We start from the raw sequence: 57,671 nt of genomic DNA, 5'->3' as shown, positions 1-57,671 counted from the left end.
ACTATAATCTCACCGCCAGTAGCAGTTAATTTAATTTCTCCAGTGTTCGTCGTTTTCCCAATTCTCACTACTTTTTCGCCAGCTAAAGCTTCGAAAGCAGCTTGATTTTCAGGTGTAATAGACAGTACAAAACGAGATTGTGTCTCAGCAAATAGATTTTCAATCGGCATCTCTATATTAATCTCAACGCCTAGTTGATTATTGAATGCTGATTCTGCAATAGCGACAGCTAAACCACCTTCTGCGCAGTCGTGAGCACTGGTCACTAACCCTGCCTTAATTGCTGAAAGAACCAAATCTTGATTCTCCTTTTCAACGGTTAAATCGAAATTCATCAGTTTTCCTTCAATCAAACCTTTTTGCATTTTTTGAATCTCAGAACCATTGAAGTCAGCATGCGTTTTTCCGACTACATAAATTAAATCACCAGCTTGCTTGAACTCTTGTGTCGTAATATGAGTCAAGTCTTCGATCAGACCCACCATCCCGATCATTGGTGTTGGGTAGATCGCTTTACCATTTGTTTCGTTATACATTGAAACATTTCCAGAAATAACTGGTGTATTTAGCGTACGGCAGGCCTCAGAAATACCATCTGCTGACGTCCACAATTCCCAAAATCCTTCTGGTTTTTCAGGCGAACCATAATTTAAACAATCCGTGATCGCTAAAGGCTGACCACCTGATGCAACAATGTTTCGTGCTGCTTCTGCCACTGCGATTTGTCCGCCGATCTCTGGATTCAAATAGAGATAACGAGCATTACAGTCAGTTGTCATTGCCAATGCCTTATTCGTTCCACGAACACGCATTACCGCTGCATCACTTCCCGGTCGGACGACAGTGTTTGTACGAACTTGTGAATCATAGGTTTCGTAAATCATTCTTTTTGAAGCGATTGTTGGTTGTTGCAATAATGCTAGTAAGGTTTCAGATGCATCCTTTATTTCAGGCGTAAAATCTGACATAGCCGCAAATTCTTGGATACGGGCTGGTTCCTTCTTCTCATTTTCATATACTGGAGCATCTTCAGCGAGTGCATCAACTGGTAAATTCGCTACCTCTTCTCCATGATGGTACAAACGATACATACCATCGTCCGTAACTTCACCGATAGTCACCGCATCTAATTCATAGCGTTTGAACAACTCAACTACTTCGGCTTCATGTCCTTGTTCAACACAAATCAACATACGCTCTTGTGATTCTGATAACATCATTTCATAAGGAGTCATGTTCGTTTCACGTTGAGGAACATCATCTAAATATAGCTTCAAACCAGATCCAGCTTTAGAAGCCATCTCCGAACTAGACGAAACCAAGCCAGCTGCTCCCATATCTTGAATACCCACCAAAATATCAGAATGATCCAGAATCAATTCAAGACAAGCTTCTAACAATAATTTTTCCATGAATGGGTCGCCCACTTGAACGGCAGAACGCTGTTGTTCTTCTCCTTCAACGAACTCTTCAGAAGCAAAGGTCGCACCATGAATCCCGTCACGACCGGTTTTTGCACCAACATACATAATGGAGTTTCCAACACCCTTAGCCTGACCCTTTTGAATGTCCTTGTGATCCATCAAGCCGACACACATAGCATTGACTAAAGGATTTCCTTCATAACACGGGTCAAACGCTACTTCACCACCAACTGTCGGGATCCCGATACAATTTCCGTAGCCGCTGATTCCCGCTACGATTTCTTCTAATAAATACTTAGTTCTGGGAGTATTCAACTCGCCAAAACGTAAAGAGTCTAAAACAGCAATCGGGCGTGCTCCCATACTAAAAATATCGCGAATGATTCCGCCAACTCCTGTAGCCGCTCCTTCATAAGGTTCTACAGCAGAAGGGTGATTATGACTTTCTGCCTTGAAAACGACTGCTTGTCCATCACCGATATCAACGATTCCAGCGCCTTCACCAGGACCTTGTAAAACTTGTGGTCCGTCCGTTGGGAATTTGCGTAATACTGGTTTTGAATTTTTGTATGAACAATGTTCACTCCACATTACTGAGAAAAGTCCTGTTTCTGTATAATTTGGCAGGCGACCAAGAATGTCTTCTGAAATCAAACGATATTCTTCATCGGTCAAACCCCATCCATCGTAAACACGCTGATCTTTGATTTCTTGAGCCGTTGGTTCTACTTTCATCATTAGTTTGCAGTCACCTTTCCAAAATTATTTAAGATAGAAGCGAAAAACTTTTTGCCATCATCAGACCCTAACAATTTTTCCATTGCTCGTTCCGGATGAGGCATCATTCCTAAAACATTTCCTGCTTTATTTGTAATACCCGCAATGCCTTCTACGCTGCCGTTAATATTTTCACCTTCATAAGTAAAAACGATCTGATTATTAGCTTTTAAATCAGCTAGTGTTTCATCATCACAATAATAATTTCCTTCACCGTGAGCGACAGGAATTTGAATTACTTCATTCAACGCATATTCAGAAGTAAATTTTGTTTGATTATTCACAACTTTTAGCGGTGTGATTTTACTGATAAATTTTAATGACTCATTCCGACGTAATGCCCCCGGTAATAATCCGGCTTCCGTCAAAATCTGAAATCCATTACATGTGCCAAAAACTGGCTTACCCTCTTCAGCAAAACGAATGACTTCGGACATGATATTGGCAAAGCGCGCAATTGCTCCACAACGTAAATAATCACCATAAGAAAATCCGCCAGGCAGTAACACACCGTCAAAACCATCTAGACTGTCTGCGTCGTATCGAACATATTCACAATCAGCTCCCATGATTTCTTTCATCGCCCAGTACATATCTAAATCACAATTTGAGCCAGGAAACACAATGACCGCAAATTTCATGTTAAACTTCCTCCGATGTTAAAATTTCGTAACGATAGGTTTCCATATTGACGTTGGCTAATAATTTGTCACAAACCTCTTCAATCATTTCTTCAACTGGACGATCGCTTTTAGCCACCTTAATTTCAAAATATTTTCCGATGCGAACATTCTCGATTTCATCATAGCCTAAACGGTGAACAGCACCTTTCACTGCTTCTCCTTGCGGGTCCAATACAGAATCCTTATACGTTACATAAACTTTTACAAAATACATGCTTATTCTCCTCGCTTTTCTAATCTATTTAAAACTTCTTGATACACCGGAATAATGTCGCCCAGATCACGACGGTAAATATCTTTATCTAAATGCTCATTGGTTTTTTTGTCCCATAAACGGCAAGTATCTGGCGAAACTTCGTCTGCCAATAAAATCGTACCGTCCTTTTGACGACCAAATTCCAACTTAAAATCAACTAGTCTGATATCAATTGAATCAAACAATTCGATCAACGCATCATCTACTTCCAAGGCCATTTGACGTAATTGAGTAATTTCATCTGTCGTTGCAAGCTCTAATGTTCGGATATGATCATCAACAACCATGGGATCATCCAGTTCATCCTTCTTGTAATAAAACTCAACAATGGGTGTTTTCAAAGGGGTTCCTTCTGGAATGGCTAAACGTCTTGAAAAACTGCCTGCAGCGATATTTCGCACCACTACCTCTAAAGGAATAATATCGACTGTTTGGATCAGCTGTTCATTTGTGGAAAGCCGTTTGATAAAATGATTGCTAATTCCTTTACTTTCTAAGAAATCAAAAATCAATCCTGTGATTTGATTGTTAAGTTCGCCTTTACCGCTAATTTGATCTTTCTTTGCACCATTTAGAGCAGTCGCTTGATTCAAATATTCCACCCAAATAACTTCTGGATCATCTGTCTGGAATAATTGTTTTGCTTTCCCCTCATACAATAAAGTTCCTTTTTCCACGTCATAACGCTCCCTTTTAATGAACATTCTAAAAAATACTTCGAAAATCGTTCGTTTTTCAAATTCACCTTCAGTGTAACAACAGAAAAAAAATATTTCAACATTTTATCGGATATTATAATGAAATATTCTCCCTAATGTTCGTGTTTATTGTAATTGTCATTTGTATTAAAATCTACGCCGCTGAAGACAGCGTTTACATTTTATGGAAATGGTGCTATATTTAATTCGAACGAAATATATGGGGGAATTGATTATGTTAGAAGCATCGGCAGCAGCTCAAAATTTTCTAAATTCAATGAATGAAACCGATAGACAACGTTTACTAAATGCCTTATTAGGATTAGATACAACCCACAATCTTAACCGCGACACAAGTTTTTACTCCTATCGTAATTTAAAAAAACTGCTACATCCAAAACAATCTCAGGCGATGCAATCATTGCGTTTTTCTAATACGGCTCAAGATAATCTAATTATTCGTCAGCTGAAAGAGCATTCTTTTCTGAAAAATTCTTATCGAATCGAAATTCTGTTAAATTCACAGAGCTACGATTATCGATTGATTAATTGCTTACTGGAGCAGCTTACTGAAAGTTGTTTCGTGGATGTTTATTCTTACGCATAAGAAAAAACCTCTTGCCTTCTGGCAAGAGGTTTTTCTATTTGATACCAACACGTTCAAAAACGTTATCAACATTTTTCAAATGATAGTTATAGTCAAATGCGTCATCCAAGTCAGCCGATGACAAAACGCTAGTGATTCCTTCGTCTTCTTCAAGCAAAGGTCGAAATTGTGTTTGGTTATCCCAAGCATAAGCTGTTTTAGGCTGTACCAAATCATAGGCTTCTTCGCGAGTCATACCTTTGTCGATCAACTTTAGCATTACACGTTGACTGTATATCAACCCAAAGGTCGCTTGCATATTGCGCTTCATATTTTCTGGGAAGACTGTCAAATTCTTAACAATGTTGCTGAAACGATGCAGCATATAATCCACTAAAATTGTAGTATCGGGGGTAATGATCCGTTCAGCGGATGAATGAGAAATATCACGTTCATGCCACAAAGCCACATCTTCAAAAGCAGTGATCAAGTGACCGCGTACCACACGAGCTAATCCCGTCATATTCTCGGAACCAATTGGATTGCGTTTGTGAGGCATTGCAGAGGATCCTTTTTGACCTTTAGCGAAATATTCCTCAACTTCACGAGTTTCTGATTTTTGCAACCCTCGAATTTCTGTAGCAAAACGTTCGATCGAAGTTGCAATCAAAGCCAGACTTGAAAAATATTCTGCATGTAGATCTCTAGGCAACACTTGTGTAGAAACTTCTTGCGGACGAATCCCCAGTTTTTCACAAACGTATTCTTCAACAAAAGGAGGGATGTTAGCAAATGTGCCAACTGCTCCTGAGATTTTGCCTGCTTCTACTCCTTTAGCAGCATGTTCAAAACGTTGAATATTCCGTTTCATCTCTGAATACCAAGTGGCCAGTTTCAAACCAAAGGTTGTCGGCTCTGCATGAACACCATGAGTTCGTCCCATCATCACTGTATTTTTATGTTCTTTGGCCTTTTCACCGATAATCACTAGAAAATCTTGCAAGTCTTGACGCAAAATATCATTCGCCTGTTTATACAAGTAGCCATAGGCAGTATCTACCACATCGGTACTAGTCAGTCCATAATGGACCCATTTTCTTTCTTCTCCTAAAGTTTCAGAAACAGCTCTGGTGAAGGCCACCACGTCATGTTTCGTTGATTGTTCGATCTCTAAAATACGATCCATATCAAATCCAGCGTTCGCACGAATCTTTTCCACGTCAGCTTTAGGAATCTCACCTAATTCTGCCCAAGCTTCATCTGCTAAGATTTCAACTTCCAACCATGCTTTATAACGATTTTCATCGCTCCAAATATTGCCCATTTCAGCTCTTGTATATCGAGGTATCATCGTATTCTCCTTTAATATAGAAATTTTGAAAAAGAAAAATTTCTTTTATATATCAGTACAATTTTTTCGCCATTCAACAGGAAAAGCGAGCTTGACATTTTTCGCTAATCCCAAGTTTCGGTTTTCTTGACGTCGTCTAACGTTCGTTGGATGCTTTCTGTCAAAATAGTCACGTGGCCCATCTTTCGACCCTTTTTTGGCATTGCTTTTCCGTAATAGTGGAAATGCCAGTCTGGCCATAAATCAATCAATTCGTACGTCTTCAAAAGATTTTCACCTAAGACATTGATCATTACAGCATTTGACAATAATTTGGGCTCACTCAACGGCCACCCGCAAATTCCGCGAATATGCGCATCAAATTGACTCATATTACAAGCTTCAATCGTATAATGTCCTGAGTTGTGCGGACGTGGAGCAATTTCATTCACATACAATGCACCTGCTTTTGTTAAGAAAAATTCTACACAAAGTGTTCCAACTAAATCGACTCCTTGAGCGATTACCTTTGCGATACGAGCTGCTTCTTTTGCTACTGCAGCATCGATTCCTGCTGGAGCAATTGTCTCATGAAGGATATTATTGCGATGAATGTTCTCCACTACTGGAAATGTTACGTAATCTCCGATATTATTGCCGGCCACTTGAACAGACAATTCTTTTTCAAAAGGAATCCACGCCTCTAAAACACACGTTCCTTGACGCAGTAAATTCATAGAAGGCGCTAAATCCGCTGTGCTTTTCAAGACATATTGTCCATGACCATCGTACCCTCCACGGGTTGTTTTCAATACACATGGATAGCCGATACCTTCGATTGCATCTTGAATATCCGTTGGGCTGATAATCGTCGCGTAAGGAGCGATTACGATATTGTTGTTTTCTAAAAAAGATTTTTCCATCAATCGATCTTGACTGATGGCCAACAAGTCGGTGCCTTGCGGTATGTTCGCGATATGCTGGATATGGTTGATCGTATCAACATCAACATTTTCAAACTCATAAGTAATTACTTGTGATCTGCGGGCCATTTCTTCCAAAGCCATTTGATCATCGTAATCAGCCACAATGTGCCAATCCGAAACTTGCGCAGCTGGACAATCTTCTGTCGGATCGATCACTCCCGTACGAAAACCCATTTCCTTAGCGCTGATAGCCATCATACGGCCCAATTGTCCTCCGCCTACGATACCAATCGTAGAGCCTGGTTTTAACGATTTAACCAAGTTGCTCACTACTTTCCAATACAGATTGTGTCATTTGCTGGCGCTTTTCTTCTAAGCGTTCAGCTACTTTTTTATCATACATGGAAAGCATCTGTGCCGCAAGTAATCCTGCGTTAGTTGCACCAGCTTTTCCGATTGCTGTGGTAGCCACTGGAACTCCTCCGGGCATTTGTACAATAGATAATAAAGAATCCAGTCCATTCAATGCCTTGGATTGAACAGGAACTCCAATTACTGGCAGAGTAGTTTTTGCTGCTACCATTCCTGGCAAGTGTGCTGCACCGCCAGCTCCTGCAATAATGACTTTGATTCCTCTTCCGCGAGCCTTTTCAGCAAAGTCGAACATTAGGTCTGGTGTTCGATGGGCCGAAACGACTCGTTTTTCATAAGCAACACCCAATTCATCAAGACTTTGACATGCATGTTTCATTGTTTCCCAATCGGAAGTACTCCCCATGATAATTGCTACTTCTGGATTCATAAAATGCTCCCTTCTTCTATAAAAGACTTAATTTTTTTAATCAAGCCAATCGTTAATCTGTATACCCTTAATCAAACTTATTTTAGCAAGCCGACTCTGCTAAGTCAAAGCATAATTCGAATATTAACAGATAATTCTAACTTAACGTTCGTGTTTATTGCAATGAAAAAAGCGCGGCTAACCAAGCCGCACTTCCTTTTTTATTTTAGTTCTTTTTTATATCCATGAAACAAAAGATTCAGGATAATAGCTGACAAACTGCTCATTACAATACCATTTCCAGTAAACATCTGAAGTGTTTCTGGCAACTTGGCAAACAGCGTTGGCATTGCGTTAAAACCAAGGCCAAAGCCGATTGAAATTGCAATAATCAACAGATTTTTTTCATCATTAAAATCAACTTTTGACAACATCTTCATTCCTTGCACAGCCACCATGCCGAACATTACCAGCATGCCTCCGCCCAAAACAGGTTCAGGAATAATTTGAGCCAAGGCACCTACTTTTGGAAATAGCCCTAGAATAATCAAAAAAATTGCTGAAAAATAGATTGGTCGACGCGTTTTTATTCCCGATAATTGTACAAGACCCACGTTTTGTGAAAAGCCGGTATATGGAAACGTGTTAAATATCCCACCCAAAATCACAGCTAAACCTTCTGCACGATAGCCTCGCTTCAAATCGTCTTCTTTTACTTTCTTACCCACAATATCGCCTAATGCAAAATAAACACCAGTCGATTCTACCATGCTCACGATAGAAATAATGATCATTAACAAAATAGAGAATGGTTCAAATTTGGGTGTTCCGAAATAAAACGGTTGAGGGACATGGAACAACGGCGCGTGTCCAATCGCAGCTAAGTCAACTTTTCCTAAAATAGCTGCAAGAACAGTTCCGCCAACTAATCCAACCAAAACTGCGATTGAGCGAACAAACCCTCGGCCAAATACTTGAACGGCTAAGATTAAAAAGATTGTTACAAAAGCTAATAATAAATTCGTAGTATCTCCAAAGGTTTTAGCAGCTGCATCGCCTCCACCCATTTTTGTGGTAGCAACTGGAATCAGTGTCAATCCAATTGTAGTGATTACTGTCCCCGTAACAATCGGCGGAAATAATTTTTCTACCTTAGAAAAGAAGCCTGAAATTAAAACAACAAATATTCCTGCGGCAATAATTGATCCATACACAGTTCCAACCCCTTGAGTTTGTCCAATCAAGATCAGAGGAGCCACTGCTTGAATGGCGCAACCCAAAACAACCGGCAAGCCAATTCCGAAGAATTTATTGACTGTCAATTGCAAGAGTGTTGCAATACCGCACATAAAAATATCGATGGAAATCAAATACGTCATTTGGGTCTCGTTGAATCCCAAGCCTGTTCCAATCAATAATGGTACTGCTACTGCGCCTGCATACATTGCTAAAAGATGCTGCAAACCTAATACTGCTGATTTTCCATTTCCTGTCTCACTTGTCACTCTATGCGTCCTCCTCGATAAATGTCACTTTACCGTCATGTAAGGAAGAGATTCTTGCTAGGGAAACGACTGGAATGTCCATGTCTTCAATCAGCTGACGTCCATCTTGGAAAGATTTTTCAATTAAGATTCCAATCCCGGCAACATTAGCACCAGCTTGTTGACATAGTTCAATCAATCCCTTTGCGGCTTGACCGTTTGCTAAAAAGTCATCGACTAATAAGACATTATCTTCTGCAGAAAGGAATTTACGAGAAATAGAAATAGTACTTGTCACCTGTTTAGTAAAGGAATAGACAGAAGCCGTCAATAATTCTTCATCCATTGTAAGACTTTTGGACTTACGAGCAAAGATCATAGGCACCTTTAAAGCTTGCGCTGCGTAAACTGCAGGTGCGATTCCTGAAGCTTCGATAGTCACTACTTTAGTAATATTTTTGTCGGCAAACACTTCTGCTAGACGCTTACCCATAATGTCCATCAGATCAGGATCTACTTGGTGTGTGATAAATTCATCAACTTTTAGTACACCTTCACCTAAAACACGGCCATTATCCTTGATACGATCTGTCAATTCTTTCATTATACTCTTCTCCTTTTTATTTCTTGTCGTTTTTTGATTAATACAAAAAACGCACCTTATCTGCAAAGCAAAAAAGATACGTAACCGTACGATTTTTACTTATAGTCCTGCGTTTACGGCACAAGGTAGAAACTGTCATCCATATTATGACGATATATAAGTTTACTTCCAATGAAAATTTTCATTAGAGTTTATGAAATATGAAGCCTATTATATCAGATAGAAATTGTCTGTAAACTAGAATTATTCCAAATGAGAAGAATTATAGCTGAATTAAATGATTGTCTCACTTTCAGTGAACCTTTGCTTACTATATAGACAAGACTTCCTTTTTCACAAATTTCATGATTCAAAAAATTTGGCAATTACTTGCCTATTTGAGATGATTGTATATATTACTACGTGAAGATAAGGAGGTTCTTGTCGTTGATTGAATTCTTTTCTATTTCAAATGAAGGTGTACAAAACAGGAATCATAGCGGAATTTGGGTATCCGTTTCCAATCCTACTGCGGATGAAAAGGAGCAGTTGCATCAATCCTATGAATTGCCTGAAAATTTCTTTTCTTTAGGGGAAAAATACTCCAATGTTTCTTTTTTTAAGAGATATCAAATAGAAAATGAAAAAACGCTTTGTCTAATGCTCTTTATCAATATCCAATCTATTGATGAGCCAGAATCATTATCGTCAGCCGTCACCGTTTTTCTAACAGAAGATGTGTTAATCACTGTCAGTAAAGGACAGTTGATGGATGAAGTCTTAGACAATTACAAATCTGAAATTTTTACTAAAGCAGGCTTGATTCTGCACACTTTGCAAATCATTAACGAGCATTATCTAATTTTTTTGAAAAAGCAGCGTAAAACGATTGAAGAAATCAGTCAGGTGACATCAACTGGCTCAAACAAGTCTATTTTAGAGAAAACCACAAATACTGAAAAAAATTTAGTGTACATCGATAATCTTTTAAAAGAACAGCGCAAAACGATTACGCAGCTTCTAGATTCTAGCCTAGTCGCATCTGACCGTGATTTGGCTATCGAGATCGAACTGCAAACCAAACAGGCTACAACATCTGTTCAGATTTATCGTGAAATGCTAAGCTCCATCAGTGGATTAATTGACAGTATGATGGACAATCGTTTGAATCAGCTGATGAAATTTCTCAATACAGCCTCACTTTTGCTTGCATTGCCAACTTTGATTTTCAGCCTTTGGGGGATCAATACGGGTGGATTATTATGGCGTGACTCTGAGATTGGTTCGATTATGGTTGTTCTATTGGCTTTAATCGTCTCTATAGTTAGCGGTGTTTATCTATTCAAAAAGGATTACGACGCCTAACGTTTATTGAACATTCAGCTCTCGAGCTACAATCAAATAAGAATGCTCACTCAAAAAAGAAATTACATTAATCGAAAGAAACAATGAAATGGGATAAATAAAAATTGAACGCTCATATACTATCGTGATTGATGGTAATACGAGCGTTCGCTTTCTTTTTATTAAGTATTTTTCAAAAAGACTTTCGAATCATTATTTTTTTGTCTATCTATTTTAATTCATTTGCAACTGAAAAATGACCAATGACATCAGTAATACGATTTAAATCAACATTTCCACCAGATACAACAGCGACGACTTTTTTACCATTAACATATTGGTTCACCTTACCTGAAAGAATCGCTGCCGTCGCTAAAGCGCCAGCTCCCTCAACCACGATTTTTGTCCGTTGAATCAGATCCTTCATGGCAAGCTCGATTTCTTGTTCAGAGACAGTTACCATGTAGTCTACCAAATTTTCTACAACTTCGAAAGTAAGATTTCCAGGAAATTCTACCGCACAACCATCTGCAATCGTCGCCGCTTTTTTATAGCCCACTTTATGTCCGGCGCGAAATGATGCTGTCATTCCATGGATGTTATCTGCTTGAACACCAATGATATTGATATTTGGATTGAACGTCTTCATTGCCACGGCGATTCCAGCGATTAATCCGCCGCCGCCAACGGGTACGATAACAGTATCGACATCCCAGATTGAATCTAAGATTTCCAAACCAATCGTTCCTTGCCCGGCCATTACAAATTCGTCATCGTATGGAGGAATATAGGTCACGCCAGTTTCTTCAACGATCTTCTCACAATAAGCTTTTGCATCATCAAACCCAGCTCCATGCAGAATTACTTTTGAACCATAGCCTTCAGTTGCTTCTACTTTAGCCTTTGGCGCAGTTTCCGGCATTACGATCGTACTTTGAATTCCTAATAATTTTGATGTTAACGCCACTCCCTGAGCATGGTTGCCGGCTGAAACAGCGATGACGCCTTTATCTTTTTCTGCTTGAGTTAAATGGGCGATTTTGTTAAAGGCTCCTCGAAATTTGAATGAACCTGTTAATTGCATATTCTCCAATTTCAAAAATACTTGTCCACCCGTTTTAGCAGTTAGAAACATCGATTGAATCAATGGAGTTACACGACCATATTGTTTGACAACATTTTTAGCTTCATGGATATCTTCAATGGATACAGGTAACTTTGTCATTGTATCGGTCATTAGAGAACATCTCCTATTTCAGTAAATTCAACATCGATTGAATCTGCTAATGCTTTAGAAACGACCTTTCCATTATAAACGCTTAAACCAGATAATAATGACTTGTCAGATCTCAACGCATCCTCTAGTCCTTTTACACTGACGTCTTTAAGAAATGAAATATTTCCTTTTGCCAACGCAATCGTCGCTGTTCTTGGTGTAGCTCCCGGCATATTAGGAACAGCATAATGAATGACATCATGTTTGATAAATACAGGATCTGCATGATTGGTTGGTTTATCAATCGTTTCAACTGTCCCACCTTGGTCGATGGCAATGTCAACAATCACAGAGCCAGGTTTCATTGATTCAACCATATATTCCTTGACCAATTTCGGTGGTTTAGCCCCCGGAATTAAAACGGTGGAAATGAAAATATCTGCTTCTTTGATTTTTTTCTCTAAGTTTTCAGTATTTGAAATAAGCACATCAACGTTATGCTCTTTGTAGCGATCCTGAAGTTGTTTGATTCGATTTTCATTTACTTCAAGAATGATTACGTGACAGCCAATACCAACTGCCATATCTGCTGCATTTTCAGCCGCGTTTCCGCCCCCTAAGATAACGACTGTCCCGGCTTCGACACCAGCGATTCCTGGAAGTAAGATTCCTTCGCCGCCATGTTGTTTTTCTAAATAATACTGACCCAAGTTCACTGCACGGCGTCCAGCGATAGCACTCATTGGTTTTAATAGTTCTAAGACACCATTGATGGAAATATTTTCACCTGACAAAGCTGTTACGCCGACTTCCATCATTTTTTCCACACACGCTTTATTCGCTGCCAAATGTAAAAAGCCCCAAATAATTTGTCCTTTTTTGAAATAGTGATATTCGCTTTCCATTGGTTCTTTCACTTTCACGATCAGATCTGCAGTCCATGCAGTATCTGTATCAACAATTTTACCGCCTGCTTCTATATATTGATCATTAGTAAAACCAGAACCAGCCCCAGCATTGTTATCAACTAGTACTTCATTTCCTGCCTCTACTAAGATTTTAACATTTTCAGGTGTCATGCCTACACGTGCCTCACCTTGTTTTGGATCTTTAATTACGCCAATTTTCACAGTAAATCACTCCTATAAAATTATTATCAAAGTTCTTTAACTTCGGAACAAGTTTAATATATCACAATGCTTTTTATAAGCAACGAACATGCTCTAAGTGTTATTGATATCTCATTTATCTTGATAGTCTCTTCATTTAATTGAAAAAAAATATCTGATAACACTGTCATAACAGCATTATCAGATAAGAGTATTTTCATTTTATATTTTTTGCTTCTCTTAAAAAAGTTTTTTTAATAAAAAAATGAGCAAACGCTGCCACAAAATTATGTGATCATTCTCATTAACAAAAATATACTTTTTGTTATGTTAAATGAAAAAGACCGAGGAATTATTCCTCAGCCTTTTTTTGACAATCAGGACACAAGCCATACACCTCTAAGCGATGCTTATTAATCTGATAACCTGTCAATTTGCTTGATGCCATTTCAACATCTTCCAGTCCGGGATAGAAAAAGTCAACGATTTTTCCACACTCCGTACAAATTGCATGATAATGCTGCTGATTCGTGAAATCGAATCGACTTGCCGCATCGCCATAGTTCATTTCTTGCACGATACCAATCTCAACGAATTTCCTCAAATTGTTGTACACGGTAGCCACACTCATATTTGGGAAGCGGCTTTCTAGTGAACGAAAAATTTCATCAGCTGTTGGATGATTACGGTACTGGATCAAATACTCTAAAATGGCATAACGTTGTGGCGTAATTCGGACTCCACCGGCCTTCAATTCTTTGACCGCTCGATCGACTGCCTCATTTACCATATAAGCCCCTCCTAATTGGATTCTATATTAAAATGATACTATTATCTGAGGGGAAATACTAGTTGGATTCAAAAATTAATATTTTTCATAAACTTATTGGTTAAATTGAAATAACTCAGTGGATAAGTAGCGCTCCCCATTATCAGGCAATAAAACCAATACCTTTTGATCTGGACCCATCTTTTTTGCTACCTCCATCGCTGCAAATAAGGCAGCACCTGAAGATACTCCTACTAGAATCCCTTCTTTTTTTGCAATTTCTCTAGCAGTTTCCATTGCATCGTTGCTGTTTACCGGTAAAACCTGATCATATACCTCAGTATTTAGAATGCTTGGCACAAATCCCGCGCCAATTCCTTGAATCTTATGTGGCCCCGGTTGACCGCCTTCTAAGACAGGCGATTCCTCTGGTTCTACCGCATAAATCTTGATGTCCGAATACATGCGCTTCAATTCATTTCCGACACCTGTGATAGTACCGCCAGTACCTACCCCAGCCACAAAAGCATCTAACCCATTCTTTTCAAATGCGTTTACGATTTCTTTGGCTGTCGTCTTTTCATGAACTTTCGGATTGATCGGGTTATCAAATTGCGATGGTATGAACCCATTCTTTTCTTCTGATAGTTCCTTTGCTTTCGCAATAGCGCCTTTCATTCCCTCTGCTCCAGGCGTTAAAACAAGATTGGCACCATAAGCCTGCATTAACTTACGACGCTCGATACTCATAGTTTCTGGCATTACTAAAGTCACAGAGTAGCCTTTTGCTGCTCCAACCATTGCTAAACCAATTCCTGTATTTCCAGACGTTGGTTCAATAATCATCATCCCAGCTTTTAACCTGCCGTTTTTTTCTGCATCCTCAATCATCGCTAATGCAATTCGATCCTTTACACTGCTGCCAGGATTAAATGATTCCACCTTAACATACACTTGTGCCATATCATCTGTTGTTATACGTCCTAGTTTTACGATGGGTGTTTCGCCAATTGTATCCAAAATTGAATTGTAGATTTTTGTCATTTTACCTCGCTCCATTCCTTACCTTATGTAAGTTATATTAACGAATAATGAGAAAAGATGCGAGAATTTCGACTTTAAAAAATGGATAGATAGCCATTTCTTAAGTTTTTCTTCTTCCATCTAGAGTGAAGCGTAGTTCTTATTATACCAATTAATATAAAAAGCTGACAGCCGCTCTTGTATCTGCGAAAAATTGCATCAACAAAAAGACGGAGCAAATCGCTCCATCTTTAAGAAGTTAAATGACAATCGTATCGCCTGGCATGATTGTTGAATCTGAGCTCCAACCGTTATCCGCTAGTAATTGATCGACACTGATACCGAATTTTTCGGCGATGCCCCAGATCGAATCACCGGATTGAACAGTGTAAGATTGACCGCTCGCTTGAGCTGTTTGCTGCACAGTTGTAGTTTGTTCAGAAACAGTTTGAGTCTCCTCAGTCGATTGAACTGCTGTACCTGCTCCTGGTGTATCAAAACGAGTCAGGTTATAGTTTTGGATTAATGAGATTAATTTACTGGCATATCCAGGGTCTGTAGCATAACGACCCGTTAGATAAACCGCTGCGTCTTGATAACTATTTGTGTGACTTTTCCACGCGCCCGCATAATAAGAGCTAGCTAACAAACTAGCATGAGCCTGAAATGATTCCGCATAACTGCTGTAAACGGCAAATGGTTCGTTCATTGTTACCCATTGTCCATTTAGATACTCCTGTGTACTCATAGTTACTGATGGTCCGCCACTATATTCTTTTACACCAAATAAATTATAATAAGGTGCTGCTGATAATTGAGAGGTACCAAAACCAGTTTCAACTAAAGCCTGAGCGACCATGATCGATGCATAAAGATCACTTGACGCTGAAACCTGCATTGCAGAAGCGCCTAATTGTTCGATAAATGCAGATTGATTTTGAACCTGAGCAGTTTCAGCCGCACTGGCTTTTACTGTATTCATAGTCAAAACAGCTGGCGAAAGAATCATCGCCGTTCCTAACAAAGGGACAGTTTTTTTAGCTGTCTTTATTCGTTTTTCCTTTTGCTGCGTTTTTAAATAATTGTATTTTTCGATGCGGGTCTTAAATTGGTTCATTATATACCTCCAAGAAACCTCTACAGAGCTCTTCATTTTTACTTACTTTAAAAGTATAATCCATTAACAATTAACAAACAATTTAAACACCACAAATTCACTAATTTGTCATTACTTCGTAACATGCGTAATGAAAAAGTTGTTATGTTTCGCTTTAAAAAGACTTGATTTTTTCTCGAAGGTTTATTTTATTGAAAATTTCAAAAAGAGTGAAACAACCAGAAAAATATTTCTGTCATTCCACTCTTGATTTTAGATCATATTTTATTTACATAATTAATTTATTCATTAATTGGCTGATTCTGAAAAACCAATTGATCATCTAGTAATTCGATAGAAACGCTGGTTTTCGGCATTACTCGTCCAGCAATAATTTCTTTTGCTAGAGGCGTTTCCACTTCTCGTGTAATGAATCGTTTCAGTGGACGCGCACCATATTGTGGTTCATAGGCTTTTTCAGCAATCCAACTTTTAGCGTCCTCTGTAATCTCTAATTGAATTTCTTGTTCCTCTAAACGATGAGACAAGTGCTGCACAATTTTCTCGACAATGCCTTTTACATTATCCAAACTCAACGGTGTAAATAAGATGGTATCATCAATTCGGTTCAAAAATTCCGGCTTGAAATGACCTCGCAACATACTTAACACCTGTTCTTTTGTTGTCTCAGGAATTTTCCCATCAACTGTTACACCATCCAGTAATACTTGTGACCCGATATTACTAGTCATGATCAATACTGTATTCTTGAAATCAACTAAACGACCTTTAGAATCTGTCAATCGTCCATCATCCAACACTTGCAGTAAAATATTGAAAACATCCGGATGCGCTTTTTCAATTTCATCAAGTAAGATAATCGTATAAGGATTTCTTCGAACGGCTTCTGTCAGTTGTCCGCCTTCCTCGTAGCCAACATAGCCTGGAGGTGCCCCAACAAGCCGTGATACTGAGTGCTTCTCCATATACTCACTCATGTCGATACGTACCATGTGATCTTCGGAATCAAATAGATTTTCTGCTAATGCTTTAGCAAGTTCGGTTTTTCCAACACCCGTCGGTCCTAAGAATAAGAATGACCCTAAGGGACGATTAGGATCCTGCAGGCCTGCACGTGACCGTAACACCGCGTCACTTACAGCGTCCACTGCTTCATCCTGACCAATCACGCGTTTGTGCAAGGTGCTGTTCAAACTCAATAACTTTTCTCGTTCACCTTCTACCAATTTGGTTACCGGAATTCCGGTCAATCTGCCGACTACTTGCGCAATTTCATTTTCAGTTACCGCTTCCTGAACCATTTTTATGTCATTCTTTTGATTTTTTTCTTCAAGCTCAGCTAACTCTTTCTCCAAATTTGGAATCGTGCCATGACGCAGTACAGCTGCTCGTTCGAGGTCATAATTGTTTTCTGCATCCTCTAACTCGTGTTTAGCTTGATCGATTTCCGCTCGTTTATTAGAAACGACATTGACTTCTTCTTTTTCAGTCTCCCATTGTAATTTCATTGCATTAGTTTCTTCACGAAGATCAGCCAGTTCTTCTTGCAGGTTTTCTAAACGTTTTTTGCTTGCATCATCGCTCTCTTTTTTTAAAGCGGCTTCTTCAATTTCTAATTGCATCAACCGGCGAGTTACTTGATCAAGTTCTGTTGGCATCGAGTTCATTTCCACTCGAATACTGGCACTAGCTTCATCAACTAAATCGATCGCCTTATCAGGTAAGAAACGATCTGTAATGTAACGATCTGATAACGTCGCTGCAGCTACTAAAGCATTGTCATGGATATTTACACCATGGTGGATCTCAAATCGCTCCTTCAACCCACGTAAAATGCTGATCGTATCTTCGACCGTCGGTTCTTTCACTAAAACCTTTTGGAATCGACGTTCCAGTGCTTTGTCTTTTTCCATATATTGACGGTATTCATCTAAAGTCGTAGCGCCAATCAAATGCAACTCGCCACGAGCCAACATTGGTTTAAGGATATTTCCGGCATCCATGCTGCCTTCTGTTTTTCCAGCGCCAACAATGTTATGAATTTCATCGATAAACAATAAAATTCTGCCGTCTGATTTTTTGACTTCTTTTAAAACTGCCTTTAAACGTTCTTCAAACTCACCTCGAAATTTTGCTCCAGCAATCAATGATCCCATATCCAAAGAAAAAACAGTTTTATCCTTTAGATTTTCAGGAACATCTTTGCGTACAATCCGTTGTGCCAATCCCTCCACAATGGCAGTTTTACCAACACCCGGCTCACCAATTAACACTGGATTATTTTTTGTTTTTCGAGAAAGAATTCGGATAACATCACGAATTTCTTCATCACGACCAATAATCGGATCCTGCTTGCCATTTTTAACCTGCTGAACTAAATCAACGCCGTATTTCTCCAATGCTTTATAAGTTTCTTCTTGATTTTGTGAGGTCACTCGATCCCCTCCTCGCATTTCTTCAATATTTTTCTGTAGTTGTTTTTCACTCAACCCTTGCTGAATCAAATACTTCGTCAATGAATAATTTTTTAATTTCATCAACGCTAAAATGACAATTTCTGTAGATAAAAAATCATCCTGAAATTTTTCTCGTAATTTGTCTGCTTCACTCAAAAGGTTAAATAGATTTTGGCTAAGATTTTGACCATATTGAACATTACCGCCACTAACAGTGGGATACTCATCTAATACCCTATCCACTTCTCGCTCAAACTGTTCAACGTCAATTCCCGCGTCGGTATAAAAATTTCGGCCAAAATGATTTGGCTGTAAAAAAATTTTCCATAAGTGAGCAATATCAATTTCTTGATGATGTCTTGTAACCGCAATTTGCTGAGCTTCAGCAACCGCTTCTTGTAAAGTTGTCGTCATTTTTTCGATATTCATAAACATACCTCCGACATAATTAATTTTTACAAGTATCAGTATATAACGTTGGTCAGTAAAGGTCAAACGTTAAACTCATCAAATTCAACGTTTATTATTATGAAGAAATTCGAAATAATGCTACAATTCTCTCATTACTAATAAGGTACTAGTTAGCCTATTGGCTTTTCATCTGACTCTTTTTAATGAGCCAAATGCTGACTAGAAAATGATAAGACGTGAAAATCAAGCTCATCTTTCACCAAGAAAATGAGTGATTTAGTATGGACAAGGAGAGTGATTTGATGATTTCTCGCGTGATCGGATTTGAAAAGGGGTTTCCACTTTCGGAAGGAAACCATTTTGAAACATATGAAGTGATGCTTCCAAAATTAAATAAATTTGATCTAGTCATTAAAAATTTGGCTGTCTCAATCAATCCAGTAGACACAAAACTAAGACAAAGCGGCAAAGGGACTCCTCAACCGCATATCTTAGGATTTGATAGCGTCGGTATTGTTACTCAGCTAGGCAGTGAAGTGAAAAATATGGAGATTGGTGATCGAGTCTTTTTTGCTGGTACAACGAAAAGATTTGGAAGTTACAGTGAGAACCAAATCGTTGATTCTCGAATCGTTGCAAAATTACCAAACGGAATTTCAACTGATGAAGCGGCTGCAATGCCTTTAACTTTTATTACTGCTTATGAAATGTTGTTTGAAAAAATGAGATTGATCCCTGAAGAAAAGCAAAATGAAGGAACGATTTTGATTATCAATGGGGCTGGCGGTGTCGGTTCAGTAGCCACTCAATTAGCTAAATGGGCTGGCCTAACTGTAATTACTACTGCTTCACGTAAAGAAAGCAAAGAATGGTCTGAGAAAATGGGGGCTGATCATGTCATCGATCACCATAAGGATTTGACTAAACAACTTAAAAAAATCGGCTATAAATCATTACCTTACATTTTGATTCTTCATTCTACAGACCGCTACTTCGAAGAGATGAGCGATCTGCTTGAACCCTTTGGTCATCTTGGTTCAATAGTCGGATCAAGTAAAGATTTGAATTTGGCCAAATTGAAAAATAAATCCGGAAGCTTTGATTGGGAGTATATGTTCGCTAAGACGGACTTTGACTATAATGTTGCCTCACAAGGAGTAATATTAGAATTGCTCGTTCAATTGCTGCTGGAAAAAAAGATTAAAAGCACTTTGACCAAAATTATTCCTGGCTTTTCTCCAGAGGTCTTTTATCAAGCACATCAGTTTATCGAAGAAAATAAAATGATCGGAAAGCTGGTTGTACATTATTAAAAAAGGAAGTTAACGAAATCAGTCGTTAACTTCCTTTTTAGCCTCTTTAATTTCATGGTTTATTTGACGCTGCTTGTTAAATAGAACATAGATCATTCCAATCAAAAATGGCAACAAATACGTCGCATAGCGGTAAAGAAGCAGGGATGATACGGCATCGACTTTTCCTACAACATGTCGAAACAATAGTACATAGACAAATTCAAACCCGCCGATTCCTCCTGGTGCCGGTAAAACTCCCCCAAGAATCACCGTAAAGCTAATCAATGCAACCGTTAACCAAAGATCGATTTCAGGGTAATCTTTTATCAAAATAAAAAACGGCAACGAATACCACACAACCAATTTTGCCATATTGGAGCAGAAAACACGGATAACCGCATTACGATCCCGAATGAACGTTTTGATCGCTCCCCGCAAAGAGTAGACCTGATTGTTCACCTGATCAACAATATCTCGCAGCTTTTGTCTTTTGAACAGCCGATTACAAATAATCACCAGTAAAACTTGAGCATTGATATTCAAGCTTAGGACCAATAAAGTCGAAATGATCAGCAAGGTCACGAGTATTCCTGCGAGAACTAAAAAGATACCATTAGCGATATGTTCTTGGATCGCATTGCCTTTTACGATCAAAAAAAACAATGCCCAAATCATCAATGCTATTTTATACGTGACCATTCGCAAAGCGCTGGTGCCTGTTCCTTCTGAGTATCTCAGATCTTTCTTATGATAGTAGATCACCTCAGATACGATTGAGCCTGTTCCAAAAGTAATTACTCGATAAAAGGTCGCATATGCCGAAGCAAAAAAGCCATCTCGTACAGTAAATTTGGGATTAAACTCCCCGGCAATATTTTTTATGGTATATCCCTCAATAATCTGACTGATTACGCCTAATCCTGTAACCCCTAAGAGTACTGGCAAGGAGGTTCTCCCAAGCTCAGTAAAAATATCACTTAACGAGTCGCGGATGACAAAGATAATCACACCGATCATTACTATAAACAACAAGATATTTAGAATCAATTTACGATTGATCGAAAGGTTCATTTTTTTTAACTCCTAGTTCATTGTACTCATTTTCCACATCTTAAATAAACTGGGGAAAACGGAACTGATATTGTCTATAGACTCATTTTTTCTTTATTGCTATAGCCTACCACATGCGAATGAGCAAAAAAAGAAAAAGCTTCAAGTTTCCTCAAAGCTTTTTCAGAAAAAAACTATTTAGCATTGTTTTCAATAATTTTCACGATTACATCAACGGCTTTTTCCATTGTTTGCAATGAAACAAATTCAAAGCGTCCATGCATATTTTCTGCTCCAGCAAAAATATTTGGCGTTGGAATACCCATGAATGAGATTTTAGATCCGTCAGTACCTCCGCGGATTGGCTCGATAATTGGTGTTACACCAACTTCTTCCATCGCACCTTTGGCTAGATCGATGACACTCATGTCCTTTTCAATAATCTCACCCATATTGTAGTATTGATCATACATGTTGATTTCCACACGCTCTTGATCAAATTGACTGTTCATTTTTGCTTGAAGCTCAGTAATCATTTGTTTGCGTTCTTCAAATTTAGCGCGGTCATGATCTCGAATAATGTACGTCATTTTCGCTTCTTCGACATTTCCATTTAGAGCTAATAAATGGAAGAACCCTTCACGGCCGTCTGTTTTCTCTGGCCGATCAGCCTCTGGTAATTGATTATGGAAATCGATTGCCATTTGTAAAGCATTGATCATCGTATTTTTGGCTGTACCTGGATGAACATTCTTACCGTGCATCGTAATTTCGGCTTGAGCTGCGCTGAATGTTTCGTATTGTAGTTCACCGATCGGTCCGCCATCCATTGTGTATGCAAAATCTGTATTGAATTGCTTCACATCAAACTTATCAGCACCGATTCCGATTTCCTCATCGGGACCAAAGCCGACACGCACTTCACCATGCTTGATTTCGGGATGCTTGATCAAGTATTCCATCGCTGTCATAATTTCAGCAATCCCAGATTTATCATCAGAGCCTAGTAGTGTCGAACCGTCCGTTGTGATCAATGTTTGACCAACATAATTCTTTAAGTTAGGAAAATCTTTTACGTTTAATGTATATTTCCCAACTTCATCCAATTTAATCGTTGATTCACCATCATAATTTTCAACGATTTGAGGATTGACCCCTGTCGCATTGAAATCTGCAGTATCCATGTGAGAGATGAATCCGATAGTCCGCGCTTCTTTGTCAAGGTTGCTTGGCAAAGTTGCAATCACGTAGCCATTTTTTTCATTATAAGAAATATCTTTCATGCCGATTTGTTCTAATTCTTTCATCAGCTCATGAGCAAATGCTACCTGTGTTTGAGTTGTGGGGGTTGTGGTGCTTGTCGCATCAGAACGAGTTTCTGTCTTAACATAGTCTAAAAAACGCGGTAATAAATTTTCGTACATCTTACTCTCTCCTTTAATGCAATTTATTTAAATGAGAAAGGGTTCGTGGAAGTCTCAGACACAAAGAAATCAACATTCCAGCCTTCTTCATTTTTCCATTGGTTAAAAAGAGTCACCATTTTTTCTTTGCACAATGACTCAATATAGTGTCCGGGGTCAATGACTAACATGCCTGTTTCCTGCATATCATGAGCAGTATGATAATAGACATCTCCGGTAATATAAACATCAGCATTTGCGGCTAAAGCCTCGCGATAAAACTTCTCTCCGCTTCCTCCACAAATTGCCACACGCTTAATATTTTCCTTTACAATATGAGGGTAAACGACCCGCAAACCTTCCAAATCGAAAGTTTTTTTCACTTTTACTATAAATTCTTCAGTCGTCATTGCTTCTTTCAACTCGCCGACACGGCCAATTCCATAATTTTCAGCTAGATTATCAAGCGGGTAAATGTCATATGCCGGCTCTTCATACGGGTGAGCTGCTAGCATCGCCGCAACAACATCTGCTTGCTTCGTTTCTGGGAAAATCATCTCAACCTTGCTTTCCTGAACCTGTTCTGGTCTATTCAACGATCCAATCGTTGGATTTGCTTCACCATTCGGTGTGAATCGGCCGGTACCATTTACAGTGAAAGAAGTAGCAGTATAATTTCCTTGCTCTCCTGCACCTGCTTCAGCTAATGCATTGCGCATTTTTTTCGCGTCATTTTGCGGCACATAAACAGCTATTTTTTTCATTTTGATGGTATGGGTATGAATTAGGTAATCTGTATCAAAAACATCTAATTCTTCACAAAACCAATCATTCAATCCGTTGTGGATAATATCCATATTAGTATGAGCAGCATAGACCGCAATGTCGTGCTTGATTAAATCAGCATACATTTTCGTTTGAACATCGTCGGTCGTTAATCGTGAAACTGGTCGAAATATTGGTGGATGCTTAACGATCAATAAATCAACCTTTTTAGCAATCGCTTCTTCTACAACTGCCGGTCGAACATCTAAACTCATCATTATTCGATCGACCTTCTTGTTCAAAGTTCCGATATGAAGCCCAACTGGATCGCCCTCTTCAGCTAACCATTCAGGACAATATTGTTTAAAGCGTTGGATAAATTCATTTCCCTGCATCTGCAAGTACCTCCTTGATCCATTCGATTTCTAGTGCGACTTCTTGAATTTTTTCTGTGACATCTTGATCACTTTGATGCAGACTAGTTAGAATTTTTTTACTCTTATTTAACTTATGCTGCCATTTTTCAATAAAGACAGGGGTTTTTTCAATCAATAAGTGTGGGCCAAACAAGAGCTCTTTAGCAGAATAATCAAGCACCTCTGAATACTTGTCAGCTACAATGATTTCATAGATTTTATTGTTTTCTTCAATGATTGCTTCATCAGTGATGGTATACTTCTCGTTAACCAACCATTGGCGTAATTGGCGTTCACCAACATTCGGCTGCAGGATCAGGCGCTCTTTGCCTGATAACCGATTTTTTTCTTTGCCTCGTTGTAAAATATCACGAATCAACACGCCGCCCATACCGCAAATAGTAATGGCTGACACCTCATCTGCTAACTCCACAGCTTCAAGTCCATCAGCTAAACGAACATCGATTTTATTTTCTAAGCCATTTTTAGCAACTTGTTTCTTGGCAGATTTATAGGGACCTTCCACGACTTCACCAGCAATCCCATAAGAAATTCTGTTTTGCAATATCAGAGCCACCGGCAAATACGCATGGTCAGAACCAATATCAGCTAGACGAGCGTCCTGCGGTACAAACTCCGCAGCTTTTTGTAGACGAAGCGATAAATCTTTGGCGTTCATTTTTTCACATCCTAAAATTGATTATAACACTCCTTAAAAAAAGCGCCCCTAAAAAAGAGCTAAATGATAGCGCTTTTTAATAGGGCGTTTTCCTTTTTCTAAGAAACTTTTCGTTTTTTAACCATTTCGGCGATTTTCACCAATCACCCAAATTTCTTTACTCAAGTAACGGACACGTTCCATGATCCGTTTGGCTTTCAATGGTTCCTCGTCACCACGTTGTGTAACGGATAAATGCTGTTCCAGTTGATCCATATTGAAATTAGAAGAAAAGAATGTCGGTAATTGTTCCTGCATCCGATGCTGCAAGATCACGCCTAAAACCTCATCACGAATCCAAGCACTCATAGAGTCAGCTCCGATATCATCAATCATCAAAATCGGCGCACGTTTGACCTCATCTAGTTTAGGTCCAACCTTGTCATTCGATATCGCTTGTTTCATTTCTCCAGCAAAGGTTGGAAAATGCAACAGCGTCGTTTCAAATCCCTTAACAGCTAGCTCATGCGCAACAGCACCTAATAAATAAGTTTTCCCAACACCGAAATCGCCAACAAGAAACAAGGCCTTATGAAACATTTTTGGACTTGCTTCATATTGATTGATAAAATCCAACGATGCCTCTAATGCTTCGCTGCGACCAGAAGTTACTTCAAAAGTCCTAATAGAAGCTTTCCGAATATCCTTAGGCATGTCTAAAGAATTCACGCGATTGCGAATCTCTTCTTCACGCTTCAATCGCAATAGCTCGTCCGTTGGAACATAAGTTACATCGATAAAATGAAAATTCAAACTCAATTGCGGCTCGTAACCAGGTGCGATCATGGTAGGATCTGAGGCTAAATATTTTTTCTTCTCTTGAACAAACTCATACAACTTTGCAAAAGATTTCTCGATATCTTCTTGCGTTAACTTTGCTTTGTGCTCTTCGATAAATTGCCGAACATCTGGGTCAGCCAAAATCTCTTCCATCATTTGGCGGTAACGACCATCGACCCCGCGGCTCTTAATGATGCGATTCAATTCTTTTCCTACATCTTCCATCAATCGTCACCTTCTTTATTTAAATATTCTGCTAACTTACGGTTCAGTTCTGCCTCTTTTTCTGGTGTAAGTTTCGTTTCTTTTGGCGGTTGTTTGATATGTTCAGGCAAAGCTTCTTTACGTCCAGTCCCTCGTTTTTGATAATTGGGACGAGATGCTTGAGACTTGCGTACTAATTTTTGATTGTTTTCTCGCACATGAGTGATTGCCTCTTCTGGTGTGCTGATTTTCTTTTGCGCCCAGTCATTGGCAATAGCATTTAAATAGTTCGCGTTGATTACAGCTTGGTTTTGGATCACCAAAATATAATTGATGATAATATTGATCACGCTTTTTGGCAATAGATTTCGACCGATCAGCTCTTCTAATAAGCGAACTTCTGTATTTGTCTCGAAACCGCCCTTTTCCCGTTTAATCGCACGTAAAAAAGTGACTGGTGCAATTTTTTTACTCTGTGCGATAATTTCTAACTCCTGAGGTGAAAAATTGCTGGCGCTTGACGGGTTTTCTGTCAACGCTTGTTTTGGGGCCGCAGAAACCTTTGGTCGTTTTTCTTTATTGATCAGCTGACGCAAATAATTGAAGTTTAACCCTGCTCTTTCGCCAGCACTGGCTTTAGCCACGAATTCTGCTAGATCTAACTCATTTAAGCCATATAGGGTCTGAAATGTTTGCAGCTTCTCACGTTCCTCAAAGGTCAAAACCAAACTGAATCGTTTTAACTGTTGAGTAAATAATGACCAATCAAAATCTGATCTGTCGGCAAACTCTTCCTGTGTTTGTTCTAAAGCCTCACTATAGCTGGTAAACGCAGTTTCATCCAATCGATAAACATCCCGAAAACGTTTTGTGATTTTTTTTATTGATTCTCTGTCAAAATTCTTTGGCTTATAACGTTCAACCAATCGCTCATACCGACGTTTTCCGACTTTATCCATCAGCAGGTAAGCCATCAATGGATCTTGAAAGAATTTTTCTGGTCCAAGCGGCAGACGTAATTGATAAATCAAGCTCATGCCGATTTCATCATCTGTCTTCTCATAAGCTTCCAGCAATCCGATCCCTTCAAGATGCTCACGTGCTTTTACTAAATTCATCAGTCCTGTATCAACTGCTGCTAACAAATCTGTGTGCATCAGACTGGGACTTTTGCCTTCCAATGTGATATCACTTACTAAGGTTAGATATAAGCTTAGTGCAACACTTCCAACGATCGGCTGATATAGGTACAGTAAAGCATTTTGTTTACTTTGATCAAGCTGTGGCTCACCATAGACCGTATAAAAGGTACTGGGTTTTAGCTCTTCTGCCACTAAAATGCCTCCTACTCTTCATCCGTTGACTTTGCTTTGTCAACGATCTCCTGTAATTCCTTTAAAAATACTGACATGTCCTTGAACTGTCGATACACGCTGGCAAAACGAATATAGGCAATCTCATCGACCTCCATCAAGTCCTCCATGACAAATTCTCCGATTTGACTGGTCGGTATTTCATTTTCTCCCATACTTCGTACACGATTTTCAACATGATCCACGATTTGCTCCATCTGCTCCATTGCTACTGGACGCTTTTCTGCAGATCGAATCAAGCCACGTAAAATTTTATCACGACTAAATTCTTCACGATCACCGTTTCGCTTAACAACTAATAAAGGAGCAGCTTCGATACGTTCAAAGGTCGTAAATCGGAAACCACAGCTCTCACACTCTCTTCTACGGCGAATCGCTCGCCCATCGTCTGTTTGTCGACTATCAATTACTCGAGAATTATTATGATTACATCTTGGACAACGCATAATTTCACCCACACTTTCTTAATATTAACTAAATTCACCTATTAAACGTGAAATCTATTTTGTTATATAGAATAACTTTTTTTAAATAAAAGCTTGCAGAAACAAAAGGTATATTTGTTTATATAACATGAGTTTACCATAACCAGCTGGCTAAAAAAAGCGTCGTAATGCTACGACGCAGAAATCTTTAAGAAACAAATTTATTTTTTTGCAACCAATCAAGAACCTGCTGGCGCGTTTTTTCTCGAGAACGGCAATTATCAATAATAATATCTGCCCGTTCTTTCTTTTTTTTCAAAGAAAGCTGGCTTTTGATGCGCTCCATCGCTTCCTCTTCATTCAAGTGATTTCTTGCCATCAAACGATTTAGTTGAATTTCTGGCGTGACATAAACAACCGCTACCTTATCCATCATCGTCTCATAATTTCCTTCATACAAGAGAGGAATATCTACGATTACCAAATCACTTGATAGTTTTGCTTCTTCTGTTTGACGTTGGATTTCACCTCGAATAAATGGATCAAGTGTTTTATTTAGCAATGCTCTTTTTTTCTCATCATGAAAAATGATACTGCCTAGTTTTTTTCGATCTAATTGACCATTTTCATCAATGATGGTCTGACCAAAAGTATTTTTCAATGCCATTAATCCTTCTGTCTCAGGCTCCACCACTTTACGTGCCACAATGTCACCGTCAACGATCGGAAACCCTTTTGCTTTGAAAAAATCTACAACTGTTGATTTTCCACTGGCAATACCTCCAGTAACACCTAAAACAAAACTCATTCTTACACCTTCTTTAATTTTTGGCAATGAGGACAAAGATGCGTCCCTCTTTGGGCGACTTTGATTTTTATGATAGGAGTTCCGCAGCGTGAGCAAGGAATGCCCGTTTGACCATATACATGCAGCTCTTGTTGAAAATGGCCGGCCTCTCCTAATGCATTTAAGTACGTTCGGATCGTCGTTCCCCCAGCTTCTTTAGCCTTAGCAATCACTTCAATGATTGCTACTCGAAGGCGACGAACTGTTTGCGCACTCAACGTATCAGCAGGCTGCTCCGGATGAATTTTTGCTAACCATAAAACTTCATCGACATAAATATTTCCTAAACCTGCCACAATTTTTTGATTCAATAATAATGGCTTAATCATCGTTGAAGATTTTTTTAACTGTTGTTTGAAATTCAACAAATCAAAATCTTCATCGATTGGTTCAGGACCCAATTGCAATAAACCCTTATACTCTTTCGCCATACCTTTTTTTAATAGGGCCATACGTCCAAATTTTCGCACATCGTGATAAATTAGTTCTGTTCCATCTGTAAAAATGAAGCGCACATGACTATGTTTATCCAATGGTCTTGGTTGATCAAAATATTCATATTTCCCTTCCATTCGTAAGTGTGAAACCATTTCATAATGAGTAAAATGAAAAATCAAATATTTCCCGCGTCGATCAACAGTTTCAATGGTCTCACCAATCAATTGCTGCTGAAAAATTTCGATTTCAGGAAACTCAATAATTCGCGGCCAATATACATCTACTTTGGCGATCGTTTTCCCCTTAACCAAAGATATCAAGCCTTTTCTGACTGTCTCAACTTCTGGCAATTCTGGCATCTCTATCATCCTAACTCTTATTAATTATTTCCTAAATACAACAAATTACCAACGACTTCATTCAAAAACAGAACAAATGTGAGGTGATAACTAGTTTAGGTTAACAGCATTTTGAATGTCTTCAGTCTGGCAGGTACACTTGCAAAAAAGCTGGAATCTCTTCCAGCCTTTACTTTATTTTGCTTCGTACCAAGTTTTTCCCCAATTACTATCCGTCAATAATGGAACGTCTAGTTGGACCGTGTTTTCCATTACTTCTTTAACTAATTGATCTAATTGTTCTAACTCACTCTCCGGGACCTCAAAAACAAGTTCATCATGAACTTGCAGCAGCATAGTCGCTTGAAGCTTCTCCTCCTTCAAGCGTTTTGCCATTTCAATCATCGCTAATTTCAAAATGTCTGCCGCACTTCCTTGAATCGGTGTATTAATAGCAGTTCGTTCCGCAAATGAGCGTAGATTGAAATTGCGAGCATTGATATCTGGCAGGTAGCGGCGACGATTGTATAAGGTAGCAGAGTACCCCTTATCCTTTGCCTCACGTACGCTTTCTTCCATATATCGTTTCACATCTGGATAATTTTCAAAATAAGTGTCAATATACTCTTGTGCCGCTTTACGTGTGATTCCTAAGTTTTGCGAAAGTCCATAATCAGAGATACCATAAACGATACCAAAATTAACAGCCTTGGCATTCCGGCGCATATTCGGCGTTACCTCATCCTCTGAAACATTAAAAACACGCATAGCAGTACTTGTATGGATATCCATTCCATCACGGAACGCCTGTTTCAAATGCTCATCTCCCGATATATGTGCCAAAACACGCAACTCGATTTGAGAGTAATCTGAAGAATAGATCAACCAGTTCTCATCTCGCGGAACAAAAGCTTGTCGAATTTTGCGCCCTTCTTCCAAACGAATAGGAATATTTTGCAAGTTAGGATCAACAGAACTCAAACGACCTGTTTGTGTCAATGTTTGGATATACCGCGTATGAATTTTATTATCGCTTTGAATAACCTTCAATAATCCTTCTACATATGTTGATTGAATTTTAGCGATTTGTCGATAATTCAAAATGTGGTCCACGATTGGTGCTTGCTCTCGTAATTGCTCTAAAACATCCACAGCAGTTGAATAACCCGTCTTTGTTTTTTTAATTACTGGCAACTGCATTTTTTCAAATAAAATCACACCTAGCTGCTTAGGTGAGTTGATGTTGAACTCCTCGCCAGCTTCCTGATAGATTTTTTTCTCGATATCCTGTAGACGTTTTGAAAACTCTCCACGCATCGCTTGTAACCGCGTGGCATCCACAGTGATTCCAGCAATCTCCATTTCCGCCAGGATGCGTGACAACGGTAGTTCCATCTGGTAGAACAGCTTGTCCTGTTTCTTTTCTTCTAGTTCATTTACTAACTTGTCATTCAAGAAATGAATCGCTTTGATTTTACGAGCTAAATGTCCAAAGAAAACATCGTCATCCTCTGGCAGACCTTTTTTAACCCCTTTTCCATAAACCTGTTCGTCTGTTTGAATTTCAGAATAACCATAGTATTGTGCCACACCAGCGATATCGTTGCTATTATCATTAGTATCTAACAGATAAGCGGCCAATAAGACATCAAAGTTAATCCCTTCGGTTCTGGTAATATAGCGATTTAATGCAACATACGTACGTTTCGCATCGTAGACTTTTTTTCCGTTCGCTGACTCTAGCCATTTTTTGAAATCAATACTTTCAAATAAGGCTAATTCATTTGTTACATAGATTTTATCTTTTGTTCCCCATGCGACACCTACAATATCAGAAAAATGATAATTATCTTCTAACATCTCAACGTATAGAGCTGAATCGGCATCAAACATTTCTTTCTTGAAGTCTGTAACTACTTCAAACTTGATATCTTCCAATTCGACTTCCTCTTCTTCAACATTCAGTTTGCTTAAGAAGCCTTTAAAATCCATTTCTTTAAAAAAGGGAATCAGCTTATCTAAATCTTTTCCACTATAAACTAGCTCATCAATCGAAATATCGACAGGTGCATCTAACTTGATGGTTGCCAGTTCTTTTGAAAGAAAAGCTTGATCCTTGTCATTGATTAAGTTTTCCTTCATTTTACTTTTCTTCAGCTCATCAATATTTTCATAAACGCCCTCGACGCTGCCAAATTGCTTCAATAATTTGATTGCTGTTTTTTCGCCAACTTTTGTGACACCTGGATAGTTATCGGATGTATCCCCAGCAAGTCCTTTCATATCAATGATCTGATTTGGCGTCAATCCATCATATTTCTCAGCCACATGTTCAGGTGTGTATGATTCAATTTCACTAACACCTTTTACTGTGATATCTACTTTTATTTTATCTGTTGCTAATTGTGTCAAGTCGCGATCACCAGATAATACGACAACCTCAAAACCTTCTTCAGCCGCACGATGCGCCAATGTACCAATGATATCATCCGCTTCATAGTTGTCTAGTTCGTAGTGTTTCACGCCCAAGCCAACTAATAATTCACGTAAATAGGGCATCTGTTCGCGGAATTCGCCTGGCGTTTTAGAACGGCCGCCCTTATATTCAGAATACATCGCAGTCCGAAAAGTGGTATTTCCTGCATCGAAAGCTACTAAGACATGGGTTGGCTTTTCCCGGTCCATTATATTTTCAAACATATTGTTAAAAGCATAAATCGCATTTGTGTGTAAGCCATTCTTATTTTTAAAACGCTCTAAAGAATTATGCAGGGCAAAAAAGGCACGAAAAGCCACACTGTTTCCGTCTACTAATAATAATTTATTCTCACTCATGTCTTCGACTCCTAATTCCTATTAATGTATTTATTTCTCATCGTGTTTACAGTCTGCTTGATTACTAAAAAAACAAACAAATGTACTATCTACTGATCACGCTTCCCCGCTTCATTTTAACAAACTATGAAGTGAAATGAAAAGAATGGAGCTGATTTTCCCAGTATTCTTGTTCTAAAGACAGAACAGAAAAAATAGAGGCGAATATCCGCCTCTATTTGCTGTTTCCAAAAATTCGTAAGAATGAAATGAACAGGTTGATGAAGTCTAGATAAAGTTGTAGTGCCATGAAGACAGCAACTCCATTTCCAACCTCTCCATTTGATCCAAGATAGATCTTCCGAATCATTTGGTTATCATAGGCTGTAATTCCTGACATAATTACTACCATTAAAATGGAAATAAAAAAATCAACTGCACTACTGTGTAGCACGAAAACATTCAACAGCATCGCGATGATAATTCCCAACAAACAGCTTAGTGCTGCGCGCCCGATTCCAGATAAATCGCGTTTAGTAAATGATCCCACAAGCGACATTACTAAAAATGTTGCCGACGCAGTGACAAATGCTTGAGTAATTGTTCCCAAATCATATATAGCTAAAGTAACAGCTAAGGTTAAGCCATTTAGTGCAGAGTATACAATAAATCCACCGATTGCCAGCGTTGGATTCTTTTGGGCTTTCACACCTAGAAAAACCACTAGTGCGATTTCTGCAATCCAGATTCCCCAAAAGCCTAGCGGGAAATTATTAATAAAGTTAGCGACTTGATAGCTCCAAGCATTTAAAGACAGGTAAGAAATTACTGCACTAATTCCGATACCTAAAGCGAGAAAAGCATAAATCTTACCATAAAAGCGATTCAAGCCATATACACGTGTTTCTTGATTATTCATCTAAATCATCTCCTATTTGCGTCTGTGGCGGTTTGACCATTACCACAGCATCCAAGATGCGTTTTTCTTCGTTATCAGTAGCTTCTACTGCTTCAACAGAGATAGTAACGACATCCTTCATTTTATCCACTTTAATTACTTCAAACTCAAAGGTCAATGTTTCATAGTGAAAAACCGGATCAATGAAATTGATCGAGAAATTCACAACGTGAGAACCCGGTCCTGGTAAATGTTTAGAAATCGCACTTGTTATGATACCCATCAACATAATAGATGGCACAAGTGGTTGTTCATACTCAGTTTCTTTCGCATAATCATGCTGAATGTACAAAGGATTGGCATCATTTGTCAAACCTAAATATAAAAGAATCTGATTATCTTCGATCGATTCCGTTAACGATAACGAGTCACCTTCCTCAATTTCGTCAATCGTTTTGCCTATTTTCCGAGCCTTCATATTATACAAAGTCATTCCCTCCGTAATGTGTTCTACTCATTATTTTATCAGAAAGCAAGTAAAACACAAGTTTGTACATACTTTCTGATAAAGATTTCTAAATCAATGTTTGAGTCCCAGAACCTTAGTAATCATTCATTAAAGAAGGGTTCAGACATTTGTGTCAGAACCCTTCTTTTCTTATTTATAATACGTTGCGTGTAGTATTGCTTAGGAGATTTTCGTAAGCACGTTCGAATTTTTGAACATCACCAGCGCCCATAAAGATCACTACTGCATTTTCGTGGTCTAATAATGGCGACATGTTTTCTTCTTTAATCACTTGTCCGCCTTTTTGAATTTTATCTCCTAGATCTTCAATTTTTACATCGCCAGCTGTCTCACGAGCCGACGAGAAAATATCACAAAGATAAACTTTGTCAGCGCGATCTAAAGCCTCAGCAAACTCATCCATCAAAGCAATCGTCCGAGTAAAGGTATGAGGTTGGAAGACCGCAATCAGTTCCTTCTCAGGATATTTTTGCCGGGCAGCATCAATTGTCGCTTTGATTTCAGCCGGATGATGCGCATAATCATCAACGATGATCATGTCAGCAACCTTCTTTTCAGTAAAGCGTCGTTTTACTCCAGAGAACGTCAACATCTCTTCTTTGACCATATCCATATCTAATCCTTCAAAATAAGCGACTGCGATTACTGATAACGCATTTAAGATATTGTGTTTACCAAATGAAGGAACAGCAAATCGGCCGAGGAATTTCTCATTATGATACACATCAAAAGCGGAACCATTCGTAGTACGAACGATGTTACGGGCTTGGATATCATCATTTTCAGATAGCCCATAATAATAAATCGGCACATCAGCTTTTAACTTACGCAAATATTCATCATCGCCATAAGCGAAGATGCCCTTTTTAACTTGTGAAGCCAACGTTTGAAATGCTTCGAATACATCATCAATACTCTTGAAATAGTCTGGGTGGTCAAAGTCGATGTTCGTCATGATTGAATAATCTGGCGCATAAGCTAAAAAGTGACGCTGATACTCACACGCTTCAAATGCGAAGAACTTCGCATCAGGAACACCATGGCCTGTACCATCTCCAATTAAATAACTGGTTGGTGCTAATCCATTTAAAACATGGGCCAGTAATCCTGTGGTACTTGTCTTGCCATGTGATCCCGTCACAGCAATACTGGTATAAGGCTGGATAAACTGACCAATGAAATCATGGTAACGTATAATTTCTAAGCCTAATTCCTTCGCCCGAGCAATTTCTTCATGAGTATCAGGAAAAGCATTCCCTTGAATGATTGTCATGCCCTCTTTAATATTATCTTCGCTAAACGGCAAAATCGTAATGCCGGCTTTTTCTAGGTCTCGTTGTGTAAAAAAATATTTTTCGACGTCAGAACCTTGTACATCATAGCCCTTTTCATGTAAAACCAAAGCTAACGAGCTCATTCCAGAGCCCTTGATTCCAACAAAATGATAAAGTGTATCCTTATTATTCATTTAATCCTCTTCCTTGTATGTACATAATTGTTTGCGGTTCACATTATCATATAAATCCACAAAAATAGCAATCTTTTATTCTCCATACTACTCGGTTTTGCTTAGGATTCAATCGTCTTCAAAAATTTTAGTTTTCCTTGACAGTTTCCGCACACGTAACGTTTCGTATCGATTTTTCGCCGACGTCTGACTTCTTGATGACATTTTTGGCATTGATAAACTTGATAAGTTGCTGTTGCTAATGGCGGTGTGTAACGAGAACCGCCAGTTTTTTTCAATAGCTGCTTGAATTCTAAATCTTTATGCTGGTAGCCACGGCCTGCCAAGTGCAAGTGATAGTGACACAACTCATGCTTGATCACTTTGATCAGTTCATCCTTGCCATATTTTTCAAATACTAGCTGGTTAAAATCTAGATCATGGCTTTTCAAATGGTATCTACCGCCAGTTGTTCTAAGACGGTTGTTAAAGGTAGCTCTATGACAAAACGGCTGTCGAAAAGATTCCTGAGAAACCTTTTCGACTAAAGCCTGTAACTCTTGATTAGTCATTTCTTTCACTTTGAATCATGGTCAGACTGATACGGCCTTTTTTCACATCAATAGCTTCTACCCAAACCGTTACTACATCTCCAACAGATACGACATCAGTTGGATGTTTGACAAATTTTTTACTCAATTTGGAAATATGAACCAAGCCATCTTGTTTTACACCAATATCAACAAAAGCACCAAAATCGATCACATTTCGAACAGTTCCCTGCAATTCCATGCCTGGTTTTAAATCCTCCATCGTTAGCACATCTTGTCTTAATAATGGAGCAGACATTTCATCACGCATATCACGACCAGGCTGAAGCAATGCTTGCAAGATGTCCTTGATCGTTTCTTTACCGACCTCAAGCTCTCTTTGTAATTGATCCAGTTGTAATGCTTTGATTTTTTCTGTCGCTTCCGAAGAGCCTAATGACTTCAGGTCAACGCCAGCTAATGCCAAGATTTCTTTTGCGCTACCGTAACTTTCTGGGTGAATCGCAGTTGTATCTAGAATATTTTTAGCTCCTGGAATTCGCAAGAAGCCAATCGCTTGTTCATAAGCTTTTGGTCCTAAGCGCGGAACTTTTTTTAACTGCGGACGTGAAGAAAATGCACCGTTCTCTTCACGATAATTCACGATATTTTGTGCTGTTGTTTTGTTTAGACCAGATGCATATTGTAATAATTGTGGACTTGCAGTATTAACATTTACGCCAACTTGGTTAACTGCTGTTTCCACTACAAAATCTAATCTCTCAGACAAACGCTTTTGTGAGACATCATGTTGATACTGACCAACCCCAACAGCTTTCGGATCAATTTTTACCAGTTCTGATAATGGATCCTGTAATCGTCTAGCGATGCTCACCGCGCTCCGTTCCTCAACTTGCAAATCAGGAAATTCTGTCCGGGCGATATCACTGGCTGAATAGACTGAGGCTCCAGCTTCATTGACAATCACATAGAAGACTTCTTGTTGAACCTGCTTTAATTGTTCTGCCACAAACAATTCAGATTCACGGCTGGCTGTTCCATTTCCAATTGCTACCATTTCAACACCGTATTTTTTAATCAATGCTTGTAAAGCAGGTCCGGAAGCTTGCCGTTTTGCCTGCGGAGCCGGCTTATGGGGATAGATCACTTCAATGGCCAATACTTTACCGGTTTCATCAACCACAGCCAATTTGCATCCTGTCCGATATGCAGGATCAAAGCCTAACACGACTTTTCCCTTCAAAGGAGGTTGCAATAATAAATTCCGCAAATTTTCACCAAAAATGTTAATAGCTTGTTCATCCGCATTTTCCGTCAATTCATTGCGGATTTCTCTTTCGATCGCAGGACCTATAAAACGCTTATAGCTATCCTTGTATGCTTCCCGTACAAATTCAACTGTGATTGAACGATTGTTTACTACCAGTTGGCGTTCTAAGTAATCAAAAATTTTATCTTCTTCAACAACGATTGTTACCTTTAAGGCGTCTTCTTTTTCCCCGCGATTAGACGCTAAAACACGGTGAGAAACCATCTTATTAATCGGCTCAGAAAACTCATAATACATTTCATAAACGCCTTTTTCATCTTTATCCGCGTCTTTTACCCTACTTTGGTAAACACCCTTATTCTTAGTAAACGTTCGAATCCATGTTCTAAAATCTGGATTGTCACTGATTTGTTCTGCTACGATTTCATGGGCTCCCAATAATGCCTCTTCTGCACTCATAATGTTTTCAGTAATAAACTCTGCAGCTTTCGCGTAAACATCTCCTGATTGTGGAAAGCTCATTAAATATTCTGCCAATGGCTCTAAACCATTTTCCTTAGCGATTGTTGCTTTCGTCCGACGTTTTTGTTTATAAGGTCGATATAGATCTTCAACCTTTTGTACTTTAACTGCTTGTTGGATTTTTTGTGCCAGCTCTTCAGTCAATTTCCCTTGCTCATCAATTAGACGCAAAACTTCTTGCTTGCGCTTCTCCAAATTTTCCAAGTAGTTGTAACGTTCTTCAATCTCACGAATTTGTACTTCGTCTAAAGTCCCAGTCATTTCTTTACGATAGCGAGCAATAAACGGTACGGTATTGCCTTCATTAAGCAAATTTAAAACGACTTTGATCTGTTGTGGACGATAATCCGTTAATTCCTTATTCAATAGTTGAATGATTTCTTGGTTTAATCCTTCTGCCATTTCATTCCCTCATTTCATCCAAAATCCTATCTATTCTATCATACTTCTACAAAGATTGCTTCTGCTGTTCATTTGAAACAAATCACGTCAATGAGCAATCAGGTTCTCCTATTGCCTTAATTTTTTTCTTTGCCGTAAAAAATTAGGCAACTCCGACAGAACCAAACCAGCTAATGTCAGCAATATTCCGAAAATGGTCTTGATCGTCAGTGTTTCACCTAGAATCATTACTGAAGCTATAGTAGTCAGCATCGGTATTGAATAGATGTACACAGCTGCACGGACTGCTCCGAGATTTTTTACCGAAAAATTCCATGTAACAAAGCAAAGCGCCGATGCACCGACACCTAAAAAAAGCAAATTCCCAACATTTTCAACTATCATAAAACGTGAAAAGTCAAAAGTTTCTACTGAAAAAAATAGAACTGGAATCATAAACATTAAGCCATAGAAAAAAAGTCGTTGTGTCGTAACGATCATACTGTAACCAAATCCACTGATTTTATTCACTAATAAAGAATAAGAGGCCCAACAAACAGTGGCAATTAATGCTAAGCCATCTCCAATAGGATTGACGTTCAGCGTACCAGAAAGACTAATCAAAGATACCCCTAGCATTGAACATATAAACCCTAAAACAAAAACTCGTGGAATTTTCCCCTGTTTTAAAATAAATCGACTAATTAACGCCGTCATAAATGGACTAACTGAACCAATAATCCCAACATTCATTGCCAGAGTAAATGTCAATGCGACATTTTCCAAATAATAATATAGAAAAACACCAAATAAACCAGCAATGATATAATAGCCTTCTTCCCGCCAACCTCTGAACGTCATCAATTTTCTTGAGGCAAGTGTTAAAACAAAAAAGCCAATTAGAAAACGAATAAATAAAATCTCAATTGGTAAAAAATCCTTTAACAGTATTTTAGTGGAAACAAAAGTCAATGCCCAAATCATAACCGTTAAGCTCGCGGACAAATGTCCCTTTACAATATCTGACATAGCTGCCACCTTTCAGTATCTTATTAAATTATTACTTAAATAAACTCAAATCCTTTTTCATACTATGCCACTATGTGAATGTTTGTGCAAGAAGAATAAAAAAAAGAGATTCAATATGAATCTCTTTCCTTATTAAAAATCCGGCTGCCAAGGACCATTAAGATTTGGTATCTCGTAATCGTGGACGACCCCTTCTTTGTCAAAGACAACACCATGCAAAGTACCTCCAAAAACTGCTCCTCCATCAATTCCAATTTTCCCATCAGATCTCCATAGAGCGGTGGTTTGCATGTCACCATACAGCATAGGAGTTATGGTGTGACCAAAAACGATCGTTTTACCGGTCTTATTTTCTCCTTCATGGAAGGCTTCACGAATCCATAAAAAATCTTGTAATGAGGACTTTTGCCAATCCTTAGTCAAATTTACGCCCGCATGGACAAAAAGATACTTACCCCATTCGTAATAGAATGGGCGTTCATGTAAAAACTCTAGCAACTTCTTGTACCGACTCCTGATCATCATCACAATTTCAGTTGGTGAATATTCATCTGTAGCTCCTTTATGCAGCAAACTTTCGATAGTTTCTTTTCCACCATTATATAGATAGCTAGGAAACCAGTCTTCAGGATTGTCAATGAAATCTAAAAAGTATTGTTCATGATTCCCACGTAAATAAACTGCTTGATACTTATCTACTACCTCCATACCTAATAACCAGCACTCCTTACTTTTAAGACCACGATCATTCAGGTCCCCAATCAATATCAACTGTTGCTTTTCAGGCTGAAACTTCTGTAAAATTTCTCGGAACATATCTATTTCCCCATGAATATCACCAATCACAAAAACCTGCTCCATCTCTTTTCATCCCTTTCAATAAGGGCTTTGCCTACTTACCTGAAACCACAAAGTAATTTCCATCAGTATCAACGAAATTAAATACATACTCTTCACCGATCTGCGCCACATCTCCCAACTGGACATCAACTTTTTGCAGTTTTTTGTACAAAGCTACGACGTCATCGCTTCCAAAAATTAAAGCTGGTGAAGGTTCAGTAGCTTCATCATCATTTTGTTCAATAAACTCGCGGTCATAAATTACTAAATGTGTCGTACTATTCTTACTCATGGCAACCTCTGCAACCTGTGAACCATCTACTTCTTCAAAACTGAGTACCTCAAAACCTAAACTTTGCCAAAATAAACTAGCTTTTTTCACATCATTTGCATACAAAATTACTTTTACTTGTTCGTTAAACAACTTATTCTCTCCTTATTTCTGTTAGGGATTTTAAAAAATTGGCAACATGTACATTAGCTATTACTCTGCCTCTTCCTTAATAATATCAAAAAAAGTGTATCAAAAAAGACTTGGTCGCGCTAGCCAAGCCTTTCAAATAATTAAGAATTCACTTCGATCGAAGCATTTTCATCATGTAGGATATCACGATTCAGTTCATGGATCCGCTCGCTGGTTACTACACCAGCTACCATACTGCCGCTAACATTCACAGCTGTACGAGCCATGTCGATCATTGGCTCGACGGAAATAACTAAACCAACAATTGCTACAGGTAAGTTCATCGCACCAAGCACGATTAATGAAGCGAAAGTCGCTCCTCCTCCTACACCAGCGACACCAAATGAACTAATTGTCACAATAGCAATTAACATAACAATAAATTTCAAATCAAATACATTGATTCCTACCGTTGGTGCCACAATCGTTGCCAGCATCGCTGGATAAACACCAGCACAACCGTTTTGACCAATCGAAATACCGAAACTCCCGGCAAAATTCGCAGTAGCTTCATCAACCCCTAATGCTTTCGTCTGTGTTTCAATATTCATTGGCAAAGTTCCTGCACTTGAACGTGAAGTAAACGCAAAGCTTAAGGCTGGAAATGCCTTTTTAAAGAAATTGATTGGATTTACCTTGACTCCTAAAAGAATCAGAGAATGTACTAAAAGCACAACAATCAATGCACTATAAGAAGCTAAAATGAACTTACCTAAGTTAACAATTGCTTCAAAATCACTTGTCGCCAATACATTTGTCATCAAAGCGAAAACACCATACGGCGTCAAACGTAATACTAAAGTTACGATGCGCATGACAATTTTATACAAGCTTTCAATTAAATTCGCAAAAAATTCTGCTTCTTTCGGTGCCTTACGACGTACTCCTAAATAGGCGATGCCTACAAAAGCCGCAAAAATAACCACCCCAATTGTACTTGTCGGACGTGTTCCAGCAAAGTCAGCAAAAACATTTGTGGGAATGAATGACAGAATTTGTTGCGGAATTGAGAAATTCTGAACCATTGTTTGACGATCTGCTAATTCTTTGATTCGAGCCGTTTCAGCTGCTCCCTTAGTAAAGGTTGCACCATCCAACCCAAAGACCATTACGGCTAAAATCCCGATTAAAGCAGCAATTGCCGTTGTAGCTAATAATGTAACTAAAACATTCGCACTAATTTTCCCAAGCTTCTTGCTCGATTTCATTTTGGTAAAAGCACCCACGATTGAAATAAATACTAAAGGCATAACGAGCATTTGTAATAAAGAAATATAACCATTACCAACGATCCCGATCCATTCCATTGCTTGAGAAATGACTTTACTACCGTTACCTAAAAGTAATTGTAAAATTCCGCCAAAAATAATTCCGGCACCTAATCCCGCAAAAACACGGTTAGAAAATTTCACATGCTTTTTTTGCATTTGGTAAAAAGCCACAAGCAATCCAACGAATACTAAGATCACTAATACAGTGAACAGAGTTGTCATTGTATTCCTCCTTAAAATAACTTTCTATAATGACAAGTCTGTCAAAGGAAGTAAAGGTTCCCGGTATTCACTCTTCAGTAAAATACCCTAAAATATAGCTGCGCGATTCCTAAATTTTAGTGACCTGTAAATTATAACGCAGATAAAATAATCTGTCTTATAATTTGCATTGTTACATAGAAACTTTCATGAATGGATACAAAAAACCTCTATATCGAACAGCCGCTAATTTCGTGAATTATACGTCCTTCAAAATAGAGGTAACTTATTATTTTAAATAGTATTAGAAGAAAAATTAATCTTTACTCCAGGTTTATCTAATGCAATCTCTGTAATCTCATAAACCATTCGTTCAATCAATCTCAAAATCGGACGAATCATCTCATTCGCCTCAGCCTCTGTTAAATCATTTTGCTGTTTAACTTGTCGACCGATCACATGAATAACTTGTGACAATACACCGCCGATAATAAACTCTTCAAAAGGGAGTACGAACTCAATCCGCACACCCATGATACTATTTTCAGCTGGATATCCCGGATCCACTGCTTCCAACGGACTGAAATTGATCAACAATTTCTGTTTTACTACTTGGTCTTTCGGAGGAAGTCCATAATTGAATGATTCTACGACTTCCTGATCGCGTTGTAATTCCATTTCGCACCTCCTTATTTAAAATAATTAATCATATAGTAAAATATTTGCTTAATTTTTAGCTATTCGACTAACTATACCCTTACCTCAATTATAGCTTTCTGCTCAAAAAATTTGTACCATTTCTTTTAAATTATTTATAAAATAAGTTGCCTTAATATCTTGCTTAAAATAATCTACATCAAAGAAAACGGTTTGAACGCCAGCGTTGTTTCCTGCTTCAATATCTAACTTGCGATCTCCAATCATCACAGTTTTTTGTGGGTCCAAGTGATACTCCTCAATAAAATAATTAATCGCAGATGGGTCTGGTTTCCTTGGATAATTTGAATCACTTCCAATAATACTTACGATTAAAGAGTCAAGAGCATCTCTTTTTAGCAAATTCCAAGTAGAGTCTACTGTTCGATGAGTTAGAATAAAGTGCTGTCCGTCTTTTTCTTGCAGTTTTTTTAGAGTCTCCTTGGCCTCTTCAAAAGGATAAGAGGCTTTGTTATCTATCAACTCATGTGCATGATAATGTTTGTCAAAATCCGGTACAGGTAACTGCCAATCAATAATCATTTGCCGAATCGACTCTTCTTTTATTTTTCTATAAACTGTTGCTTCATTTTTTTTAATGCCAAACTCTTTAAATGTTTTCATTAAAGCCTTTAGCATAATTGGATAAGTATCATACAATGTTCCATCAAAATCCCAAATATAATTCATGTTGAACCTTTCTGAAGTAAACATAATAATTTTATAAAACCTCTTTTTGAACAATTTCTAACTGCGAATTAAATGTATAAATCATCGGCGTCGCATTAGGAATATCAATTTTATCAACCTGCTGTGTTGGAACCCCCTCAAGAAATTGAACCAAAGCACGCAGACTATTTCCGTGACCACAAACTAATACTGTTTTTCCATCCCTCATATTTGGTTCCAGCTCATCCTGCCATAGAGGAATAACACGCTGCGAGGTCATATGCAGGCTTTCCCCTCTAGGTATCAATGAGGAATCAAACAAATCATACCGACGATCTAGATGGTTCGCTTTTACTAATGGCGGCACCTCATCAAAGCTTCTTCGCCATTTTTTAACTTGATCAGCTCCAAAGTCCTGTGCAATCACATCTTTATTTTTTCCAACTAAAGCACCGTAATGTCGTTCATTTAAGCGCCAAGTTTTATATTCAGGAACAAAACTTGCCTCTGCTTCCTGCAAAATAATTTTTGCCGTTTTAATTGAACGCTTCAGAACAGACTCATAAGCAACATCCAATAATAAACCAGCAGCTTTTATTTTTTTACCGGCATTTTTAGCCTGTTCAATTCCTTTTTCTGTTAAATCTACATCTAGCCATCCAGTCCAGTAATTCTGAAAATTAGCTTCACTCTCACCATGACGTACTAAAATTAGCTTCATCTTCTCACCTTCTAATTGTAAGAATATCAGAAAAAGCCTAGTTTTAAAAACTAGACCTTTTTCACGAATTGTGTATGACAATTTTTACAAGTCACTCTAATCTTTCCTCGTCCCTTTGGCGCTCGCATCTTTTGCTTACACTCAGGACATTTGAAATAACGATACGTCCCCTGTTTTCCCTTAAAAAAGTTCTTCACTTGAGCAATCCATTGAATAAATCGTTGATTTTCATTACTTCGCGGATATATCTTCTTCGAACAAAAACGATAAAGTACTAGTGCAAAAGCTGCCAATGCTAAAATGTTACCGATATAAAACGGAAGAAAACGATCAAAAATCATCATCACTGCCCATACAATCAGTAACGCCTTATTGATGTGATCCGCTCTACCATAGCGTCCGCGCATCGAATACGTATATTTTTGATAAAATTTAGTTAGCCGTTGCATCCAAATACTTCTCAATTAGATTGCTCCTCTCTAAATTCTATTTATTAAAAATCTTTGGACCTTTTCGCATGTTCTTACGATCATTTTTGGGCGTCTCCATTTTTTTTGAACGTCCACCACTTTGCTTCTTCTTGATTAATTCTAACATCTTCTCTTTTTGATTCATTCTTACACCGCCTTTATCAGTAAAGTCACTGATTCAACATGATAGGTTTGCGGAAACAGATCCACTGGCTGAACCTTCACAGCGTGATATCCAAGATCTTCATATCTTCTCAGATCTCTGGCTAATGTGGCTGGATTACATGAAATATAAATGATTTTATTAGGATTTACAGCAACAGAAGCTTCAATAAATTTTTCATCCAGCCCTTTTCTTGGCGGATCAACAAAAATCACACTAGGTTCAATTCCTTCACGAGCCCAACGAGACATAATTTTTTCTGCTTTTCCGATTTCGTAATTGGCATTCTCAACATTATTTGTTTTGGCATTTACTTTGGCATCCTCAATTGCTTGTGGTACTATTTCAACTCCATAAACATGCTTAACTTTTTCTGCAAATGACAATCCAATCGTCCCAATTCCGCAATAAGCATCGACAACAACATCTTCTTTACTCAACTCAGCAAATTCGATAGCAGTCTGATACAATCGTTCAGTCTGCTCAGTATTAACTTGATAAAATGACTGAGACGAGATCTGATAGGTCTTACCTAACAATGTATCGTTGATGGTCGGTTTCCCATATAATATTTTTTCTTCTCTACCCATGATGACATTAGTCTGTTCTGGATTGATATTTTGGATTACCGAGATTACTTCTGGTAATTCGGCTTTGATTATCTCAGCGATTTCAATTCCTTTAAAGAATCGTTCAGTTCTAGTCACCAGAATCACCATCATCTCATGACTGTAATGTCCACGACGAATTATGATATGTCGGATAAAGCCTGTGTTTTCGCGTTCATTGTAGGCTTTAACATTAAATCGCTGCAAGATATCTCTAACTGCGATGATTGCTTGATCAATTTTAGGATCCTGAATTAAATAATTTTCAATTGGTAATAAATTATGCGAATTTTTACGATAAAAACCTGTCATCAATTGATTATCAACTTTTTGAACTGGAATCTGAGCTTTATTTCGATACTCAATAGGATTTTTCATTCCTAAAGTTGGTAATACTGGTAATTCCGGCAATTTCGCAATCGTTTTCAGGACCTTTTCAACTTGCTGTTGCTTAAAACGTAATTGATAATCATAGGTCATATGGCTTAAAGGTGCAATCCCACTTCTTAAAAGATCTAGATCCGCCACTTCCTGACGTTCAGGATTTCTATTGAAACGTTCAATCACTTTTCCATATCCAAATTTCTTTCCGACTTTAACTGCTTTGACCGATACTTCTTCTGTTGGTAAAGCATTTTCAATAAACAGCGGATACCCCTCAATATGAGCGACTCCTAATCCTTCATGTGATAAATCATCGATCATAACGGTATAAGTTTGATTTTTTTCTACTGTGGTCATTTCATTCTCCTTCAAGGCTGATTTACTTATTCTAATGAATTCTAATAGAAAAAGCAAGGATGCACAAAGGCTTTAGCCTTAAGACTTCCGTAAGAATCAATACTGATAAATTCATTTGCCTTCATTCCACTAAAAAACGTTTCTGTCTTGTGACAGAAACGTTCCAATGTTTACTCTTCTGAATCTTCGTCTTGAATTTTTTCATATTCCTTAACAAGTTCGATTCCAGCTTCGCGTTTTTGATCATCCGGACCTAAAATAGCATCATCATTGATTTCATCAGTATTCGCATAAAATTCAATATGCTGGTGCAGATTTTCAAAGCGCATCGGTGCATCGCCGCCGTATTCACCATCTAAATTAATCATCATTTTTTTATCTGTATCTAGTAGGCTAGCATCCAAAAAGCTTGTCTTAATATACAAAACTTTTGAATCATTGACATGCTTTCCACCATTCAATACTAGCGTTATCAAACGAACAATTTCAAAAAGATTCGCAGTTTTGACAACAATCAATGAAAATTTCCCATCATCTAATTTAGCATCAGGAGCAATGGTCTCAAAGCCGCCAATGGAATTTGTTAGGCCTAAGAAAAACATTGATGCATTGCCCTCATACTCGCCGCCTTCATAAACCAAACGCATTTTAGTCGGCTTTATCCGAGGAAGCATTTCTGCACCTTTAGCTAGATAAGCCAAGTAACCAAAAATACTTTTTAACTCAGAAGGTACCTCGTAAGTCAATTCGGTCAATGATCCGCCAGCAGCAATATTTATAAAATAGGTATCTGCTGCTTTTCCGATATCCATTTTGACAGTCTGCTGCTTTTGAATAACCTCAGCAGCTGCTTTAACATTATTACGCGGAACTTTCAATGCACGAGCATAATCGTTTGTCGTACCTGCTGGAATAATCGCCATTTTAGGCCGGTCTGTTAGCCCAGCGATACCGTTAACAACTTCATTTATCGTCCCATCCCCGCCAGCGGCAACAACTAGATCAAAACCGGCCTTAGCCGCGCGGGTCGCTTCATTTTTTGCTGAATCAGGTTCAGGAGTCGTAGCAAATGCACTTGCTTCATAACCTGCTCTTTCAATGGCATCTAAAATATCTGCCAAATTATTACGCATGATCTCTTTTCCAGATACTGGATTATAAATCAGTCGTGCTTTTCTCATGGTCGAGCTCCTTGTTCATATTAAGGTACTAATTTTCTCACGAAAAAAAGTCTTATTTCACGTTATGTGTCATTCCTTCAATCGAGTGAAAGCTCATATTGGAATCGATATTCTTATCGTTTCGCTAATTCCTCTTGAAGTAACTTATTTACTACTCCAGGATTCGCTTTCCCTTTAGTTGCTTTCATAATTTGTCCAACTAAAAAGCCTACTGCCCGTTCTTTACCATTTTTGAAATCTTCAACAGATTGATCATTGTTATCAAGTACTTCATTGATCATCGGCAGCAATTGAGCTGGATCAGATAATTGAACTAATCCTTTCGCTTCAACGACTGCTTTCGCATCTCCGCCGTTTTGGATCAATTCGCGGAAGACCTTCTTGGCGATCTTAGAACTGATCGTACCGTCAGCGATCAATTTGATCATGCCAGCTAAATTGTTAGGTGTTAATTTAGTTTCTGCTAGTTCTAATTTCTCACTGTTTAAGTAGGCTGATACTTCACCCATCAGCCAGTTCGATGCTTGTTTTGCGTCTGCGCCTTCTTTTAAGATTTCTTCAAAGAAGTCAGACATTTCAAGACTCATAGTCAAGACCATTGCATCATATTCTGGTAACCCAAGCTCATTCACGTAGCGTTCGCGGCGTGAAGCAGGCATTTCAGGCAGTGATTCACGAACCTTTTCGATCCATGGTTCATCGATTTCAAAACGAGGGATATCTGGCTCTGGGAAGTAACGGTAGTCACTTGAACCTTCTTTAACACGCATCAAGATTGTTTTGTTTGTCCCTTCGTCGTAACGACGGGTTTCTTGTTGGATCGTTCCGCCAGACAAAAGAACCTTCGTTTGACGTTGAACTTCAAAGGCCAAACCTTTTTTAACGAAGCTGATAGAGTTCAAGTTTTTCAATTCGGTTTTCGTCCCAAATTCTTCTTGTCCATAAGGGCGCAAAGAGATATTAGCATCACAACGCATCGAGCCTTCCTCCATCTTCACGTCACTAACACCTGTGAACTGGATAATTGAACGCAGTGCTTCTAGATAGGCATTGGCTTCTTCAGGGGAACGCATATCGGCTTCCGATACGATTTCGATCAATGGTGTCCCTTGACGGTTCAAGTCGACATATGAATAGCCGCCGATACCGTGCATGTTCTTACCGGCATCTTCTTCTAAGTGAACACGTTCAATTCGAATTTTTTTCTTTTTACCATTGACATCAATTTCGATCCAGCCATCGTGTCCGATTGGTTCATCAAATTGTGAAATTTGATAGGCTTTCGGATTATCCGGATAAAAATAATTTTTACGGTCAAAGTGCATGTTTTTTGAGACCTCACAGTTCAAGGCCAATGCTGCTTTCATCCCAAATTCAATCGCTGCTTTATTCATAACTGGCAATACCCCTGGATAACCCCAGTCGATAATGTTTGTATTGGTATTGGCTTCCGCACCGAAGTGAGCGGGCGCAGGTGAAAAGATTTTAGAGTTTGTTTTCAGCTCCACATGGACTTCAAGTCCGATGACAGTTTCTAAGTTCATTATTTGTCCCCCCCTAAAATCACAGGTTTTTGCTTGTGGAAATCAGTTGCTTGTTCAAAAGCATAAGCTGCTTTATACATGGTTGATTCATCAAAATGTTTTCCAATGATTTGCAAGCCGACTGGAAGTCCTTCCGAAAATCCTGCAGGAACAGACATACCTGGTAAACCAGCTAAGTTTACAGGAATCGTTAAAATATCATTTAAATACATTGTGATAGGATCATCGATATTTTCTCCAATACCAAAAGCAACAGTTGGTGATGTTGGTCCAATAATCAAATCGTAATCAGCAAAAACTTTATCAAAATCTCGTTTAATCAGTGTACGAACTTGTCCTGCTTTCTTGAAATAAGCGTCGTAGTACCCTGCAGAAAGTGAAAACGTTCCTAACATAATCCGACGTTTTACTTCATCGCCAAATCCTTCTGTACGAGTATTTACATAAACATCTTCTAGATTTTGTACATCTTCTGAACGGAAACCATAGCGAATCCCATCGAAACGCTGTAAGTTTGAACTTGCTTCAGATGAAGCGATAATGTAATACACTTCAACACCATATTTTGAATGCGGCAAGCTGACTTCTTCAACTGTTGCACCTAAAGCTTTGAATGTTTCGACCGCTTTAACAATTGCCGCTTTGACTCCAGGTTCAATTCCTTCAGCCATAAACTCTTTCGGCAAAGCAATCCTCATGCCTTTGATATCACCAGTTAAACCAGCCGCAAAATCTGGTACAGAAACACCTGCTGAGGTACCATCCTTTGGATCGTAGCCGCTGATAGCATTCAAAGCTAATGCATTGTCCTTAACCGTACGAGTAAAAGGTCCAATTTGGTCCAGCGATGAAGCGAACGCAATTAAACCAAAGCGTGAGACACGACCATAAGTTGGTTTTAGCCCTACAACGCCATTGAATGCTGCAGGCTGGCGAATACTTCCGCCCGTATCGCTACCTAAAGAAATTGGAACTTCACCAGCAGCAACAGCCGCTGCAGAGCCGCCTGAAGAACCGCCAGGAACCTTCGTTTGATCCCAAGCATTTTTAGTTTTCTTGAAATAGGAAGTTTCACTTGAACTTCCCATTGCAAATTCGTCCATATTTAACTTACCTACTGGAATTAAATCTGAACTATAGACTTTTTCCATAACTGTCGCATCATAGATCGGCTCGAAATTCGATAAAATTTTAGATGCTGCCGTCGTTAAAATTCCTTGTGTTACAATGTTGTCTTTTATCCCGATTGGAATTCCAGCCAACGCATTTTCTTCATTGATTCCTTTTGCATCGATAGCTTTCGCGCTCTTTAATGCTTTTTCTTCATTTAAAGTAATAAAAGCATCAACTTCTTTTTCAGTTTCTTTGATGCGGTCAAAAGTAGCTGCTGTTAAATCCGTCGCCGTAATTTCTCTTGATACTAGCAGACCGTGTAATTCTTCAATCGATTTATCATATAACTTTTCCATTATGCACCAGCCTCTCCATTGTCAATGATTGCCGGAACTTTAATAAAGCCATCTTCGCTTTCCGGAACGTTTTTCATTAACTCGTCGCGTGACCAGCCCTCATCGGCTACATCCTCACGCATGACATTGATTATTTCTAATACATTGGAAGTAAATGGCACACCTTCTGTATCAACTTCTCCAAGTTGCTCGACCATGTCGATTATTTTGCCTAATTGATCAGTAAACCCGGTCAATTCATCATCAGAAAAAGAAAGCTTCGCAAGTTTCGCGACATGTTTCACTTGTTCTTCATTGATTGCCATAATATCCCTCTTTCTTTTGTCAATTTTCAATCATTTTATCATATCTCTGTTAGAATTCACGTTTTTTTCTTGAAATTTTTTGAAAAATTGTTCTATTCAAACAAATTTAAAATGGACCTATTCTAATAGACCTGACGCCTATTTATAATACTCGTTCGTTAATAGAACCGTCAACAGTCATCTAGACAAAATAACTCACTCTGTATGACTTTCTTCTATTGCTCGAATCATTTGCTTTTCGTCCCAGACTTCAACGCCTAAACTTTGTGCTTTAGCCAGTTTACTTCCAGCCTCCTCGCCAGCAACCACAATATCCGTCTTTTTGGAAACACTGCCGGTTACTTTTCCACCGAGATTTTGGATTTTTTCCTTAGCTTCCTCACGAGTATAATCGACTAGCTTACCAGTCAGCACGACAGTTTTATCTTTAAAGGGAGAGACAACTTCTGCCAATTGATTCGCACGAATTCCCTTATACTCAAGATTTACTCCTCGTTCGGCTAATTCCTGCATCAGTTCATGTACTTCTTCATTCTCAAAATAGGTCACGACACTGTCAGCAATCGTTTCTCCAATAGTATTTAGATCAACAATTTCCTCTTTAGTCCCCTTACTCATCGCTTCCAGACTGCCAAAATGCTCTGCTAAAATCCCTGCAGCTTTCGCCCCGACATGTCTAATACCTAAGCCAAAAATCAGTCGTTCAACCGAATTATCACGACTGGCATCAATTGCTTGTAAAATATTTTCGGCTGATTTGTCTTTTATCTTATCCAAAGTCAATAATTGATCTTTATCTAACGCATAAAGATCAGCCACATCTGAAACTAACCCTTTATCAAACATCTGAGCTAATACACGTGGTCCTAACCCTTCAATGTTCATTGCATTACGAGAAACAAAATGACTAAGACCTTCTTTAATTTGCGCAGGACACTTTGGATTGATACAACGTAACGCGACTTCTTCATCCAAATGAACCAATTCACTGTCGCAGATTGGGCAGTGTGTAGGGATCGGGTATGGTTGACTATCTGCTGGACGTTTTTCTAGAATTACTTGTGCGACTTCTGGAATAATATCTCCTGCTTTATATACTAATATCGTATCCTTCAAGCGGATATCTTTTTTCTCAATATAGTCACTATTGTGAAGACTTGCTCGCCCAACTGTTGTACCAGCTAAACGAACTGGTTCCATGATTGCAGTTGGTGTCAATACCCCGGTACGGCCGATTGTCCAATCAATATCTAATAAAGTTGTTTGAGCTTCCTCCGGAGGAAATTTGTAAGCTGTTGCCCAGCGCGGTGCCTTCACGGTAAAACCTAAATCATCCTGCAATTTAAACTCATTCACTTTAATTACAATACCGTCAATTTCATAGTCAAGCTGATCTCTCATTTCGTGGAAGTGTTCAATGTATTCCCAAACTTCATCGATCGTATCGCATACACGATGTTCAGGGTTGGTCCGGAAGCCTAGACGAGACATTTCATTTAAAGCATGATCTTGGGTTGTTGATTCCAGCGGACCAAAATCAGCCAACGTATATAAAAAAGTACTCAAGTTCCGTTGCGCAGCAACACGAGTGTCCAATTGCCGTAAACTTCCAGCTGCCGCATTTCGAGGATTGGCAAAAACTTCTTTGCCTTCTTCCTCTCGTTGTTGATTCAATTTGACGAAGGAGGCCTTTGGCATATAACACTCACCACGAACTTCAATCGACAATGGTTCCTTTAACCGCAAGGGAATTGATTTGACTGTTTTTAAATTCTCTGTAATATTCTCGCCAACTGTTCCATCACCCCGAGTCGCTCCTTGTATGAAAAGTCCGTCTTCATATTTTAAAGAGATTGATAACCCGTCGATTTTTAATTCGCAGCAATACGAAACAGAATACCCTAAAGCTTTTTTTACTCGTTCATCAAAAGCAATTAGTTCCTCTTTGCTGAAAACATCGTTCAAACTATATAAAGGAATATCGTGCACAACTTTTTCAAAACCTTCTAATACCTTCCCTCCAACTCTTTGAGTGGGCGATTCAGGCGTGATTAGATCAGGATATTCCGTCTCAATTTCAACTAATTCTTGATACTTTTTATCGTAAACAAAATCTTCCACTGAGGGTTGATCTTGCACATAATATTCATAGGCATATTGATTCAGTTCTTCGCGGAGTTCTGCAGAACGTTTTTCCGCTGTTTGAAAGGTCATTGGTTCCAAGAAAATCCCTCCTAATTATTTTGTATACACAGCTTTAGATTTTTTCGATTGGAGCAAAAGCCGCGAGTAATCGTTTAACACCTTGTTGAGGAAATGCAATATCCAATTCGACATCCTTGGCACTGCCGCTGACTTTCACGACTGTCCCAACTCCCCATTTCTTATGTTGAACTTTGTCACCGGGATTCCAGCTTTCGTTTTCACCGCCAGAAGCCGTTTTGTTCATCAATGGTTCACGAGTAGCATGCTGATATTTTGGTTTCATCGAGTTAGTATTAAATGGATTATTAAAAGCAGCCGCTTTTGGTTGTGGCTGGATCCCAACAGGATTCAGCAAACTGCCATCGATTTCAGCTACAAAGCGAGAAGGCTGGTTGTATTGTGTTTTTCCATAAAGCGTTCGAGAAAATGCATTCGTCAAATACAAGTTTTCCTCGGCGCGAGTAATACCAACATATGCTAAACGACGCTCTTCTTCCAATTCTGACTCTTCCATTAGTGAACGTGAAAGTGGGAAAATTTTTTCTTCCATACCAATTAGGAAAACAATTGGAAATTCTAGTCCCTTTGCAGCATGCAGAGTCATCAAAGTCACTTGTGCACTTTCTTCTTGATAATCATCTAGATCGGATACTAAGGCCAAGTCATTTAAGAATATTGACAACTTTTCTTCTGGTACATCTGCTTCATCTTGCGCCTCATTTCGCTTATCGAATTCTTGCGTAACTGTTCGAAACTCCTCTAAATTTTCCAAACGAGATTCTGCTTCTAACGTTCGTTGATTTTTCAATTCATCTAAGTAGCCCGTTCGCTCTAATACTTGATCAACTAAATCAGTAATCGGCAGATATGCAACCATCTCCTGGAACTGAGCAATCATTATTCCGAACTCACCGATCATGCGACCTGCTTTACCAGAAATATTCGCCAAATCGATATTTTGAGCGGCTTCTACCATCGACCAATCATGTAATGCAGCAAAGTTCCTTAGTTTTTCAACAGAAGCGGCACCAATTCCACGTTTTGGAGTATTGATTATCCGCTCAAAACTAACACCATCTCTTGGATTATTGATGATATTCAAATAGGCAATAATATCTTTGATTTCCTTACGGTCGTAGAATTTATGACCTCCTACCATCGTATAAGGAACGTTTGATTTTACCAATGTATCTTCTATTACACGTGATTGGGCATTAGTTCGATACAGTACAGCAAAATCATTATAGTTGCGATTATCACTTTGAATTTCCTCTTTGATCTTGCTGACGATAAACTGCGCTTCATCTCGTTCACTATCAGCACGATAATAGGTGATTTGTTCACCCGCTTGATTATCTGTCCATAGATTTTTATCTCGCCGATTGCTGTTATTTTTAATCACCTGATTTGCCGCATCCAAAATACTTTTCGTTGAGCGATAGTTTTGTTCTAATAAAATGACTGTTGCATCATTATAATCTTTTTCAAAATCTAAAATATTCTGCATATCGGCACCACGCCAACCATAAATACTTTGATCAGCATCTCCAACGACACATAAATTACGAAACCGTGCTGCCAACATATTTACCAAAGTATATTGAGCATGGTTCGTATCTTGATATTCATCTACGTGCAAGTAATGAAACTTATTTTGATAATAGGTCAATACTTCCTCATTTTCTTCGAACAAGCGAATCGTATTCATGATCAAATCATCAAAGTCCATACTCTGATTGTTCCGCAAAGCTTTTTGATAGGCATCATAGCAACGCGCTACTATTTCTTCAAAGAAGGAGCCTTGTCGTTCAGCATATGTTTCGGGCGTCAGCAGTTCATTTTTTGCGTTGCTGATTGATCCTAAAATCGAACGTGGATCATATTTTTTGGGGTCAATATTTAAATCCTTTAAAATTCGTTTCATCAATGTTAGTTGATCGGAACCGTCTAAAATCGTAAAATTCCGGTCATAGCCAATCGCATCTACATCACGACGCAAAATTCGCACACACATTGAGTGAAAGGTCGAGACCCATACACTCTCCCCTCCTTGACCTAGAATCGCATTGACTCGTTCTTTCATTTCACGTGCTGCTTTATTTGTAAAAGTGATCGCTAATATATTCCATGGATTCACATTTTTTTCTTCTATTAAATAAGCAATACGGTGTGTTAAAACTCGTGTCTTTCCACTTCCTGCTCCCGCCATAATCAATAATGGGCCTTCGGTATGGAGCACTGCTTCTTTTTGCTTAGGGTTTAGTCCTGCTAACAACTCCTGTTTGTTTGGCATGCAAAACGTCCTTTCTTTATTCAATCTTTTTCATTATAGCATCTCAGAAACTTTCGCGACACTAGCAACATTTTAAAAAAACGAATTCATGGATTCAACCTTGTTTTTCTCGCAAATTCGCGCTAAATTTAATAATGGTATGGAGGGAAAACATGAAAAACGAACACGAAATCAAACGTCTAGATGGCACGAAAGTTATTTTTATTTTGAAAGGTGTCTTAATCGGAGCGATTGCGGGTATTATCGTCAGCCTCTTCCGTTTACTGATTGAAGAAATGTCAGAACATATAGTAACCCTTTATTTATGGTTCCGAGAGAATCCTTTTTGGTTAATACCATGGGGCTTGATAATGTTGACAACGGCTTTTGTCGTTGGGGCATTAATCAAATCAGAGCCAGATATTAAAGGCAGTGGAATACCGCAGGTTGAAGGGGCCTTACAAGGCGAAATCAGGCTCAATTGGTTCTCCATTCTTTGGAAAAAGTTCATCGGTGGGATAATGTCAGTCGGTTCAGGATTATTTCTAGGTCGAGAAGGGCCATCTATTCAATTAGGAGCGATGGTGGGACAAGGCTTCAGTGAATATACTAGTGCCTCTACCTCTGAAAAGAAAATTTTCATTTCTAGCGGTGCAGCGGCTGGACTAGGCGCAGCCTTCAATGCGCCAATTGCTGGTTTGCTATTTGTAATCGAAGAAGTACATCATCATTTTTCTCCATTAATTTGGCTGACTTCTCTAACCTCGGCACTAACTGCTAACTTGGTTTCATTAAATTTTTTTGGACTAAAGCCTGTTTTATTTATTGCAAATGTTCCTTCGCTACCCTTGAAATATTATGGTTTACTCGTTTTACTAGGAATTATTTTGGGCTTTCTAGGTTATATATATCAGATTGTTCTTCTGTCACTACCGATAATTTATAAAAAAACTCATTTACCAGACCATCTTTATGGGATTATTCCATTTCTTTTGATTATACCAATTGCTTTCTTTTTCCCGTTTTATTTGGGCGGGGGAAACCAAATCGTTTTGGCCATTGGTGAAAATAGCTTTCCCTTAACAGTATTGATTTTTTTATTTATCTTACGCTTTGTCTTTTCGATGGTATCTTATGGTGCAAATCTTCCAGGTGGAATCTTTTTGCCAATTCTAACTTTAGGTGCATTGATCGGTGGAATTTATGGAACCATTTTACATCAATGGTTTGGCTTAGATTCTGTATTGATTCGGGATTTTGCGATTTTTGCGATGGCTGGTTATTTCACGGCTATTGGTAAAGCGCCTTTGACTGCCATTATTTTAGTAACTGAAATGGTCGGTAATATTACTCATTTAATGCCGCTAGCAGTTTGTTCTTTAACAGCATATGTCATTAACGATTTGTTAGGCGGAAATCCCATATATGAATCATTACTGGAACGCTTGCTCAAGGGACATATTCCCAATATAACAGGAAATAAGACCATCATCGAATTTCCTGTTACAGCAGAAAGTACGTTGGACGGCACAATGGTTCGGGATTTCAATTGGCCGAAAGAGATGCTGCTAATTTCAATTCGACGTGGATCTGCAGAGATACTGACTCATGGAGACACAATAATGAAGGTCGGTGATCTACTAATGATTTTGACAGATGAAGGCTACACACAAAAAATCAAGGTACAGATTCGTGAACGTTCTGATGCTGCAATCGCAAAAAAACAAGACAAAGCAATAAAAGACTGATAAAAATATACTAAAGAAGACCTTAATTGATTAAAGAAAAAAAATGATACAAAAGAATAAGTAGAAAGTAAAACGATCAAATGACCATCGCAATTGATAGTCATTTGATCGTTTGCTTTCATTTTGTTAAGTTTTTTTCAAAAAGACTTTTAGGTCAATTACTTATTCTTTCCACTAATTTTTCATTTATGTAGACCGATACTTGTCCATCATTCACCGGAAATACACCTTGACCATTTTCATCCAAAATTATTTTTGCTTTATTATTTCCAAGTATGTCAATAAACGTCTCTCCCTCATGAACCGCGCTTACAGTCATTTCTTTCGTTCCGCCTTTAGCATTGGTCATAATGATCGCTGCTCCAGACTCATCATCGTCAAAATCGCCAGTCAATGTCCAGCCGATCACATCTGAATCGTCAAAATAATCTGCTTGACTGCCAAAGTTTAGCTCTTCTCGTAATTTGATCAGAGCAAGCAGCCCGTCTCCGACTGCTTCAGCATTTTCTGTCCCATAGAGGTCTCCCCAGAAAACAACTGGTGTTCCCTCATTTCTCAATAAGATTAGACTATATGCATGCAATTTAAACCAGCCTTCTATCCATGACTCTAAACTTTGTCCATGTTGTGTATCATGATTATCGACAAAGGTTACAGCCCAATCAGGGCGAGTTTCAATCAAGGTACCAGAAAAAATCTCTCGCATATCATAGTTTCCCATTGTCGAAGCTGCTTGGAATAGATTAAAATGCAAAGGCACATCAAAGAGCGAAATCAAATTACCTGATGAATCCAAATATTCCTGCAGCTTTTGCAGCTCATCGGTCCAATACTCACCGACAACAAAAAGTTCTTCGCCTTTTTCCTCACGACGATGAAGCAACCAATCTACAAACAAATCAAATCGTATGTGCTTCACCGCATCCAAGCGATATCCGTCAACATCCGTCAATTCTTGATACCATCTTCCCCATTTGTCTAATTGTTCAATTGTTTCAGGGTTCTCCATATCCAGATTACAGCCCATTAAATAGTCAAAGTTTCCATTTTCATCATCAACCTTCGGCTCCCATCCTTTGTCAGCAAAGTTAAAAATCGCATGATCCTTTTCGCGAGCGTCGTAGTCAACCCCAGAGAAATTTTTCCAATTCCATTGATAATCGTTATATTTTCCCTTTCGACCAGGAAAAGTAAACTTTGTCCAAGCTTCGATTTCCTCTTCACCTGAACTCGGTTTAGTACGATCATCAAATTGGTAGGACACCGCTGACACAACCTCTGTTTCGTCAGCTCCCATAAAATGATCAAAAACAATATCCGCATAAATCTTTAAGCCAGCGTTTTTCAATGCAGCAATACTGGCTAAGTACTCCTCTTTTGTTCCATACTTCGTGGCCAAACTCCCTTTTTGATCGAATTCACCAAGATCGTAAAGATCATAAGTTCCGTAACCTACATCATTCACACCTTCTGAACCTTTGTAGGCTGGCGGCATCCAAATAGCATTCAGTCCAAACTGATGTAATTCTTCCGCTTTTTCTGCTAATGTTTTCCAATGATTCCTGTCAGCAGGTAGATACCATTCGAATCCCTGTAAAATTGTTTGTTTTTTCATTACCTTCACCTTGTATATTTAAA

51 protein-coding genes and 1 riboswitch (1 of these 52 running past the window's edge) are annotated in these 57,671 nt (G+C 38.6%); of the genes, 4 read left to right on the top strand and 47 right to left on the bottom strand.

Going from position 1 to position 57,671, the window contains the following annotated elements:
- The 4 genes in view from purL to purC are tightly spaced (at most 2 nt apart) and all read right to left on the bottom strand, a layout consistent with a single transcriptional unit that may run on beyond the window.
- A protein-coding gene (gene purL / locus JZO85_RS14580; protein ID WP_207109258.1) for a phosphoribosylformylglycinamidine synthase subunit PurL crosses the window boundary here: on the bottom strand, positions 1-2,162 show its 5' portion. 58 nt of this gene lie to the left of the window's left edge; only the first 2,162 of its 2,220 coding nucleotides appear in the window; its start codon is at positions 2,160-2,162; the stop codon falls past the left edge of the window.
- Positions 2,162-2,842 (bottom strand): phosphoribosylformylglycinamidine synthase subunit PurQ, encoded by a 681-nt coding sequence (purQ, locus tag JZO85_RS14575; protein ID WP_207109257.1) that lies wholly within the window; start codon positions 2,840-2,842, stop codon positions 2,162-2,164. The genes purL and purQ overlap by 1 nt, the downstream gene beginning before the upstream one ends.
- 1 nt (position 2,843) lies before the next feature.
- Complete coding sequence (purS, locus tag JZO85_RS14570; protein ID WP_207109256.1) at positions 2,844-3,098, bottom strand: phosphoribosylformylglycinamidine synthase subunit PurS; 255 nt, start codon at positions 3,096-3,098, stop codon at positions 2,844-2,846.
- A 2-nt stretch (positions 3,099-3,100) separates the two neighbouring features.
- On the bottom strand, positions 3,101-3,817 hold the full coding sequence (purC, locus tag JZO85_RS14565; RefSeq protein WP_207109255.1) for a phosphoribosylaminoimidazolesuccinocarboxamide synthase: 717 nt from the start codon (positions 3,815-3,817) through the stop codon (positions 3,101-3,103).
- 256 nt (positions 3,818-4,073) lie between these two features.
- Here purC and JZO85_RS14560 point away from each other — a divergent pair, with 256 nt between their 5' ends.
- Positions 4,074-4,445 carry a hypothetical protein gene (locus JZO85_RS14560; RefSeq protein ID WP_207109254.1) on the top strand — a complete coding sequence of 124 codons (372 nt, stop codon included), beginning with the start codon at positions 4,074-4,076 and terminating at the stop codon, positions 4,443-4,445.
- Between the two features lie 34 nt (positions 4,446-4,479).
- Here JZO85_RS14560 and purB read toward each other — a convergent pair whose 3' ends face one another.
- The 5 genes from purB to JZO85_RS14535 form a co-directional block, all read right to left on the bottom strand.
- Entirely contained in the window at positions 4,480-5,775 is a 1,296-nt protein-coding gene (gene purB / locus JZO85_RS14555; protein ID WP_207109253.1) for an adenylosuccinate lyase, read from the bottom strand.
- A 104-nt stretch (positions 5,776-5,879) separates the two neighbouring features.
- Positions 5,880-7,001 (bottom strand): 5-(carboxyamino)imidazole ribonucleotide synthase, encoded by a 1,122-nt coding sequence (gene purK, locus JZO85_RS14550; protein ID WP_207109252.1) that lies wholly within the window; start codon positions 6,999-7,001, stop codon positions 5,880-5,882.
- Complete coding sequence (gene purE, locus JZO85_RS14545; RefSeq protein WP_207109251.1) at positions 6,994-7,482, bottom strand: 5-(carboxyamino)imidazole ribonucleotide mutase; 489 nt, start codon at positions 7,480-7,482, stop codon at positions 6,994-6,996. Before purE ends, purK begins: the two co-directional genes overlap by 8 nt.
- A gap of 200 nt (positions 7,483-7,682) precedes the next feature.
- Complete coding sequence (locus JZO85_RS14540) at positions 7,683-8,966, bottom strand: solute carrier family 23 protein (RefSeq protein ID WP_207109250.1); 1,284 nt, start codon at positions 8,964-8,966, stop codon at positions 7,683-7,685.
- Position 8,967: 1 nt separating this feature from the next.
- Positions 8,968-9,549 (bottom strand): xanthine phosphoribosyltransferase, encoded by a 582-nt coding sequence (locus JZO85_RS14535; protein WP_207109249.1) that lies wholly within the window; start codon positions 9,547-9,549, stop codon positions 8,968-8,970.
- Positions 9,550-9,631: 82 nt separating this feature from the next.
- A riboswitch (purine riboswitch) is annotated at positions 9,632-9,729 on the bottom strand.
- Between the two features lie 246 nt (positions 9,730-9,975).
- Between JZO85_RS14535 and JZO85_RS14530 the strand changes: the two genes are divergently transcribed.
- The gene (locus JZO85_RS14530; RefSeq protein ID WP_207109248.1) at positions 9,976-10,893 is read left to right on the top strand and encodes a magnesium transporter CorA family protein; all 918 of its coding nucleotides are present in this window, start codon (positions 9,976-9,978) and stop codon (positions 10,891-10,893) included.
- 208 nt (positions 10,894-11,101) lie between these two features.
- On the opposite strand, the gene tdcB is transcribed toward JZO85_RS14530, so the two are convergent.
- The 6 genes from tdcB to clpB all read right to left on the bottom strand — a co-directional run bounded on the left by tdcB (position 11,102) and on the right by clpB (position 18,991).
- Positions 11,102-12,109 carry a bifunctional threonine ammonia-lyase/L-serine ammonia-lyase TdcB gene (tdcB, locus tag JZO85_RS14525; protein ID WP_207109247.1) on the bottom strand — a complete coding sequence of 336 codons (1,008 nt, stop codon included), beginning with the start codon at positions 12,107-12,109 and terminating at the stop codon, positions 11,102-11,104.
- Positions 12,109-13,218 (bottom strand): alanine dehydrogenase, encoded by a 1,110-nt coding sequence (ald, locus tag JZO85_RS14520; protein WP_207109246.1) that lies wholly within the window; start codon positions 13,216-13,218, stop codon positions 12,109-12,111. Before ald ends, tdcB begins: the two co-directional genes overlap by 1 nt.
- Positions 13,219-13,549: 331 nt before the next feature.
- Positions 13,550-13,987, bottom strand: coding sequence for a Fur family transcriptional regulator (locus JZO85_RS14515; RefSeq protein WP_207109245.1), 438 nt, complete (start codon positions 13,985-13,987; stop codon positions 13,550-13,552).
- 93 nt (positions 13,988-14,080) lie between these two features.
- The gene (gene cysK / locus JZO85_RS14510) at positions 14,081-15,010 is read right to left on the bottom strand and encodes a cysteine synthase A (RefSeq protein ID WP_207109244.1); all 930 of its coding nucleotides are present in this window, start codon (positions 15,008-15,010) and stop codon (positions 14,081-14,083) included.
- A 238-nt stretch (positions 15,011-15,248) separates the two neighbouring features.
- Entirely contained in the window at positions 15,249-16,106 is an 858-nt protein-coding gene (locus JZO85_RS14505; RefSeq protein WP_207109243.1) for a glucosaminidase domain-containing protein, read from the bottom strand.
- Positions 16,107-16,387: 281 nt separating this feature from the next.
- Positions 16,388-18,991, bottom strand: a complete 2,604-nt coding sequence (gene clpB / locus JZO85_RS14500) for an ATP-dependent chaperone ClpB (protein WP_207109242.1) — start codon at positions 18,989-18,991, stop codon at positions 16,388-16,390.
- Between the two features lie 284 nt (positions 18,992-19,275).
- Between clpB and JZO85_RS14495 the strand changes: the two genes are divergently transcribed.
- Positions 19,276-20,286 carry a zinc-binding alcohol dehydrogenase family protein gene (locus JZO85_RS14495; RefSeq protein WP_207109241.1) on the top strand — a complete coding sequence of 337 codons (1,011 nt, stop codon included), beginning with the start codon at positions 19,276-19,278 and terminating at the stop codon, positions 20,284-20,286.
- A gap of 18 nt (positions 20,287-20,304) precedes the next feature.
- On the opposite strand, the gene JZO85_RS14490 is transcribed toward JZO85_RS14495, so the two are convergent.
- From JZO85_RS14490 to pcrA, 31 genes are all read right to left on the bottom strand, one after another.
- Positions 20,305-21,339, bottom strand: a complete 1,035-nt coding sequence (locus tag JZO85_RS14490; RefSeq protein ID WP_207109240.1) for a lysylphosphatidylglycerol synthase transmembrane domain-containing protein — start codon at positions 21,337-21,339, stop codon at positions 20,305-20,307.
- 173 nt (positions 21,340-21,512) lie between these two features.
- Positions 21,513-22,742: a peptidase T gene (gene pepT, locus JZO85_RS14485; RefSeq protein ID WP_207109239.1), complete on the bottom strand. Its 1,230-nt coding sequence runs from the start codon at positions 22,740-22,742 to the stop codon at positions 21,513-21,515.
- Between the two features lie 23 nt (positions 22,743-22,765).
- The gene (locus JZO85_RS14480) at positions 22,766-23,887 is read right to left on the bottom strand and encodes a Nif3-like dinuclear metal center hexameric protein (protein ID WP_430732920.1); all 1,122 of its coding nucleotides are present in this window, start codon (positions 23,885-23,887) and stop codon (positions 22,766-22,768) included.
- Positions 23,868-24,581, bottom strand: a complete 714-nt coding sequence (locus JZO85_RS14475) for a tRNA (adenine(22)-N(1))-methyltransferase (protein WP_207109237.1) — start codon at positions 24,579-24,581, stop codon at positions 23,868-23,870. The genes JZO85_RS14480 and JZO85_RS14475 overlap by 20 nt, the downstream gene beginning before the upstream one ends.
- A gap of 117 nt (positions 24,582-24,698) precedes the next feature.
- Entirely contained in the window at positions 24,699-25,625 is a 927-nt protein-coding gene (gene dnaI / locus JZO85_RS14470) for a primosomal protein DnaI (RefSeq protein ID WP_207109236.1), read from the bottom strand.
- Complete coding sequence (locus JZO85_RS14465) at positions 25,625-26,938, bottom strand: DnaD domain protein (protein ID WP_207109235.1); 1,314 nt, start codon at positions 26,936-26,938, stop codon at positions 25,625-25,627. Before JZO85_RS14465 ends, dnaI begins: the two co-directional genes overlap by 1 nt.
- An 11-nt stretch (positions 26,939-26,949) precedes the next feature.
- Positions 26,950-27,423, bottom strand: coding sequence for a transcriptional regulator NrdR (gene nrdR / locus JZO85_RS14460; protein WP_010744965.1), 474 nt, complete (start codon positions 27,421-27,423; stop codon positions 26,950-26,952).
- Positions 27,424-27,610: 187 nt separating this feature from the next.
- On the bottom strand, positions 27,611-28,210 hold the full coding sequence (coaE, locus tag JZO85_RS14455) for a dephospho-CoA kinase (protein ID WP_207109234.1): 600 nt from the start codon (positions 28,208-28,210) through the stop codon (positions 27,611-27,613).
- A gap of 2 nt (positions 28,211-28,212) precedes the next feature.
- Positions 28,213-29,046: a DNA-formamidopyrimidine glycosylase gene (mutM, locus tag JZO85_RS14450; RefSeq protein ID WP_207109233.1), complete on the bottom strand. Its 834-nt coding sequence runs from the start codon at positions 29,044-29,046 to the stop codon at positions 28,213-28,215.
- 174 nt (positions 29,047-29,220) lie between these two features.
- Positions 29,221-31,860 carry a DNA polymerase I gene (polA, locus tag JZO85_RS14445; protein WP_207109232.1) on the bottom strand — a complete coding sequence of 880 codons (2,640 nt, stop codon included), beginning with the start codon at positions 31,858-31,860 and terminating at the stop codon, positions 29,221-29,223.
- Between the two features lie 214 nt (positions 31,861-32,074).
- On the bottom strand, positions 32,075-32,758 hold the full coding sequence (locus tag JZO85_RS14440) for a Bax inhibitor-1/YccA family protein (protein WP_207109231.1): 684 nt from the start codon (positions 32,756-32,758) through the stop codon (positions 32,075-32,077).
- Positions 32,751-33,230 (bottom strand): MaoC family dehydratase, encoded by a 480-nt coding sequence (locus tag JZO85_RS14435; protein ID WP_207109230.1) that lies wholly within the window; start codon positions 33,228-33,230, stop codon positions 32,751-32,753. Before JZO85_RS14435 ends, JZO85_RS14440 begins: the two co-directional genes overlap by 8 nt.
- A gap of 169 nt (positions 33,231-33,399) precedes the next feature.
- Positions 33,400-34,734, bottom strand: a complete 1,335-nt coding sequence (murC, locus tag JZO85_RS14430) for a UDP-N-acetylmuramate--L-alanine ligase (RefSeq protein ID WP_207109229.1) — start codon at positions 34,732-34,734, stop codon at positions 33,400-33,402.
- Between the two features lie 101 nt (positions 34,735-34,835).
- On the bottom strand, positions 34,836-35,285 hold the full coding sequence (locus JZO85_RS14425; RefSeq protein WP_207109228.1) for a SprT family protein: 450 nt from the start codon (positions 35,283-35,285) through the stop codon (positions 34,836-34,838).
- On the bottom strand, positions 35,278-37,458 hold the full coding sequence (locus JZO85_RS14420; protein WP_207109227.1) for a Tex family protein: 2,181 nt from the start codon (positions 37,456-37,458) through the stop codon (positions 35,278-35,280). Before JZO85_RS14420 ends, JZO85_RS14425 begins: the two co-directional genes overlap by 8 nt.
- A 108-nt stretch (positions 37,459-37,566) precedes the next feature.
- Positions 37,567-38,466, bottom strand: coding sequence for a DMT family transporter (locus tag JZO85_RS14415; RefSeq protein WP_207109226.1), 900 nt, complete (start codon positions 38,464-38,466; stop codon positions 37,567-37,569).
- A gap of 132 nt (positions 38,467-38,598) precedes the next feature.
- On the bottom strand, positions 38,599-39,327 hold the full coding sequence (locus JZO85_RS14410; protein ID WP_207109225.1) for a metallophosphoesterase family protein: 729 nt from the start codon (positions 39,325-39,327) through the stop codon (positions 38,599-38,601).
- Positions 39,328-39,358: 31 nt separating this feature from the next.
- Positions 39,359-39,730 (bottom strand): VOC family protein, encoded by a 372-nt coding sequence (locus JZO85_RS14405; protein WP_207109224.1) that lies wholly within the window; start codon positions 39,728-39,730, stop codon positions 39,359-39,361.
- Between the two features lie 140 nt (positions 39,731-39,870).
- Positions 39,871-41,262, bottom strand: a complete 1,392-nt coding sequence (locus JZO85_RS14400; protein ID WP_207109223.1) for an L-cystine transporter — start codon at positions 41,260-41,262, stop codon at positions 39,871-39,873.
- Between the two features lie 273 nt (positions 41,263-41,535).
- Entirely contained in the window at positions 41,536-41,919 is a 384-nt protein-coding gene (locus JZO85_RS14395) for a DUF1149 family protein (protein WP_207109222.1), read from the bottom strand.
- Between the two features lie 102 nt (positions 41,920-42,021).
- Positions 42,022-42,627, bottom strand: coding sequence for an HAD-IA family hydrolase (locus JZO85_RS14390; protein WP_207109221.1), 606 nt, complete (start codon positions 42,625-42,627; stop codon positions 42,022-42,024).
- A gap of 31 nt (positions 42,628-42,658) precedes the next feature.
- Positions 42,659-43,327 carry a 2,3-bisphosphoglycerate-dependent phosphoglycerate mutase gene (locus tag JZO85_RS14385; protein WP_207109220.1) on the bottom strand — a complete coding sequence of 223 codons (669 nt, stop codon included), beginning with the start codon at positions 43,325-43,327 and terminating at the stop codon, positions 42,659-42,661.
- Between the two features lie 50 nt (positions 43,328-43,377).
- Complete coding sequence (locus JZO85_RS14380; RefSeq protein WP_207109265.1) at positions 43,378-43,776, bottom strand: hypothetical protein; 399 nt, start codon at positions 43,774-43,776, stop codon at positions 43,378-43,380.
- A gap of 37 nt (positions 43,777-43,813) precedes the next feature.
- Positions 43,814-43,942, bottom strand: coding sequence for a hypothetical protein (locus tag JZO85_RS23335; protein ID WP_277988943.1), 129 nt, complete (start codon positions 43,940-43,942; stop codon positions 43,814-43,816).
- A 2-nt stretch (positions 43,943-43,944) separates the two neighbouring features.
- A complete protein-coding gene (gene rlmD / locus JZO85_RS14375; protein WP_207109219.1) occupies positions 43,945-45,309 on the bottom strand; it encodes a 23S rRNA (uracil(1939)-C(5))-methyltransferase RlmD in 1,365 nt (454 codons plus the stop codon).
- Between the two features lie 170 nt (positions 45,310-45,479).
- Entirely contained in the window at positions 45,480-46,490 is a 1,011-nt protein-coding gene (locus JZO85_RS14370) for a diacylglycerol kinase (protein ID WP_207109218.1), read from the bottom strand.
- 113 nt (positions 46,491-46,603) lie between these two features.
- Positions 46,604-48,034, bottom strand: coding sequence for an Asp-tRNA(Asn)/Glu-tRNA(Gln) amidotransferase subunit GatB (gene gatB / locus JZO85_RS14365; RefSeq protein WP_207109217.1), 1,431 nt, complete (start codon positions 48,032-48,034; stop codon positions 46,604-46,606).
- Positions 48,034-49,503: an Asp-tRNA(Asn)/Glu-tRNA(Gln) amidotransferase subunit GatA gene (gene gatA / locus JZO85_RS14360; RefSeq protein WP_207109216.1), complete on the bottom strand. Its 1,470-nt coding sequence runs from the start codon at positions 49,501-49,503 to the stop codon at positions 48,034-48,036. Before gatA ends, gatB begins: the two co-directional genes overlap by 1 nt.
- Positions 49,503-49,808: an Asp-tRNA(Asn)/Glu-tRNA(Gln) amidotransferase subunit GatC gene (gatC, locus tag JZO85_RS14355; protein WP_207109215.1), complete on the bottom strand. Its 306-nt coding sequence runs from the start codon at positions 49,806-49,808 to the stop codon at positions 49,503-49,505. The genes gatA and gatC overlap by 1 nt, the downstream gene beginning before the upstream one ends.
- Positions 49,809-50,003: 195 nt before the next feature.
- A complete protein-coding gene (gene ligA / locus JZO85_RS14350; protein ID WP_207109264.1) occupies positions 50,004-52,022 on the bottom strand; it encodes an NAD-dependent DNA ligase LigA in 2,019 nt (672 codons plus the stop codon).
- Between the two features lie 43 nt (positions 52,023-52,065).
- Positions 52,066-54,306 (bottom strand): DNA helicase PcrA, encoded by a 2,241-nt coding sequence (gene pcrA / locus JZO85_RS14345; RefSeq protein WP_207109214.1) that lies wholly within the window; start codon positions 54,304-54,306, stop codon positions 52,066-52,068.
- A gap of 152 nt (positions 54,307-54,458) precedes the next feature.
- Here pcrA and JZO85_RS14340 point away from each other — a divergent pair, with 152 nt between their 5' ends.
- Positions 54,459-56,033 (top strand): ClC family H(+)/Cl(-) exchange transporter, encoded by a 1,575-nt coding sequence (locus tag JZO85_RS14340; protein ID WP_207109213.1) that lies wholly within the window; start codon positions 54,459-54,461, stop codon positions 56,031-56,033.
- A 154-nt stretch (positions 56,034-56,187) separates the two neighbouring features.
- On the opposite strand, the gene JZO85_RS14335 is transcribed toward JZO85_RS14340, so the two are convergent.
- Positions 56,188-57,648: an alpha-amylase gene (locus JZO85_RS14335; protein WP_207109212.1), complete on the bottom strand. Its 1,461-nt coding sequence runs from the start codon at positions 57,646-57,648 to the stop codon at positions 56,188-56,190.
- Between the last annotated feature and the right edge of the window lie 23 nt (positions 57,649-57,671).

The sequence above is a fragment of the Candidatus Enterococcus murrayae genome (genome assembly GCF_017315985.1).
GTDB lineage: Bacteria > Bacillota > Bacilli > Lactobacillales > Enterococcaceae > Enterococcus_A > Enterococcus_A murrayae.
The sequence above is the reverse complement of the archived record's forward strand: the minus strand, read 5'-3'. Positions and strand labels throughout refer to the sequence as shown.

What these genes read in the sequence shown, in the direction of transcription:
- ligA (WP_207109264.1), bottom strand. Translation starts at nt 52,022, where the DNA reads ATGACCTTTCAAACAGCGGAAAAACGTTCTGCAGAACTCCGCGAAGAA.
- gatA (WP_207109216.1), bottom strand. Translation starts at nt 49,503, where the DNA reads ATGGAAAAGTTATATGATAAATCGATTGAAGAATTACACGGTCTGCTA.
- JZO85_RS14415 (WP_207109226.1), bottom strand. Translation starts at nt 38,466, where the DNA reads ATGTCAGATATTGTAAAGGGACATTTGTCCGCGAGCTTAACGGTTATG.
- purE (WP_207109251.1), bottom strand. Translation starts at nt 7,482, where the DNA reads ATGAATCCAGAAGTAGCAATTATCATGGGGAGTACTTCCGATTGGGAA.
- murC (WP_207109229.1), bottom strand. Translation starts at nt 34,734, where the DNA reads ATGAATAATAAGGATACACTTTATCATTTTGTTGGAATCAAGGGCTCT.
- gatB (WP_207109217.1), bottom strand. Translation starts at nt 48,034, where the DNA reads ATGAACTTAGAAACTGTCATCGGACTTGAAGTCCATGTGGAGCTGAAA.
- JZO85_RS14560 (WP_207109254.1), top strand. Translation starts at nt 4,074, where the DNA reads ATGTTAGAAGCATCGGCAGCAGCTCAAAATTTTCTAAATTCAATGAAT.
- JZO85_RS14385 (WP_207109220.1), bottom strand. Translation starts at nt 43,327, where the DNA reads ATGAAGCTAATTTTAGTACGTCATGGTGAGAGTGAAGCTAATTTTCAG.
- JZO85_RS14425 (WP_207109228.1), bottom strand. Translation starts at nt 35,285, where the DNA reads ATGACTAATCAAGAGTTACAGGCTTTAGTCGAAAAGGTTTCTCAGGAA.
- tdcB (WP_207109247.1), bottom strand. Translation starts at nt 12,109, where the DNA reads ATGACCGATACAATGACAAAGTTACCTGTATCCATTGAAGATATCCAT.
- JZO85_RS14495 (WP_207109241.1), top strand. Translation starts at nt 19,276, where the DNA reads ATGATTTCTCGCGTGATCGGATTTGAAAAGGGGTTTCCACTTTCGGAA.
- JZO85_RS14370 (WP_207109218.1), bottom strand. Translation starts at nt 46,490, where the DNA reads ATGAGAAAAGCACGACTGATTTATAATCCAGTATCTGGAAAAGAGATC.
- JZO85_RS14515 (WP_207109245.1), bottom strand. Translation starts at nt 13,987, where the DNA reads ATGGTAAATGAGGCAGTCGATCGAGCGGTCAAAGAATTGAAGGCCGGT.
- purB (WP_207109253.1), bottom strand. Translation starts at nt 5,775, where the DNA reads ATGATACCTCGATATACAAGAGCTGAAATGGGCAATATTTGGAGCGAT.
- coaE (WP_207109234.1), bottom strand. Translation starts at nt 28,210, where the DNA reads ATGAGTTTTGTTTTAGGTGTTACTGGAGGTATTGCCAGTGGAAAATCA.
- JZO85_RS14410 (WP_207109225.1), bottom strand. Translation starts at nt 39,327, where the DNA reads ATGGAGCAGGTTTTTGTGATTGGTGATATTCATGGGGAAATAGATATG.
- purS (WP_207109256.1), bottom strand. Translation starts at nt 3,098, where the DNA reads ATGTATTTTGTAAAAGTTTATGTAACGTATAAGGATTCTGTATTGGAC.
- nrdR (WP_010744965.1), bottom strand. Translation starts at nt 27,423, where the DNA reads ATGCGTTGTCCAAGATGTAATCATAATAATTCTCGAGTAATTGATAGT.
- polA (WP_207109232.1), bottom strand. Translation starts at nt 31,860, where the DNA reads ATGAGTGAGAATAAATTATTATTAGTAGACGGAAACAGTGTGGCTTTT.
- JZO85_RS14395 (WP_207109222.1), bottom strand. Translation starts at nt 41,919, where the DNA reads ATGGAATTACAACGCGATCAGGAAGTCGTAGAATCATTCAATTATGGA.
- JZO85_RS14440 (WP_207109231.1), bottom strand. Translation starts at nt 32,758, where the DNA reads ATGAATAATCAAGAAACACGTGTATATGGCTTGAATCGCTTTTATGGT.
- JZO85_RS23335 (WP_277988943.1), bottom strand. Translation starts at nt 43,942, where the DNA reads ATGAATCAAAAAGAGAAGATGTTAGAATTAATCAAGAAGAAGCAAAGT.
- gatC (WP_207109215.1), bottom strand. Translation starts at nt 49,808, where the DNA reads ATGGCAATCAATGAAGAACAAGTGAAACATGTCGCGAAACTTGCGAAG.
- JZO85_RS14400 (WP_207109223.1), bottom strand. Translation starts at nt 41,262, where the DNA reads ATGACAACTCTGTTCACTGTATTAGTGATCTTAGTATTCGTTGGATTG.
- mutM (WP_207109233.1), bottom strand. Translation starts at nt 29,046, where the DNA reads ATGCCAGAATTGCCAGAAGTTGAGACAGTCAGAAAAGGCTTGATATCT.
- JZO85_RS14390 (WP_207109221.1), bottom strand. Translation starts at nt 42,627, where the DNA reads ATGAATTATATTTGGGATTTTGATGGAACATTGTATGATACTTATCCA.
- cysK (WP_207109244.1), bottom strand. Translation starts at nt 15,010, where the DNA reads ATGACAAAAATCTACAATTCAATTTTGGATACAATTGGCGAAACACCC.
- JZO85_RS14340 (WP_207109213.1), top strand. Translation starts at nt 54,459, where the DNA reads ATGAAAAACGAACACGAAATCAAACGTCTAGATGGCACGAAAGTTATT.
- JZO85_RS14380 (WP_207109265.1), bottom strand. Translation starts at nt 43,776, where the DNA reads ATGCAACGGCTAACTAAATTTTATCAAAAATATACGTATTCGATGCGC.
- JZO85_RS14435 (WP_207109230.1), bottom strand. Translation starts at nt 33,230, where the DNA reads ATGACTTTGTATAATATGAAGGCTCGGAAAATAGGCAAAACGATTGAC.
- clpB (WP_207109242.1), bottom strand. Translation starts at nt 18,991, where the DNA reads ATGAATATCGAAAAAATGACGACAACTTTACAAGAAGCGGTTGCTGAA.
- JZO85_RS14475 (WP_207109237.1), bottom strand. Translation starts at nt 24,581, where the DNA reads ATGAACGCCAAAGATTTATCGCTTCGTCTACAAAAAGCTGCGGAGTTT.
- JZO85_RS14535 (WP_207109249.1), bottom strand. Translation starts at nt 9,549, where the DNA reads ATGAAAGAATTGACAGATCGTATCAAGGATAATGGCCGTGTTTTAGGT.
- dnaI (WP_207109236.1), bottom strand. Translation starts at nt 25,625, where the DNA reads ATGGAAGATGTAGGAAAAGAATTGAATCGCATCATTAAGAGCCGCGGG.
- JZO85_RS14490 (WP_207109240.1), bottom strand. Translation starts at nt 21,339, where the DNA reads ATGAACCTTTCGATCAATCGTAAATTGATTCTAAATATCTTGTTGTTT.
- pcrA (WP_207109214.1), bottom strand. Translation starts at nt 54,306, where the DNA reads ATGCCAAACAAACAGGAGTTGTTAGCAGGACTAAACCCTAAGCAAAAA.
- JZO85_RS14420 (WP_207109227.1), bottom strand. Translation starts at nt 37,458, where the DNA reads ATGGCAGAAGGATTAAACCAAGAAATCATTCAACTATTGAATAAGGAA.
- pepT (WP_207109239.1), bottom strand. Translation starts at nt 22,742, where the DNA reads ATGTACGAAAATTTATTACCGCGTTTTTTAGACTATGTTAAGACAGAA.
- JZO85_RS14505 (WP_207109243.1), bottom strand. Translation starts at nt 16,106, where the DNA reads ATGAACCAATTTAAGACCCGCATCGAAAAATACAATTATTTAAAAACG.
- rlmD (WP_207109219.1), bottom strand. Translation starts at nt 45,309, where the DNA reads ATGACCACAGTAGAAAAAAATCAAACTTATACCGTTATGATCGATGAT.
- JZO85_RS14335 (WP_207109212.1), bottom strand. Translation starts at nt 57,648, where the DNA reads ATGAAAAAACAAACAATTTTACAGGGATTCGAATGGTATCTACCTGCT.
- purQ (WP_207109257.1), bottom strand. Translation starts at nt 2,842, where the DNA reads ATGAAATTTGCGGTCATTGTGTTTCCTGGCTCAAATTGTGATTTAGAT.